The sequence below is a fragment of the Acidobacteriota bacterium genome (genome assembly GCA_016713675.1).
Classification (GTDB): Bacteria; Acidobacteriota; Blastocatellia; order Pyrinomonadales; family Pyrinomonadaceae; genus OLB17.
In genome coordinates this window covers 1,036,927-1,094,597 of the sequence record JADJOS010000001.1, presented here as the reverse complement: position 1 = coordinate 1,094,597, position 57,671 = coordinate 1,036,927, and the positions used below count along the sequence as shown (strand labels likewise).

50 protein-coding genes and 1 pseudogene (2 of these 51 only partly in view) are annotated in these 57,671 nt (G+C 52.9%); 32 read left to right on the top strand and 19 right to left on the bottom strand.

Annotation, left to right across the window (positions count from 1 at the left end):
• The 6 genes from dnaN to IPK01_04900 all read left to right on the top strand — a co-directional run.
• Positions 1–930, top strand: partial view of a DNA polymerase III subunit beta gene (gene dnaN / locus IPK01_04925; GenBank protein MBK7932837.1) — the 3' portion only. It extends 318 nt beyond the left edge of the window; the window shows 930 of its 1,248 coding nt (coding positions 319–1,248); its start codon lies beyond the left edge, outside the window; the stop codon is at positions 928–930.
• A gap of 172 nt (positions 931–1,102) precedes the next feature.
• Positions 1,103–1,957, top strand: coding sequence for a DUF3800 domain-containing protein (locus IPK01_04920; protein ID MBK7932836.1), 855 nt, complete (start codon positions 1,103–1,105; stop codon positions 1,955–1,957).
• Positions 1,958–3,025: 1,068 nt separating this feature from the next.
• On the top strand, positions 3,026–3,814 hold the full coding sequence (locus tag IPK01_04915) for a CPBP family intramembrane metalloprotease (GenBank protein ID MBK7932835.1): 789 nt from the start codon (positions 3,026–3,028) through the stop codon (positions 3,812–3,814).
• A gap of 839 nt (positions 3,815–4,653) precedes the next feature.
• Positions 4,654–5,853, top strand: a complete 1,200-nt coding sequence (locus IPK01_04910) for a DEAD/DEAH box helicase (GenBank protein ID MBK7932834.1) — start codon at positions 4,654–4,656, stop codon at positions 5,851–5,853.
• Between the two features lie 21 nt (positions 5,854–5,874).
• Positions 5,875–6,225 carry a hypothetical protein gene (locus tag IPK01_04905; protein ID MBK7932833.1) on the top strand — a complete coding sequence of 117 codons (351 nt, stop codon included), beginning with the start codon at positions 5,875–5,877 and terminating at the stop codon, positions 6,223–6,225.
• Between the two features lie 100 nt (positions 6,226–6,325).
• Complete coding sequence (locus tag IPK01_04900) at positions 6,326–6,505, top strand: hypothetical protein (GenBank protein ID MBK7932832.1); 180 nt, start codon at positions 6,326–6,328, stop codon at positions 6,503–6,505.
• A gap of 5 nt (positions 6,506–6,510) precedes the next feature.
• Here IPK01_04900 and ftcD read toward each other — a convergent pair whose 3' ends face one another.
• Both ftcD and IPK01_04890 read right to left on the bottom strand, forming a co-directional pair.
• Positions 6,511–8,205, bottom strand: coding sequence for a glutamate formimidoyltransferase (gene ftcD, locus IPK01_04895; GenBank protein ID MBK7932831.1), 1,695 nt, complete (start codon positions 8,203–8,205; stop codon positions 6,511–6,513).
• 173 nt (positions 8,206–8,378) lie between these two features.
• Positions 8,379–8,744 (bottom strand): hypothetical protein, encoded by a 366-nt coding sequence (locus IPK01_04890; GenBank protein MBK7932830.1) that lies wholly within the window; start codon positions 8,742–8,744, stop codon positions 8,379–8,381.
• Between the two features lie 212 nt (positions 8,745–8,956).
• Here IPK01_04890 and IPK01_04885 point away from each other — a divergent pair, with 212 nt between their 5' ends.
• Genes IPK01_04885 through IPK01_04860 form a run of 6 tightly spaced genes read left to right on the top strand, consistent with a single transcriptional unit; the run spans position 8,957 to position 16,860 of the window.
• Positions 8,957–9,610 (top strand): TetR/AcrR family transcriptional regulator, encoded by a 654-nt coding sequence (locus tag IPK01_04885; protein MBK7932829.1) that lies wholly within the window; start codon positions 8,957–8,959, stop codon positions 9,608–9,610.
• A gap of 23 nt (positions 9,611–9,633) precedes the next feature.
• Positions 9,634–10,935: an efflux RND transporter periplasmic adaptor subunit gene (locus tag IPK01_04880; protein ID MBK7932828.1), complete on the top strand. Its 1,302-nt coding sequence runs from the start codon at positions 9,634–9,636 to the stop codon at positions 10,933–10,935.
• A gap of 12 nt (positions 10,936–10,947) precedes the next feature.
• On the top strand, positions 10,948–12,528 hold the full coding sequence (locus tag IPK01_04875; GenBank protein ID MBK7932827.1) for an efflux RND transporter permease subunit: 1,581 nt from the start codon (positions 10,948–10,950) through the stop codon (positions 12,526–12,528).
• The gene (locus IPK01_04870; GenBank protein ID MBK7932826.1) at positions 12,471–14,141 is read left to right on the top strand and encodes an efflux RND transporter permease subunit; all 1,671 of its coding nucleotides are present in this window, start codon (positions 12,471–12,473) and stop codon (positions 14,139–14,141) included. The genes IPK01_04875 and IPK01_04870 overlap by 58 nt, the downstream gene beginning before the upstream one ends.
• 32 nt (positions 14,142–14,173) lie before the next feature.
• Positions 14,174–15,877: a TolC family protein gene (locus tag IPK01_04865; protein ID MBK7932825.1), complete on the top strand. Its 1,704-nt coding sequence runs from the start codon at positions 14,174–14,176 to the stop codon at positions 15,875–15,877.
• Complete coding sequence (locus tag IPK01_04860; protein ID MBK7932824.1) at positions 15,877–16,860, top strand: NAD(P)H-quinone oxidoreductase; 984 nt, start codon at positions 15,877–15,879, stop codon at positions 16,858–16,860. The genes IPK01_04865 and IPK01_04860 overlap by 1 nt, the downstream gene beginning before the upstream one ends.
• Here IPK01_04860 and IPK01_04855 read toward each other — a convergent pair.
• Positions 16,857–17,159: a hypothetical protein gene (locus IPK01_04855; GenBank protein MBK7932823.1), complete on the bottom strand. Its 303-nt coding sequence runs from the start codon at positions 17,157–17,159 to the stop codon at positions 16,857–16,859. The genes IPK01_04860 and IPK01_04855 overlap by 4 nt on opposite strands.
• A 488-nt stretch (positions 17,160–17,647) precedes the next feature.
• On the opposite strand from IPK01_04855, the gene IPK01_04850 reads away from it, so the two are divergent.
• The 5 genes from IPK01_04850 (at position 17,648) to IPK01_04830 (ending at position 21,706) form a co-directional block, all read left to right on the top strand.
• The gene (locus tag IPK01_04850; protein MBK7932822.1) at positions 17,648–18,718 is read left to right on the top strand and encodes an SDR family oxidoreductase; all 1,071 of its coding nucleotides are present in this window, start codon (positions 17,648–17,650) and stop codon (positions 18,716–18,718) included.
• 58 nt (positions 18,719–18,776) lie between these two features.
• Entirely contained in the window at positions 18,777–19,937 is a 1,161-nt protein-coding gene (locus IPK01_04845) for a VWA domain-containing protein (GenBank protein MBK7932821.1), read from the top strand.
• Positions 19,938–20,114: 177 nt separating this feature from the next.
• Positions 20,115–20,519 (top strand): transcriptional repressor, encoded by a 405-nt coding sequence (locus IPK01_04840; protein ID MBK7932820.1) that lies wholly within the window; start codon positions 20,115–20,117, stop codon positions 20,517–20,519.
• Between the two features lie 21 nt (positions 20,520–20,540).
• Positions 20,541–21,128 (top strand): peroxiredoxin, encoded by a 588-nt coding sequence (locus IPK01_04835; GenBank protein MBK7932819.1) that lies wholly within the window; start codon positions 20,541–20,543, stop codon positions 21,126–21,128.
• Positions 21,129–21,238: 110 nt separating this feature from the next.
• Positions 21,239–21,706 (top strand): redoxin family protein, encoded by a 468-nt coding sequence (locus IPK01_04830; protein ID MBK7932818.1) that lies wholly within the window; start codon positions 21,239–21,241, stop codon positions 21,704–21,706.
• A gap of 121 nt (positions 21,707–21,827) precedes the next feature.
• On the opposite strand, the gene IPK01_04825 is transcribed toward IPK01_04830, so the two are convergent.
• The 6 genes from IPK01_04825 to IPK01_04800 all read right to left on the bottom strand — a co-directional run bounded on the left by IPK01_04825 (position 21,828) and on the right by IPK01_04800 (position 29,564).
• Positions 21,828–22,307 (bottom strand): DUF4112 domain-containing protein, encoded by a 480-nt coding sequence (locus IPK01_04825; GenBank protein ID MBK7932817.1) that lies wholly within the window; start codon positions 22,305–22,307, stop codon positions 21,828–21,830.
• Positions 22,308–22,384: 77 nt separating this feature from the next.
• Positions 22,385–24,439: a peptidylprolyl isomerase gene (locus IPK01_04820; protein ID MBK7932816.1), complete on the bottom strand. Its 2,055-nt coding sequence runs from the start codon at positions 24,437–24,439 to the stop codon at positions 22,385–22,387.
• A 319-nt stretch (positions 24,440–24,758) separates the two neighbouring features.
• On the bottom strand, positions 24,759–25,652 hold the full coding sequence (locus IPK01_04815; GenBank protein MBK7932815.1) for a hypothetical protein: 894 nt from the start codon (positions 25,650–25,652) through the stop codon (positions 24,759–24,761).
• 80 nt (positions 25,653–25,732) lie between these two features.
• A complete protein-coding gene (locus tag IPK01_04810; GenBank protein ID MBK7932814.1) occupies positions 25,733–26,572 on the bottom strand; it encodes a TIGR00159 family protein in 840 nt (279 codons plus the stop codon).
• A 188-nt stretch (positions 26,573–26,760) separates the two neighbouring features.
• Complete coding sequence (locus tag IPK01_04805) at positions 26,761–27,834, bottom strand: rod shape-determining protein (GenBank protein ID MBK7932813.1); 1,074 nt, start codon at positions 27,832–27,834, stop codon at positions 26,761–26,763.
• 53 nt (positions 27,835–27,887) lie between these two features.
• Complete coding sequence (locus IPK01_04800) at positions 27,888–29,564, bottom strand: FHA domain-containing protein (protein MBK7932812.1); 1,677 nt, start codon at positions 29,562–29,564, stop codon at positions 27,888–27,890.
• Positions 29,565–29,624: 60 nt separating this feature from the next.
• Between IPK01_04800 and IPK01_04795 the strand changes: the two genes are divergently transcribed.
• Together IPK01_04795 and IPK01_04790 are read left to right on the top strand one after the other, a co-directional pair.
• The gene (locus IPK01_04795; protein MBK7932811.1) at positions 29,625–30,761 is read left to right on the top strand and encodes an aminotransferase class V-fold PLP-dependent enzyme; all 1,137 of its coding nucleotides are present in this window, start codon (positions 29,625–29,627) and stop codon (positions 30,759–30,761) included.
• 98 nt (positions 30,762–30,859) lie between these two features.
• Positions 30,860–31,228 carry a hypothetical protein gene (locus IPK01_04790; protein ID MBK7932810.1) on the top strand — a complete coding sequence of 123 codons (369 nt, stop codon included), beginning with the start codon at positions 30,860–30,862 and terminating at the stop codon, positions 31,226–31,228.
• On the opposite strand, the gene IPK01_04785 is transcribed toward IPK01_04790, so the two are convergent.
• Entirely contained in the window at positions 31,225–34,293 is a 3,069-nt protein-coding gene (locus tag IPK01_04785) for a sigma 54-interacting transcriptional regulator (GenBank protein ID MBK7932809.1), read from the bottom strand. The two genes, IPK01_04790 and IPK01_04785, sit on opposite strands and share 4 nt — an antisense overlap.
• A gap of 138 nt (positions 34,294–34,431) precedes the next feature.
• Here IPK01_04785 and IPK01_04780 point away from each other — a divergent pair, with 138 nt between their 5' ends.
• The 7 genes and pseudogenes from IPK01_04780 to IPK01_04750 all read left to right on the top strand — a co-directional run bounded on the left by IPK01_04780 (position 34,432) and on the right by IPK01_04750 (position 41,108).
• Complete coding sequence (locus IPK01_04780) at positions 34,432–34,743, top strand: ATP-dependent Clp protease adaptor ClpS (GenBank protein ID MBK7932808.1); 312 nt, start codon at positions 34,432–34,434, stop codon at positions 34,741–34,743.
• Positions 34,744–34,961: 218 nt separating this feature from the next.
• Positions 34,962–37,820, top strand: a complete 2,859-nt coding sequence (gene ileS, locus IPK01_04775; protein MBK7932807.1) for an isoleucine--tRNA ligase — start codon at positions 34,962–34,964, stop codon at positions 37,818–37,820.
• Positions 37,821–37,838: 18 nt separating this feature from the next.
• Positions 37,839–38,273, top strand: coding sequence for a hypothetical protein (locus IPK01_04770; protein ID MBK7932806.1), 435 nt, complete (start codon positions 37,839–37,841; stop codon positions 38,271–38,273).
• A gap of 56 nt (positions 38,274–38,329) precedes the next feature.
• Entirely contained in the window at positions 38,330–38,779 is a 450-nt protein-coding gene (locus IPK01_04765) for a nuclear transport factor 2 family protein (GenBank protein MBK7932805.1), read from the top strand.
• On the top strand, positions 38,779–39,309 hold the full coding sequence (gene lspA, locus IPK01_04760; protein ID MBK7932804.1) for a signal peptidase II: 531 nt from the start codon (positions 38,779–38,781) through the stop codon (positions 39,307–39,309). Before IPK01_04765 ends, lspA begins: the two co-directional genes overlap by 1 nt.
• A complete protein-coding gene (gene lgt / locus IPK01_04755; GenBank protein ID MBK7932803.1) occupies positions 39,309–40,115 on the top strand; it encodes a prolipoprotein diacylglyceryl transferase in 807 nt (268 codons plus the stop codon). The genes lspA and lgt overlap by 1 nt, the downstream gene beginning before the upstream one ends.
• Before the next feature lie 50 nt (positions 40,116–40,165).
• Positions 40,166–41,108 (top strand): annotated as a pseudogene (locus IPK01_04750) (RluA family pseudouridine synthase).
• Positions 41,109–41,180: 72 nt separating this feature from the next.
• Here IPK01_04750 and IPK01_04745 read toward each other — a convergent pair.
• Positions 41,181–41,630: an OsmC family protein gene (locus IPK01_04745; GenBank protein MBK7932802.1), complete on the bottom strand. Its 450-nt coding sequence runs from the start codon at positions 41,628–41,630 to the stop codon at positions 41,181–41,183.
• Between the two features lie 144 nt (positions 41,631–41,774).
• On the opposite strand from IPK01_04745, the gene IPK01_04740 reads away from it, so the two are divergent.
• From IPK01_04740 to IPK01_04730, 3 genes are all read left to right on the top strand, one after another.
• Positions 41,775–43,373: a hypothetical protein gene (locus tag IPK01_04740; GenBank protein MBK7932801.1), complete on the top strand. Its 1,599-nt coding sequence runs from the start codon at positions 41,775–41,777 to the stop codon at positions 43,371–43,373.
• A 62-nt stretch (positions 43,374–43,435) separates the two neighbouring features.
• Positions 43,436–44,254, top strand: coding sequence for a hypothetical protein (locus IPK01_04735; GenBank protein ID MBK7932800.1), 819 nt, complete (start codon positions 43,436–43,438; stop codon positions 44,252–44,254).
• Between the two features lie 86 nt (positions 44,255–44,340).
• Positions 44,341–46,143 carry a M20/M25/M40 family metallo-hydrolase gene (locus tag IPK01_04730; protein MBK7932799.1) on the top strand — a complete coding sequence of 601 codons (1,803 nt, stop codon included), beginning with the start codon at positions 44,341–44,343 and terminating at the stop codon, positions 46,141–46,143.
• A 79-nt stretch (positions 46,144–46,222) separates the two neighbouring features.
• Here the strand turns inward: IPK01_04730 and IPK01_04725 are convergent, their stop codons facing one another.
• Complete coding sequence (locus IPK01_04725; protein ID MBK7932798.1) at positions 46,223–48,271, bottom strand: dehydrogenase E1 component subunit alpha/beta; 2,049 nt, start codon at positions 48,269–48,271, stop codon at positions 46,223–46,225.
• Between the two features lie 657 nt (positions 48,272–48,928).
• Positions 48,929–50,599, bottom strand: coding sequence for a M1 family metallopeptidase (locus IPK01_04720; GenBank protein MBK7932797.1), 1,671 nt, complete (start codon positions 50,597–50,599; stop codon positions 48,929–48,931).
• A 67-nt stretch (positions 50,600–50,666) separates the two neighbouring features.
• On the opposite strand from IPK01_04720, the gene IPK01_04715 reads away from it, so the two are divergent.
• Both IPK01_04715 and IPK01_04710 read left to right on the top strand, forming a co-directional pair.
• A complete protein-coding gene (locus IPK01_04715; GenBank protein MBK7932796.1) occupies positions 50,667–51,353 on the top strand; it encodes a peptidylprolyl isomerase in 687 nt (228 codons plus the stop codon).
• 4 nt (positions 51,354–51,357) lie between these two features.
• Entirely contained in the window at positions 51,358–51,825 is a 468-nt protein-coding gene (locus IPK01_04710; protein ID MBK7932795.1) for a hypothetical protein, read from the top strand.
• Between the two features lie 28 nt (positions 51,826–51,853).
• Here the strand turns inward: IPK01_04710 and IPK01_04705 are convergent, their stop codons facing one another.
• The 5 genes from IPK01_04705 to IPK01_04685 all read right to left on the bottom strand — a co-directional run bounded on the left by IPK01_04705 (position 51,854) and on the right by IPK01_04685 (position 55,522).
• The gene (locus IPK01_04705) at positions 51,854–52,237 is read right to left on the bottom strand and encodes a VOC family protein (GenBank protein MBK7932794.1); all 384 of its coding nucleotides are present in this window, start codon (positions 52,235–52,237) and stop codon (positions 51,854–51,856) included.
• A gap of 4 nt (positions 52,238–52,241) precedes the next feature.
• Entirely contained in the window at positions 52,242–52,559 is a 318-nt protein-coding gene (locus IPK01_04700) for a tetratricopeptide repeat protein (GenBank protein ID MBK7932793.1), read from the bottom strand.
• Between the two features lie 57 nt (positions 52,560–52,616).
• Positions 52,617–53,636, bottom strand: coding sequence for a radical SAM protein (locus tag IPK01_04695; GenBank protein ID MBK7932792.1), 1,020 nt, complete (start codon positions 53,634–53,636; stop codon positions 52,617–52,619).
• Between the two features lie 84 nt (positions 53,637–53,720).
• Positions 53,721–54,275 (bottom strand): GNAT family N-acetyltransferase, encoded by a 555-nt coding sequence (locus IPK01_04690; protein MBK7932791.1) that lies wholly within the window; start codon positions 54,273–54,275, stop codon positions 53,721–53,723.
• 68 nt (positions 54,276–54,343) lie between these two features.
• Positions 54,344–55,522, bottom strand: a complete 1,179-nt coding sequence (locus tag IPK01_04685) for an acyl-CoA dehydrogenase (GenBank protein MBK7932790.1) — start codon at positions 55,520–55,522, stop codon at positions 54,344–54,346.
• A gap of 117 nt (positions 55,523–55,639) precedes the next feature.
• On the opposite strand from IPK01_04685, the gene IPK01_04680 reads away from it, so the two are divergent.
• A complete protein-coding gene (locus IPK01_04680) occupies positions 55,640–56,677 on the top strand; it encodes a flippase-like domain-containing protein (GenBank protein ID MBK7932789.1) in 1,038 nt (345 codons plus the stop codon).
• On the opposite strand, the gene IPK01_04675 is transcribed toward IPK01_04680, so the two are convergent.
• Positions 56,674–57,671, bottom strand: partial view of an SLC13 family permease gene (locus tag IPK01_04675; GenBank protein MBK7932788.1) — the 3' portion only. It continues 793 nt past the right edge of the window; 998 of the gene's 1,791 nt are visible here — the last part of the coding sequence; its start codon lies off the right edge, out of view; the stop codon is at positions 56,674–56,676. The two genes, IPK01_04680 and IPK01_04675, sit on opposite strands and share 4 nt — an antisense overlap.

Sequence of the window (57,671 nt, the reverse complement as noted above, 5' to 3'; positions counted from 1 at the left end):
CGCCTCGCCGGCGTCAGCCGCGAACAGTTCCCCGAGATCCCTTCGTTCAAATCGACGCCGATGAAGCTGCCGGCCGCCGTTTTCAATTATTTTATCCAGAACACGGCCTTTGCCATCACCAACGAGGTTTCGCGGTTCACGCTCTCGGGTGCCAAATTCATCGTCGCCGACGGCTCGGCCAAGATGATCACGACCGACGGCCACCGCCTCGCCTATATCGAGAAAAAACTCACGTCCTCGAGCGAGACCGACGCGATGGAAACGCTGATCCCGAAAAAGGCATTGCTCGAGCTAGCCAAGGTGTCACGCGACACGTCGAGCGATATCAGCTTTGGCGAGGACACAAATCACCTCTATTTCGAGATGGAAGGCCGCCTGCTGATCAGCCGCAAACTATCGGGGCAGTTCCCTAATTACGAGATGGTCATGCCCAAGGACAACGACAAATGTGCCATCTTTGACCTCGACGAAATGCGTGCCGCGGTCCGCCGCGTCAGCCTCATGGCGGACGAACGCAACCGCTCGATCCGCGTCACCGTTCGCGAAGGCGAGATCGAACTGAGCGCCAAATCGAGCGAAGAAGGCGAAGGCATCGAGGCCGTCCAGGCCGAATACGCCGGCGACGAGTTCCAGCTCGGTTTCAACTGGCAGTACCTGCTCGAATTCCTAAACAACGCCGGCTCGCTCCACAGCTCGAACGACGCCGTCACCACCGACGCTATCTCGTCCCCCAATGATGACGAACCAACCATCGGAACCCGAGCCGACGCGACTGCAACTGCCGCTGCAACTGCCCCCGCGAAGGACAGCGGCCGTGCCCCGCTCCGGATCGCCTTCGAATTCAAAGACGCCAACGCCCAGACCCAAATGTCCATCCACGGCGACTCAACCTACGACTACAAATACATAGTCATGCCGCTGCGGATATGATCGTTCAGAGTTACGCCGTTAGGCGTGAACGAAATCAGAGCAAGCTCCCACTTGCTACGGACGCAGTTAGTTCGCACGTAAACAGGAAGGCTTGCTTGGTAACGAGCGAAGCCTTTTTAACTGGAGTAAGTTCTGCCAAGTTGCAATTTTAAATAATTCTCCAATTAAGGTGATGGAAGCTACTCATTTATTCTTTATCGACGATTCCGGCACTAAAGAGTATGCCTATGCACCAAATACCTACAATTTGAGTGGGTCAGGGGTATCGAATTATTTTGTGTTCTGTGGAATTCTAGTTCCGATGAAAATGGCGGGCGTCTTGGCGAGTGAAGTTATCAAGCTAAAAGAGAAATATTTTAATGATCCGAGCGTCGAAATTAAATCGCATTGGCTGCGGCGTCCAGAACAAAGGCAAATTCGTTACATCGACAAATACGGAGTTACCGAAGCCCAAATAGCGGGTTTTACGATTGAAATCTATGATCTGATTTCTGCTTCCGAACTGGAACTGATTGCATCGGTCGTTGATAAGCCGCAGATGGAAGAAGACTATCCAAGTCCGTGGTACCCGCCGGCAGTCGCATATGAGACTTTATTGATGAGGGTTGTGTGTGCATTAAGGGAGGATGAGAACGTAAATGTGATTATAGACGATACCTCGGGTGCCACGCCGAAAGGTAATAAGTTTAAAGATAACTTGCGAAATCATCATGCAAAACTCCGTAAGCACGGTAGTCAGTTGCGACGTTCTCTTAACTTTAAGGTGTTGAATACGCAGAAGTTCGTAAATTCTCAAACATCCCACTTGGTACAATTAGCGGATCTTTGTGCATTCAACGTCCATAAGCAATTTCAGCTATACGGTAACGAGTGGGAGGATGGTTCGGTTAGCACTCTTCCAATGTATGAATACTTTGAAAAAATAGAGAGTAAATTTCGGCACAATGATCGAGGAAGAATCCAAGGCTTTGGGATTGTTAAGATGCCGGCTCGTAAGCAGTTGGGGTGGACGCTTGATAAAAAGTAAAGCCCGTACCTTAAAACCCCGCGTTGATTCGAGGGCCGCCAATTCTGGCAGGGGACATACATCCACTTTTGTATACGGGCTTCAACACAACTAGATATAATCTTTATGCGCGGGCGTGTCAACCTCAAATTGACGTCGTTAATCGGTAAGCTGATGAAGGAAATAAACCGCAGAAGATCTCAGATATGCTTCCGTCACCGAAAAACGTAAGAAGGAGCCGACGGTCTCGCTCGACGACTATTTGGCGAAGCGTTCAGAGAAAAAGAAACGCCACGCCGCATCTTCAAACAAGGTAAATAAAAACTCTTCTTCGCGGCTTTGCCGCCCTATTTGCGGAAAAGCTCTGCTTTTCCGAACGCCTGAATTATCCTCGCGGCTTTGCCGCCGCTTCTGGAATGTGCGGCGGCACAGCCGCGAAGAGTTTTGAGCAGCGACGGTGAAGCATAGCTTCACCGCAAATAGACGGGCATAGCCCGATGGGCGGGCTGGATTCCGTTTTCGCGACGTTGCATTAATAAAACCCCAACCAACTCACGCAATTTCATGGTATAATTGAATTAGCTAAACTAGCCGATTGATCTTTGAAAACATAGATAGGAAACGGACGTTGAGTTTTCTTCCCGTGTCTCCACTTTGTCCTGAAATAGGTTTGCATGCGGTAAGACAAAGTAATATCTATTTTTTTGAAAAAACACGGAAAAAAGGCAGGGTCGCGGCATAAGTGTTGCAAATACAACACTTATTTGTCCCACAAGGCACCAAAAAACAGCGGGACAACAGCGGGACAAGAGCGGGACAGGTGGGACAAAGCATAACACTCGGAACTGTCTAGATCAAAGCCGACGAAACAATGTGCGCGCGCTGAGTATCGAAAAATGGGACACTCTTACGAAATAGCGTAAACCACAGATTTATCAATCATTTACGTGTCTCCGATCTGTCCCAAAAGGTCTCATTCTGGGACAAAAACAGGAAGCCATACGGCGCGTGAAAAAAGTGTTGGGACAGTGGGACAGTGGGACAGCTCGGTTTGCGGCGTTGGTCGTTCAGGCGTAAGATAGCGGTGTTTTGAAAGCGAAGACAAAACTATTCTGGATATTGTGGACGGCGGGGATGCTGGGGGTTTTGTCGTTTTTGGTTGTGGATCTGGAGGCGTTGATACGCGCCGTTCCGCTGCCGGAGGGGACGCCGCCGGTGGAGTTGCCGCCGGCGTGGTTGTTTAAGATCGTGAGTCTTATTCAGCCGACGGTTATTGTGACGGTTGCGGTGTTGGTTGGTGTTGGGCTTGCGTCACGTGTCGGGCTGCACGCTCCGGCGGCCGAGGCGGCGGCGAATGGTGAGCCGTTTCTCCAAAGACTAAAGCCGCAGATCGTGCCGGGCGTGATCGCGGGGCTTTTGTCGGGCTCGACGATAGTTTTGAGCTGGGTTGTCGCCAAACCTCACTTCACGAACGAGTTCATCGAACGTGCCGAGGAATTCAACAAACTTCTTCCGGCTCTAACGCGGTTTCTCTTCGGTGGATTTACCGAAGAGATACTGCTGCGTTGGGGATTCATGACATTTTTGGTCTGGGCCGCATGGCGTTTGTTCCAAAAAGGCATCGGGGAGCCAAAAGCGGTCTATGTCATTGCGGCGATCATTGTGTCTGCTCTAGTCTTTGGGATGGGCCATCTACCGCTCGCGTCGATGCTCGCCGGCGGGCTGTCGGTGCCGCTCGTGATCTACGTCATCACCGCAAACTCAATATTGGGCGTCGCCGCCGGATTCCTTTACTGGCGCCGTGGCCTCGAATCCGCCATCATTGCCCACATCTCAGCCCACGTCGTACTGATATCAGCGATCTATCTGGCATTCTAGAATCGCAACCGCTTCCTTATGTTTTGTTGCACCAATAAAACTCTAACCGATATACGCAATTTCATGATATAATTAAATCGGCGAAAACGGCCAAGAGATCTTTGAAAATAATGAGCGGACACAGCGATTGGTTTGGGTCTTTGTCTGCCTCTGCAACGTCCTGAAATAGGTTTACAGGCTGAAGACAAAGTAATATTTATTTTTTTCGAAAAATCGCGGGACACCGGCAAAATTGAGACGTAAGTGTTGCAAATACGGATACTTATTTGTCCCGCTAGGTGCTGAAAAACAGTGGGACAAGAGCGGGACAAGCGGAACAGGTCTGGTCACAAGGCACGATCACGTTTCGGATCGATGGGTATAAATGACGGCAGTTCGAGGCAAAAAACCGTCCGGAAATCAGCGTCTCCTCGCAACTGCTGTCCCGGCGTTTATTCCGTGCCGAGTTGGGGATAAATAATTAGCTTGCTATTTATCTGCGGACGCGCTAGTCTCATAGTTTGATAATTCCGTATCTCATTCATCGACGGTAAAGTCGCTTATATGTTTAAGCGTAATGGATAGTTCGAGAGACGGGTCGTTACGACTAGTTAGAAGCGGGTTCGCACAATGAATGCACGCCCCTCGAACGTAGGTTCCTTCGTTTTCACCGTTAGACTGAAGATCACTCCGCGTTAGTACTTCTTATTACATCCTGAAGATTTGTTTAGAGTTCCAACTCATGTTGGATATTCGTCTGTGTACACTGCGTTTGTAGGCACATTCGATCGATGCACCTGAATGCGTGCACTCAAAACCTACGCGAACCTTTAGTTGATCTAGAGATTTTTTAATTACAAATGACTTTTAAAGATTTAGGCTTGCTGCCGGTTTATACCGACAAATGTGAGCAGATGGGCTATACACAGCCTACACCGATCCAAGAACAGGCTATTCCTGTTGTACTCGAAGGCCGCGACATCATGGCTTGTGCCGAAACCGGTACAGGCAAAACCGCAGCGTTCCTGCTTCCCATACTTCAGAACCTCGCCGCCGATAAGAATCGACGCGGCACGAGCGTTCTCATTCTCTCGCCGACGCGCGAGCTTGCTAACCAGACCGAGGCCGCTTGCCGCCAGTTCGCACCCAAGGGTGTCAGCTGCACGGCGATCATCGGCGGTGCCGGTTATAACAAACAGATCCAGGCCCTTCGCCGCGGTGTTGATATCATCATCGCCACGCCCGGCCGCCTGATCGATTTTATGGACCAGGGAATGCTCAATTTTTCGAAATTGACCTGCCTCGTCCTCGACGAAGCCGACCGCATGCTCGATATGGGCTTTCTGCCGGCGATCAAACGCATCTCTAAGGTAATACCTGCGAAGCGTCAAACACTTTTCTTCTCGGCAACGATGTCGAACGAGATCGAACGTATCGCAACGCCGATGCTCGAAGATCCTGTATACATCGAGGTCAGCCCCCGCGGCAAGGCCGCGATGCTGATCGAACAGACGGCATATCCTGTCGCTGCTCAGTCGAAAACCGTTCTCCTGCTCGACCTGCTCGAGAAAGAAGATTTCGAACGCGTCCTGGTCTTCACCCGCACAAAACGCGGTGCCGACCGTCTCGCACACATCCTGGAGGCTCGTTCGCACAAATCGAACCGCATCCACGGCGACCGTTCACAGTCGCAGCGTGAGGCCGCACTTCGCAGCTTCAAATCGGGCCACACGAGCATCCTCGTCGCTACCGACGTTGCTGCCCGCGGAATCGATATCGATTCGGTCTCGCATGTGATAAACTATGATATACCCGAGGTTGCGGAGGACTACGTCCACCGTATCGGGCGTACCGGACGAGCCGGAAAAACGGGACGTGCGATCACGCTGTTTACGATCGCCGAGGAACATTCGATGCGTGCCATCGAAAAATTGACAGGCGAAAAGGTCGAGCGTGTATTCCACCCCGAATTTGGCGGACAAATGCTCGCTTCGGTTGCGACGAGCTCCGCTCCGGGCAAAAAGAACTTTCGTCAGTTCAGGCAGCGTCGCCATAGATAGAAATAGGGAAGGTAGACAAATATGTTGACAAAGAAGTACGAAGTTGGCGATACACTCGAAATGATGTGCTCTGCATGTGACGTCGAGAAAGATCACAACATCGAAACGGTTACCAAGCAAGGTAAGATCACGAAAGCAGTTTGTTCCGAATGCGGAACGGCCTCGACGTTCAGCCGCGGCGTTAAGACCGCAGTCAGCGTCGGCCGTGCCAAGGCCGCCTCGGACTATGACCGCACACGCAAATACCGAAAGGGACAGGCGATGATGCACACTAAATTCGGCCACGGCGAAGTCACGGCCGTCATCGAACCGCACAAAATTGACGTGCTTTTCGGCGACCAGACCCGCCGCCTGATCCACTCGCAAAGCTAACTGCTTGTTGTCAGTTAATTCAAAAAGGCCGTACCGAACCACAAAGGTCCGGTACGGCTTATTCTTTACTCTGACCACTAAACACTGACCACTGCCAGCCATGGACAATAAATACAACGTCCCGAAACCCAAGAAACCTGAGACCAAACTCGAGATCATCGCTGCTCAGATCGAAGAACTCGTAAAACAGCGCGACCGCACCACCGACCTCGCCGCAAAAGCTAAACTAAACGCCGAGATCACACGGCTATTTGCACAGTACGAACGAGCAAAGATCTAACGGTGTCAGAACTTCGAGTTAACGATCGCCATGATCTCGGCTTCAAGTTCGTTCGCTCGCCGTTCGATCTCCGCACCGCGGGCGACCAGGTCATCGGCAAACTCGCGATCCTTCAGGCCGGCCGCGTTGGTCTTGACGTTTAGATAAGCACCCATCACAGCCGCACGGGCACACAACGCACCGACTCCGGCGTCCGAAGCCGAGTTCGGATTGCCGTGCTCCGCCATCTCCTTGATGATCTCAAACGCGTCAAATGTCCGTTCCATCGTCCGAAATGGTATCTCGGTCGCGTATCTCGTCGCCGATTGAATAGCCGCCGTTCGGGCCGCCATTTCCTCGTCGGTCGTCTTCGGCAGGCCGAATGCGTCCATCACCTTGTTAAACGCGTTGGTGTCCTCATCGACCAACGACAAGAGTTCGTCTTTGATCTGCTGCCCTTTAACGGCCCAATCTGAAAACTCCTGCCAGCGGTCGTCCCAACCGGCTTTGTGCGACGAGAGGTTCGCGACCATCGTCGCGAGGGCCGCGCCGAGAGCTCCCATGTATGCCGCGATCGAACCGCCCCCTGGAGCCGGCGATTCGGACGCCGTTTCGTCGGCAAATGCACGGCACGTCATATCGACGAGGCTGTCCGTCTTGTACTCGGCCGCAATGTTGTATTCGATGATCTTCTCCTGCGGATCGAACGGCTTGAGGTCGTCGAGGCCCATCGATTTAATAGCGATCTTGATGATCTCAGCCTCGGTCACGCCGAGCGAGCGGCCCTGTTTGGTCAGATAATACTTACCGGCGTCGATGATCGCCTTTTTCGGTACAAGCCCGACGATCTCGAGCCCCGTCACTCGCAGCCCGCGTTGCCGTGCCTTTTCGCTCACCTCGTCAAACGCCACGTGCAGCGGCGTCTCGCTCAGATTCGTGATATTCATCGAAACCTGTGCGATGCCGTATTCCGCGATATACCAGCCGATCGCTTTGGTTCCTTTGAGCGTTCCGGGGATCATCACGGGTTCGCCGTTCTCATCCTTGACGATCTTGCCGGTGATCGGATTTCCCTCGCGCAAAGTGCGGCCTTTCTCACGAACGTCAAAAGCGATCGCATTCGCTCGGCGAGTCGAGGTCGTGTTGAGATTAAAATTGACCGCGATCAGAAAATCTCTCGCCCCTACCGCCACCGCACCTGATCGCGCGACCGACTCATTAAATTCCGTCGGCCCAAAATCCGGCTTCCACTCTGCGGACGCGATCTTGTCCCTTAGCCCTTCATACTCGCCCTCACGGCAATTTGCGAGGTTCCGGCGTTTCTCTTCGGTCGCGGCATTCTCATACGCATAGACCGGAAAGCCGAGTTCGGTGCCGATCCGCTCGCCTAATTTACGAGCGAGTTCGGCGGTCTCCTCCATTGTCACGCCCGAGATCGGAATCAGCGGCAGCACATCTGTCGCACCAAACCTCGGATGATCGCCCTTGTGCCGCCGCATGTCGATCAGTTCCTGAGCCTTTTTGACAGCCTGAAAAGCCGCCTCGGCGACCTCGTCCGGCGTCCCGACGAACGTCACGACCGTCCGGTTCGTCGAGTAGCCCGGATCTACGTCCAGCAGCTTAACGCCATCGATCTTTTCGACCACATCGGTGATCTGCGTGATCACCGTGATATCGCGCCCTTCGCTAAAATTTGGAACGCACTCGATTAGTTTTTTCATTTGATCTCAAATTGCCTGCCTGTCTCTTTCGCAGGGTTTCAATAAGAATATTATACGAAGCAAAGATTGCATATTTTACTGACACCTATCAACACGGAAGGCCGGAGTGATTGCCAAATGAAAAAGGCCGCATCTCGTCGAGATGCGGCCCTATTAACTTCAAATGATCGATCTTACGATTTTCGTCCGCCGCGGAGCAGCAATCCGAGCACTACGCCGACTGCGGCTGAAATGAGGATCGTTTGTCCCGGTTTTTGGCGGGCAAATTCCTTTGCGTCCTCGATCAACTCTTTCGGATCCTTCGCCGAGATCTCTTTGAACTTATCGCCGGCTGCCGAAAACTTGTCGCTGGCAAAATCCTTTGCCTTCGACGCCGCGTCCTGAATTTTCTGTCCGTATTCCTGTGCCTGCATCTTTAGATCTCCTAAAAATTCGTCGTCGATAAAACCGCTCTTGTCGTCACCTGTGCCGCCGACCGGCACGAGGCTCTGTTCCAATTCCTGTTCTGCTTTTTTAACTTCTGCTTCAAATTCCGACATATTAAATCCTACCTCCGAGTATTGATATCAATTAAAGCGACATTTCAGATGAGGCTGTTTCGCTATTGGTTGTAACGAATTTGACGCCTTCTTTGTTCGCAAATTCGCACGCTTGTGATTCTTATCACGATTTTATCTTGACAAGCTGAATCCCAAAATGAGAATCTTACGAAATTAGTAAGTGCTTACTTACTTAAGTAGAGAGTATAAATTTGATCAAAGATTTTTTCAAATGTGACCACGTTGGCCGAATGAAAGGCGACGAACGACGCGAGCAGATCTTACAGACGGCTGTCAACCTGTTTTCGCAGCGAGGTTTTAAGGGCACGACGACCAAAGAGATCGCACGTGTGGCTGGTGTTTCGGAGGCGATGGTATTTCGCCATTTTGAGAACAAGGACGCCCTTTACGGTGCGATCCTCGATACAAAGGGCTGTCAGGACGGTGTTCACCGCTTTCCCTGGGAAGAGAACGAAGTTCTTAAGGCCGCGATCGAACAAAAAGACGACTTTGCCGTATTTTATAACATTGCGTTTGACGCATTGAAAAAACACCAGGCTGACGAGGGCTTTATGCGGCTCTTGTTCTATTCGGCGCTCGAGGAACACGAGCTGGCCGAGCGGTTCTTTCACGAGTTCATCGAAAAGATCTACCAGTTCATCGGCAGCTATATCGAAGAACGTCAGCGTGACGGTGCCTTTCGTGAAATGAACCCGAGGATCGCCGTCCGGGCATTCCTCGGAATGTTGATACACCATTCACTGAACAACATTTTGTGGGATAAGAAGCGTGTGATCCTAGATATCTCGAACGAAGATGCCGCGAGGAATTTTGCAGAGATCCTGCTCCGCGGGATCAGGTCGTAAGTTTAGCTAAAACGACAATTATCATGAGAGTTAAGAAAGCAAGTACAACCTTGGCCATCTCGGTCCTGACGGCGGTCCTGACCGCAGCCGGTTGCGGATCGAAAACGGCGAATACGAATGCGAACGCGAGCAACCAGCCAACTACCGTCGATGTGACGACCACACAGGCTGTCAGCCGGCCGATCCCGACCTATTTTGAGGCGACCGGCAATTTGGCGAGCGACGCTCAGACGGATGTCGCCCCTGTCGTGGCGGGCAAGGTTCTCGAAGTCAATTTTGATGTCGGCAGCTACGTCACCAAGGGCAGCATAATGGTCAAACTAGACCCGCGTGACGCTCAGATCAGGCTTGAACAGGCCGAGGCACAGGTCGTTCAGCAGCGTCGTGCGGTAGATACGGCCATCGCGGCACTTAGGCAAGCACAGATCAGACTTGGGCTCAAGGATGGACAATCGTTCAATATAGAGACCTTTTCGCAGGTCAAATCGGTCAACGCGAACCTAACACTGGCGGAAAAGGAACTAGCCCGTACCCAGCGTCTGTTCGATACCGGCGATGTTTCCAAATCGATACTCGATCAACGTCGTGCGACCCGCGATTCGCTGCTTGGCCAACTCGACGAAGCCCGATCGAACGCGGCAGTCGCAGTTAGAGCGATCAATTCGGCAGAAGCCCAGGTCGCCGCCGCAAAATCGGCGGTCGCCACGGCTCAAACTCAGGTCGAACAGGCCCGCAAAGCCGTCAGCGACACCGCGATCTACGCACCGATCAGCGGCTATGTTTCTGAGCGAACCGCCGATCCCGGCGAATACCTTTCGCCACAGGCTCCAAATACAAAGATCGGTACTATCGTTCGGACATCGAGTCTGCGTATGCGTATCGATGTTCCCGAACAATCGATCGGCAGGGTCGCCGTCGGCCAAGGCATCTCACTTCAAACCAGTGCATATCCAGATCGAAATTTTGCCGGAACTGTCGTCCGAATTCTACCGAATGTAAACGTGACCGCCCGTACTCTCGTTGTCGAGGCAGAGGTCGATAACGGCGAAGGTCTACTCAAGCCGGGACAGTTCGCGACCGTCCGGATAACTCAGTCAAAGCCCGAACCGGCCATTATGGTCCCTGTGACGGCTGTTAAAGCCGAAGGCGATATCAACAAGGTCTACATAGTGAAAGACGGTGCCGCACGTGAAGTTCTGGTCCAAACCGGATTGCTAGAAAACGGTATGATCCAGATCAAAACCGGCATCGCCGAGGGCGACGTAGTGGCCACAAGTAATGTCAACACACTGTACGACGGCGTGCTCGTCAGGCAAATGAACTAGGGGTAATGATGTATGCAATGGCTTGCTGAAGTTTGTGTAAAGCGTCCGGTTTTTGCCACGATGTTGATCCTGTCGCTCGTGGTTGTCGGTGCATTTTCGTTTTTGAGCCTCGGCGTGGATCTATTTCCGAAGATCGACTTCCCGACAATTACCATCACGGTGATCAATCCCGGTGCTTCGCCCCAGGAAATGGAGACCGAGGTCACAGAAAAGATTGAAGAGGCAGTCAACACAATTTCCGGTATCGACGAACTCCGCTCCAGCTCGGTCGAAGGCATCACACAGGTATTCGTCCAGTTTGTTCTTGAAAAGGACGTGAACGTTGCAGCTCAGGAGGTTGAGAATCGCGTCCAAACGGTGATTCCAAACTTGCCGGAGACCGCCGAACAGCCGACAGTACAAAAGCTCGACACAGACGCCGCACCTGTTCTGCGCATTTCAGTTTCCGCCCCGAAATCACTTCGTGATGTGACAGAGGTCGCCAAGAACCAGATCAAGGAACGCATCGAATCGATCAACGGAGTTGGCCAGATCACCATCATTGGTGGAGCCGAACGGCAGATCAATGTCTGGGTAGATCCTGACAAAATGCGTTCGTACAACGTAACTCCGGCCGAAGTTTCGGGTGCCTTAAAGATTCAGAACATGGAGTTCCCTTCGGGGCGGCTGGACGAGGGGCAAAAGGAAACGAGCGTCCGCACAGTCGGAAAGATCCAGAAGCCAGAGGAATTTAACAACATCGTTGTGGCCACTCGCGGCACTTATCAGGTTAAGGTCAAGGATATCGGCTACGTCGAAGACGGCGCCGAAGAAGTTCGGTCCGAGGCCCGCCTCAACGGATCGCCGGCCGTAACACTCATCGTCGCAAAGCAGTCGGGCCAGAACACCGTTGCAGTTGCCCATGAGATAAAAGAGCGCCTCAAAGAGATCGAACCTACACTGCCGCCGGGCTTCCAAATGAGGATCATCGGTGACAACTCCGTGTTTATCGAAAACTCGCTCCATGCGATCGAAGAGCACCTTGTGGTCGGATCGATCCTCGCGGCGATCGTGGTCTTCTTCTTTCTATGGAGTTTCCGAACGACCTTTATTGCCGCACTTGCGATCCCTACTTCCATCATTTCGACTTTCGGATTGATGTACGCGATGGGCTACACACTCAATTCGATCACGATGCTTTCGCTTACGCTGATGGTCGGTATCGTCATCGATGACGCGATCGTTGTGCTTGAGAACATATATCGCTTTGTCGAAGAAAAGGGCATGAACCCATTCCAAGCGGCGATCGAGGGCACACGTGAGATCGGTATGGCGGTACTAGCAACGACGCTTTCGCTGATGGCAGTTTTTGTGCCGATCGGATTTATGCAGGGCATAGTCGGCCGCTTTATGTCGAGTTTTGGTTTGACGGCATCGTTTGCGGTTTTGGTCTCGTTGATCGTGTCATTTACGCTCACGCCAATGCTAGCGGCTCGCTTGATCAAACATAAGAAAGAGAAGAAAGCTAAGGAAATCGAAGAAATAAAGGCGACGGAATGCTCGAACCAAAGAGCGAATCCGACAGCCATTACACCGGTTGGTTCCGTGCTGTAGATCGTTTTTACACCTATTTGCTTCGATTTTCGATGGGTCATCGCTGGGTTATCGTGACGCTCTGCATCCTCGTGTTCTTGAGCATCGTTCCGTTATTCACATATGTCGGTAAGAACTTTTTACCGGTAGACGACCAGTCGCAATTTGAGGTCACGGTGCGCGCCCCCGAGGGTTCGAGTATAAGTGCAACGTCGCAGATCTTCGAACGCATCGCTTCCGAGATCCGTAAAATGCCGGGCGTTACCGATACGCTATCAACCGTCGGCGGAGGGCAGGCTCAGGTCGTTAACTCGGGCTCGATCTACGTTAAGTTAAGCGATATCAAAGCCCGCACAAAATCGCAGGAAGATCTCATGGCCGCCACGCGAGATCTGCTCAAGAATTTTCCGGCCGATCTCCGAACCGGCGTTCAGCCCGTGCAGGCATTCTCAGGCGGGGGATTTCGCAGTGCGAACGTTCAGTTCCTGATAGCCGGCCCCGATCTCAAAAAGCTCGAAGAGTATTCGACAAAGATCATGGAGAAGATGAAGTCGATCCCGGATGCTGTCGACGTCGACTCAACGCTCGTGAGCGGCAAGCCCGAGGTTCAGCTCGAGATCGATCGCGATACGGCCGCGGATCTGGGTGTTCGGGTGGGCGATATCTCGCAAGCACTGAATACGCTTGTTGCCGGACAACAGGCGACCACATTCAACGCCGGTACTGATCAATACGAGGTGCGAGTACGGGCGATAAATTCGTTCCGATCAGATACCGAAGGGCTGAGCCGAATGATCGTACCGTCGGCAAAGGTCGGTTGGGTCACGCTCGACCGCGTAGTGAAGCCAAAACCCGGTACGGGGCCGAGTTCGGTAGATCGGACAAATCGACAGCGTCAGGTCACTCTGCTCGCGAACACAAGACCAGGTGGTTCGGCTGCGAGTATTACCTCGGCGATCGACAGCTACATAAAAGAGCTCAATCTGCCGAAAGGCTATCGGACCGGCTATGTTGGCCAGTCTAAGGAAATGGGCAAAGCGGGTTTTTACTTCCTGCTAGCCTTCGCGTTGTCATTCATTTTTATGTACATCGTGCTGGCGGCTCAGTTCGAGTCGTTCATCCACCCGGTCACAATCTTGCTGACTCTGCCGCTCTCGGTACCATTCGGCATTTTTAGCCTGCTCGTCGCCGGGCAGACGGTAAACATCTTTTCCGGCCTCGGACTGCTACTGCTCTTCGGCGTAGTTAAAAAGAACGCGATCTTGCAGATCGACCACACGAATGGCCTTCGTTCGAAAGGAATGAACCGTTACGAAGCTATCATTCAGGCAAATCGCGATCGTCTCCGTCCGATCCTGATGACAACCATTGCGCTGGTTGCCGGGATGATCCCGCTAGTAGTCTCGACCGGTGCAGGCTCCGGCACTAATCGCTCGATCGGCGTGCTTGTCGTCGGCGGGCAGTCACTTTGTCTGCTGCTCACTTTGCTGGCGGTACCAGTGTTTTATTCGATCTTTGACGATCTTGCTGAGATGCGGCTTTTCCGGTACGTGAACCGGTTCGCGACCTGGATATTCGGTGGGGCAAAACGCAAATTCTCGACCGCCGCGAGCTCGCTGCTTTCGAAGCAGTAATTTTTATGAAACGGCATTTATACTTAATCATATTGGCATTGCTGATTGCAGCCGGCAGCGAGGCTCTGGCTCAGAGCCCGACGCCGACGCCTGCCGTGAGCGACGTCCAAAATGTCGCGCCGGAAAATATCTTAGGAGTTCCCGAGGTCGCTGCAAAATACAGTTCGGATGATCGTTCGCTTCCGGATCTTGGCCGCGTTGGCGTCGATATGACGGACCAAAAACCGCTCACATTGCGCGAAGCGATCGAGCTCGCACTCGAAAACAACCGCGATATCGAAGTCGCTCGCAAATCATCGGCGATCGCCGAATGGGACCTTCGCAGCACCGGCGGAATCTTTCAGCCGAGGCTTTCGGGCCAGTCGTACTACGAACGGGCGACGACGCCGAACGTCAGTATTTTCAGCAATAATCAGAAGACCACGCAGGGTTCATTCATCGCCAACGCGACGGTGCAGGGATACCTTCCGCGATTTGGTACGGTCCTGGCGGGAACATTTAACAATTCCCGCGTGACCACGGATAATCCGATCAGCATCCTGAGCCCGCAATATAATTCGAGTCTTGGATTTTCGCTTACTCAGCCTTTGTTCAGAGGACGGAAATTCGACGCTGGACGCCGAACTATCGAAATCGCCAAACGCAATATTGAACTGACCGATACGCAGTTTCGCCAGCGTTCGATCGAGGTTGTTGCGGCGGTTGAGAAAGCGTATTGGGATCTTGCCTACGCGCTCCGAAACTTACAGGTGCAACGTGACGGCGTTCGCGACGCCAAGTCTCAGCTCGAACATAACCGCCGCCTCGTCGAGGAGGGCCAACTTGCTCCGATCGACATAGTTGCCGCCGAAACGCAGGTCGCTAATTTTGAACAAGCTGTTTATGACGCGTTAAACATTGTGAACACGACCGAAAATGTCGTCAAAAGCCTGATCTCACCAAACCGCAATAATTCGATATGGCGGCAGGCCTTGACCCCGGTCGAAAGCGTCGAAAAAGAGATACCAAGGACCACACTGCCCGAGGCAATGGACCTTGCGCTCGGAAACAGGCCCGAGATGGAGATCAATAAGGTCCAGAAAGATATCAATCTGCTCGACCAACGACTCTATCGAGATCAGAAAAAACCCCAGATCGACTTCACCGCCGGTTATACATCGGCCGGCGTCGGCGGCAGCCAAAATCCGGGCTTTAATCCCACGTTTCCAGGGCCGTGTACGACAGTGCCGCCCGACCCTGTTGGCTGTGCTCAGCAGCAAGAGAATCTTGCTTTGCTCACGGGCAGCCCATTTCGCGGTGTTTTTGCTAACAGATATCCGGTTCTGCGGTTCGGCATCAATTTCAACATTCCTCTTTTCGGCGATAAGACCGCGAATGCCCAACTTGGGCGAGCAAAAGTCGAGGCGGAACGCATTAACACGCAGCGGGAACAGATCGAACAAGGCATCCAGGTCGAAGTTCGAAATGCGCTCCAATCGGTCCGCACTTCGGAAGGCCGCCTACGAGCAGCCGCGATCGCTCGTGAGAACACGGCAAAACAATATGAATCGGAGCAGCGAAAGCTCGACGAAGGCCAATCAGATATTTACAAAGTGCTCGAACGACAAACCGCCCTCGCCGCCGCACGCAGTAACGAGCTTCGCGCCCGCACCGAGCTTAACAAAGCCATTGCCGAACTAGAACGTGCAACGGGCAACTCACTTAAAGCAAATGATATCGAAGCTAAGATTAAATAATGCAAGCCGTATATATCACCGAATTTGGAACTCCCGAAAACCTCGAGATCCGTGAGATCCCCGATCCGGCAACCCCCCAAAACACGCAGGTTCTTGTCCGCGTGAAGACCGCCGGCCTCAATCGAGCCGATCTGCTCCAAGTCGCTGGGTTGTACCCGCCGCCAGCCGGATATTCGAATAATATTCCAGGCCTTGAATTCGCCGGCGAGGTTGTTGAAGTCGGAAATCACGTTTGCAAATGGAAAGCGGGTGACCGAGTTTTTGGCATCGTTGCCGGAGAATCGCAGGCTGAGCTTTTGCTCATCGACGAGGCTCTGTTAGCTCAAATTCCGGAGAACCTGAGTTTCATCCACGCTGCCGCAGTGCCCGAGGCGTTCATCACCGCGCACGACGCGGTCTTCACTCTCGGCGGCCTCAGTGAAGGCAAAACTCTGCTTATTCACGCCGTCGGTTCCGGTGTCGGACTTGCCGGTTTGCAAATCGCCAAGGCGAAAGGAGCAACGGTCCTCGGCACCTCACGAACCGCTCAAAAGCTAGAGAGATGTTCCGAGTTCGGGCTCGATCTTGGCATCGCAACTTCGGAAACCAAATTTGCCGAAGCTGTTCTTGAGAAAACCGGCGGACGCGGAGTCGATGTAATTCTCGACCTCGTCGGTGGGGCGTATTTTGAACTAAATCTCGCCAGCTTAGCTATGAAAGGCCGCCTGATACTTGTCGGCCTCACTTCGGGTCGAATGGCTCAATTCAACCTCGGGATCGCGCTTCAAAAACGTGCGAGTATTATTGGCACGACGCTTCGCGGCCGCTCAAACGAAGAAAAGGCTGAAGCCACAAGTTACTTTGTCGACGACGTTTTACCAATGCTCATCGCCGGCACGGTCGAGCCTAATGTCGACCGTGTCTATCCCGTCAATGACGTTGTTGCTGCTTATAATTATTTGAAGTCCAACGAGAGTTTTGGAAAGGTCGTGCTGGAATTTTAACGTTTCATGCGTGCGGCGGCTTCGTCGGTGATGACGCACAGGCCGGTGATGCCATGCGAGTCGAGCAACCACATAAGCTCGGCAGCCTGCCGATAGGTCAACCCTCCGGCTTCGATCTGTTCGAACGAAACCAGCGACCAGCACGGCTCGTCGAGCTCGCTTTTTGCCTCAACCGTCGGGTCCGGCCATGAAAGATCCGGTTCCAGCGACAACCGAAAGTCGAAGAAGTTTTCTTCTGATTCGGGCTCGGTTCTCTTTTTCAGATGCTCGAGGCCTGACCGCATTTCCTGAATTCTCATACAAATCAGCTCTACCTCGGAATCTATCACATCGGTCAAAGTGATGTAAACACAAATAATATCGGAGTTTCACTTGATCTCGGGCCGTCGGGTGTGTCGCCCCCGGCGATCCGTCAAATAGACAAGCAACAGTCAGTCAGCGACGCATCTCGGCCTCTTTGGTATCTGGGTTTGCCAACTGGTAACCAGGAAAATGGTTCCGGTGACACAAAATCAACCTCCGGTGACGCATAAATTGAGTTTGGCTGCATGGAATTTGACCATTGGTGACACAGATATTTTTCGTTTCAGACAGTTGCTGATAATGCCGTTTGCAATTTTGTCTGCGTCGGTTAATCATCGCCTGTGAACGACGCATTCGTACCTGTCTTCAGATCGCTTTTCATGCCGACATTTATGATCTGACAAAGCTGCTCGGCCGATACCGAAATGCTTAGCCTGCTGTTTCCACATTAACGCTCAAGACTTGCTAGAATGAATTTAGCCTTATGATCTTTCGCGAGTCCATTTTTATCACCGGCTTTCCCGGATTTATCGCCGGCCGCCTGGTCGAACGCCTCGCCAAAAGCGAAACTCAGTTCTTTTTGCTGGTTCAGACCGAATTTGTCGAAAAGGCGATGGCGGAGATCACCGAGATCGCCGATTTTACCAATACGCCGCTCGAGAGCTACGTAATCGTCGAGGGCGACATCACAAAACCAAACCTCGGTATTGCCAAAGAAGACCTCGAAACCATCGCCTACGAAACTACCGATGTCTTTCACCTCGCGGCGGTTTACGATCTCGCGGTCCCCAAAAATATCGCCGCAAGCGTCAATCTCGAGGGGACGAAAAACGTCAACAATTTTGTTCGCACGCTCAAGAACCTACGTCGTTACAACTATATCTCGACCTGCTACGTAGCCGGAAAACGTATTGGGGAGATCCGAGAGGACGAACTTGAACACGACGCCGGTTTTCGCAATCATTACGAGGAGACCAAATATTTTGCCGAAATTGAAGTCGAAAAACTCAAATCCGATCTACCCGTAACGATCTTTCGCCCATCAATAGTCGTAGGAGATTCGCAGACTGGCGAGACGGCAAAGTACGACGGCATTTATTACCTTATCCAATATCTCAGAAAGGCCCCGATGCTGCTTCGCGTCGTAAATGTCGGCAATAAGAACGTCAGGCTCAATCTCGTACCAGTCGATTTCGTCGTCGATGCTATCGCCGCTCTGGCACGTGACAAGGCCGCGACCGGAAAGACCATTGCTCTCGCGGACCCGTCGCCCCTGACGACCGCCGGGCTTTTCGATGTCATTGCCAAGGATCTGACCGGTCGAAAGTCAGAGTTCGCCCCGCCCGCAAAGCTTACCGAGTGGTTTCTGAACACACCGATCTCGCCGCCGATCACAGGATTGCCAAAGGTCGGCGTACCGTACTTTTTCATTTCCCAAACGTACGGCACCTCGGTCGCCGACACACTATTGAGACCGTACGGTATTAGCTGCCCCAATTTCGCTTCGTACGTCTCTAATCTGCTTGATTTTGTCGAAGAAAACCCGAAATTGTAAGTGCGGCCTGCGACGCTTTCCAGATCTTTTGGTCTAATCAAAGCAAATTAGCCGCTATATGAGGCATCTTACCCGTAAGAGTTTTATGTTTTCAAAACGCCACACACTTGTCTTTTTGGTCCTTGCCACGCTTTTTGGTCTGGTTGTTTCAGTGAGCGGTCAATCCGGCCGTGTCCAACCGACGCCGACGCCGGATGACACGATCCGTGTCGTTACAGAGGAGATCAAGCTTAACGTGTTGGCGTTTGACGAGCGCGACAATTTTTTCCCGGGTGTCGAGGCCCGTGACATCGTTATCACCGATGACGACATTCTCCATCAACCGACAAGCGTTCGTTTTGTTCCGGCAAATATCCTTATCGTAATGGATACTGGCGGCGAGATGAGGAGCGTCAAGACACTCGACTGGACTCGCAAGGTTGCGCGCGGCGTTATCGCATCGCTTAGGCCCGAAGATTCTATCGCTCTAATTCAGTATAGCGAAACGGCCGAGGTCGTCTCGGAATGGACTAACGACCGTAACGCGATCAACGAAGCAGTAAAGCGCACCAACTTCGGCCGCAAGTCGGCGTTCGCGGCGGCTTTGAAGATCGCCGCTCAACTTTTTGATCGAAATTCGCTCGACAATAAACACCTTGTTCTCATAACTGACGGCACCGATAGCTCGGTCAGTATCGATCAGGTCGGCATCGAACTTCAAAAGTTCCTCGCGACCGATATTACGGTTCATGTTCTCAGCTATACATCAATGGAATCGGTCGACATTGCTCCGCGAACGAGCATGATCTCAAACACGCCGCCTCGCAGTGCGATGCCTGACATGGTCAAAGACCAATTGCCGAAAGGCGGCCCGCAGGAAGCCGCCAAACAGCCAAAGATAGGGCCAACGATCAATCTCGACCGCACACTGCTCAAAAAGATAAAGGCCCGTAAAGCCGACCTCGAGACAAGCCAAGCACAACTGGAAAAGGTCGTCGAAAATACCAACGGCGTCTTCGTACTGCCCGAATCGACTGACGAAATGGTCGAAAAAGCGTCACTTGTCGCCCGAATGATCGATTCGAGCTATGTGGTCACTTACACGCCAAAAAATCCTGTCATCGAAACACGCGGCATCGCGACGCGAAATATCGAGGTCACGTCAAAACGCCCCGGCTTGATCGTTCAGGCTCGACGTAAACTCATCTTTAATGCAGGTACTGAGACCCGGACAAAATGAGATCGAAGTTGTTCGAACTTTGCATCCGGCGAATCCGACTGACTGCGAACCTCAAGAATATCGCCCCCAGCATCCTCGAGAAAAAATTCACAATCTTGTTTGACATTTCATAAAATTAGAATTATTCTAAATCTAACAAGTTGGCTCGCATATTATTACGAGCCAACTCAGAGGGCTATGAAATCGACTGAGATACAAGATCTGGGATTGACGCGGCAGCGTGAAGTTGTGCTGTCGGTCATCCGTGCATCGCGAGAACATCTGACCGCAAGCGAGGTATTTACTAATTCAAAAGCAACGCTGCCTAGCATCAGTTTCGCAACGGTTTACAACAGCCTGCGGTTTCTAAAAGATGCAGGCCACATTGCCGAGATACAGTTTGGTAACGGTGCCAGCCGGTTTGACCGGATGACCACGCGGCACGATCACGCGATCTGCACAAAATGCGGCACGCTTGCCGATATCGAGATGGAGCATCCCGCTGATCTCGTCGTCCGGGCCGCCGCCATGTCCAATTTCGAACCCGAATTCATAGAGTTTACTTTACGGGGCATTTGCCCTGATTGCATTGATAATAAATAAACCAAGGAGTTATACATAAACATGTCAACAGCTACAGCAACTGCATTCTCGACCGAACCGACGGTCACATTGGCCAAGGTCGGCCAACCGGCACCGAATTTCGATATGCCGTCAACCAAGAATATCGAGACCTTGAAAGAGAACGTCAAGCTTTCTGATTACAAGGGCAAATGGCTCGTCCTGTTATTCTATCCGCTCGATTTCACGTTTGTCTGCCCGACAGAGCTTACAGCATTCTCGGATCGTTTAGAAGAACTCAATGGCGTCGGGGCCGAGGTTATCGGCATTTCGACCGACTCGGTACACTCGCACCGTGCGTGGATCAATACGCCGCGTGATAAGAACGGCATCGAGGGTCTGCAATATCCGCTTGCGTCCGACGTCGGCGGCAAATTGGCCCGGGCTTACAACATCCTCGTCGAGGAAGCCAACATCGCTCTTCGCGGCCTTTACATCATCAATCCCGAAGGCATCCTGCAATATGCCGTCGTTCACGATCTGAACATCGGACGCTCGGTCGACGAAACGCTTCGCGTGCTGCAAGGCCTCCAGACCGGCGGATTGTGTTCAGCCGATTGGAAACCGGGCCAGGAAAACCTAAAGGTTTGACAGTAGATTAACCGCAGACGAACGCAGATAGACGCAAATTGATTTTCATTTATCTGTGTTCATTTGTGTGCATCTGCGGTTAATTTTTTTACGAGGTGAATATTATGCCAATGAGAATTGGAGATGCGATGCCGCCGCTCGATGGAGCGACCACATGGTTCAACGGCTCGCAGGACGATACAACTGAACAAATCAAAGGAAAGCCGACGCTCGTCCATTTTTGGGCGGTCTCGTGCGGGATCTGCAAAGAAAAGATGCCGCAGCTTCGCGAGCTGACGGCCAAATACGGCGAACAGGGTTTGCAGACCGTCGCGATCCACATGCCGCGATACGAGGCCGACACCGACCTCGACACGGTAAACGAAGCGATCACCGAACATCAGATCACCGAACCGACAGCGGTCGATAGTTTACACAAACTAAAGGATGCATTCCAAAACGAACAGGGCTGGGTGCCTGTCTATTATTTATTCGACGCCGACGGCAAACTGAAAACTCGTGCCGCCGGCGAATTCGGCATCGGCGTGCTCACCACAGCACTCGACAAAATGTTTGCAGCCGAAGCCGCTGCTGCCTAAGCAGCAAAGCGGGGTGCGGTTAGATTGCCAGTCCTGCGGAAATTCAGCGATAGATGGGCACGGAGATGATCAAACATTTGACCATCTCCGTGCCCATCTGTATTTGTCCTTGGGTAAGATCCTAAGAGTTCGATAGGCTCGACAAGATCCAGTACAGAAGAAATACGCTCGAAAAGATCGATCCGACCAGCAATGCTCCGAGCAAAAACATCAGGACGATCACAAAGAGATAGTCGCTCGCAGTTCCCTTACCGTGTCCTGCGGCACGGGTGCGAATGAGGTCCATGTTCTGCTGGTTCGCCTTCCAAACAAAATCAAAAGCATCGCCGACAAACGGCACAGACCCGACTATATAGTCGAGCCCGAGGTTGAACGCCATCCGCAAGAGTGTGATCTTGGGCACGCCGTAGCGGACGCCCGCAAACAGGATATACAGCGAAGGTAGGAACGTCAGCGTATCGCCGACATTCGGTATCAAACCTATCAGAGCATCTAGGCCGAACCGCCAGCCTGTGCCCGGAACCTTGAATAATCCGTCGAGATAACGCGACAGATCATCCAGCCCTTTTTCGATCTCAATCTGTTTCTGAATATCAGCCATAATGGGTCTTTTGCCACGAATTACACGCATAAAAAGCCCCTATTTGTGTCATTCGTGTAATTCGTGGCTATCTTTCCTTATCGTCCGACAACAGTCACTTTGAGGATCTTATCGCCGCGTACGATATTGTCCACGACCTTCATTCCCGTTTCATCGACGCGGCCGAAGACGGTGTAGCCGCCGTCGAGGTGAGGCTGCGGCGAGTGCGTGACGAACCATTGCGAGCCGCCCGTGTCTTTGCCTGACAGAGCCATCCCGACGACGCCTCGGTCAAAGCCTCGCCAATTTATTTCGCAGCGGATCGACCAGCCCGGGCCGCCATTGCCGTCGCCGCGAGGGTCGCCGTCTTGCATCACAAAATTGGGCACGACGCGATGCACCTCAAGTCCATTAAAATAACCGCTGCGTGCTAGCTTGACCCAATTGTCCACCGTCAGCGGAGCTTCCTCCGGAACGAAGACGATCGTGAATGCACCCTTCTCGGTCGTCAAAACGGCCTTGACTGAACCGTTCTTCCGCGATAAGGCCCGTCGATAATCGAGATCCGAATTGAGCAATTGCCCCTGTTTTGTTCCAAACGCAGACACATATGGCTGAACCTGATCCTGTTTCTTTTCACGAGCGAACTTGACCATCATCGGGAGGCCGGGCGACGTCTTCTCGAGTTCTTTGTCATCTAAGAGTTCAAAAACCTTTGTGCGGACCAAATAATCACGAGAATTGAGGGCCATCAACAGCGAACCCGTAGCCGCCTTTTTGTCGAGTTTTGCCAATGCGTCCAGAATCGCGAGCATCGCGTCGTTGTAATATTTGTCCTTGAGTAGTGAGACCGTAAATGCTTTTTCCAGAGCTGCGAAATTCTCTTTCGTTAGAGGGCGTTCGCCCAAAAGCTCGGCGGCGGAGGCACGTATGAAAACATCGTCATTCGCCAACTGGCCGCGTAATACCTGGTTGAGGTTGTCCGGCTTCAGTGCTGCTAATGAACGCGTCAGATCAGGCATTGCACGCAGCATCTTTGCCTGATCTTTTGCTTTTACGCCCGTCGCCATTCCTGATACAAAACGAGTCAGCTGTTCTCCGGCCTGTGCGTTCAGGTCGTCGTTCTTTAACGAAGCGATCTCGGCCATTCCCTGGCCGTACGCTGCGGCGGCGTTCGGATCCGTGTACGTAAAAATGGGCTCAGCGTCTTCCGCAACATAAGCCTTTGGAGCGATGCGTGCGAACGCGATCTCGGTCTCCGGCGATGCGAGGCCATCGACGGCACGAAAATGTCGCAGAAAGGTGATCGCCTTTGTATTCTCGGTACCCTGCAGCAAACGCCCGAGAGCCGCCATTACCTCGAGAAGTTCACCGTTCTCGACCGGTTTGCGAAATTTCGATCTTCCGCGCAGCTCTAGCAGCGCGTTGCCGCGTTCGATCAACTTGTCCGCAACGCTCGCGTCCTTAATTGCGGCCAGCGACCGAATACAGGCCACACGAACTCTTAGATCATCGCCATTCACAGCGTAGTCGAGCAACAGCGGCAACGCCTCTTTGTCCTCCGCAGCACCGAGGACCCGAGCCGCGTTCGCACGAACGACAGCGTCCGGATCACGCCGCAGCAAGCCGCGTATCACGTCGAGCCTCTGCTTAGACCGCAAACGCGTCAGAGTGTTCAAGGCGTCTCCACGAACACGCGCATCGGTACTATCCAGGAATTTCGCAACCACGACATCGCCCCCGTCGGGCCGCGTACGCAGAATTGCGGTCAATCCGTATACCACTACTTGGCTGATCGGTACACCGCTTTTTAGCTCGTCATCCATCACGCGGACTATCGCGGACTTGAGATCATTCAAATTCGCGTCTTTCGCATTCGCCGCAACGATCTTTCCCGCCGCCTCGACCGCTCGCGACAGCACGTCTTTGTCTCTTTTCGAATAGCCCGACTCTGCCTTGAGTACATCAAGCACAGCTTCGCCGCCGTCGGCAGATTCGATCTCACCCAGAGCAAAGACCGCTGCCGTCCAAACACGGCCCTGATTCTTAGTGTCTTCGAACAAAGCCGCAAGAGCCGGCACCGCACGTTTATCACCGATCCGACCCGCGGCCAATGCCGCACGCTCGCGAACCGCGAAATTCGGCGATTTCAACAATCCCTCTAGTACACTATCGTACCGCCGTGCGTCTTCGGCTTTGAGGATTTGGACGGCGGTTACCAACGGAACCTGAGCCTGCGCAAAGATGCAAGACAAAATGACAACAATTAAAACAAACAAAATTTGAAATCTTTGATTCATATCAGTAGATCTTTTAATTCTAACGTTGACGCGATAGGACCCCAAAACTGCGACGAAAAGGCCCATGCACCGGCAAACGATCGGTGTTTTTCAGGATCCGTGGGTTCGAACCGAAACCGTACAAATGGCCTCGACAGTAGTAAAAAATCAGACGAATTTGCCGCCAAGTTCTCTATCTGATCCTCGGATCTCTGACCTCAATCTCGCTTGGGAGATCAAATTTGGGCACATCTATGCCGTTTTCGTCTTTGGTAATGACAACTCTGATGTCGGCAGGCTTGATCTTCGCTAGGGCAGTTTTCAGGCCATAGAGGGTCGCATTGACGTTACGGCCGTCGACATTGATAGAGATAGTGCGCTCGATGCGCTTTTCGCCTACGCGGACGAAAACATCGACCACCGTGTTATATATCGTGATCTTGTTGTTCGCAACCGTTACCGGTATTTGCCTGGCGGTGAAATCTTCGCGGCGGCCATTCAAGGGAATCTTGTCGGTCAGAAGCTGATCGATCGCGCCGACGAGGCTCGCAGGCCCTCGGACCTTCACTTTTTGCGGCAATGTTGTCGGTTCGCCATAAACCTCAAATCCGGTTTCCGGGGTGCCATCTGTCACCGCCTTGACTGATATTTCACGTTCTTCGATCGCCTCAATTGTGACAGCAATACGGCTCGGTTGCAGATCAACGACCTTTACTCCCTCAGGCAGCGGAACGGAAACACTTTCGGGCGTCAGCGTAAGAACACTCTCGCCGGGGGCGAGTTCGGTCAGATCAACGTAGGCGATCATGTCGTTTCGGCGTATCTGTTCGATCTTTTCGTCGACGCCTCTAACGCGGATCTCAACCTCCTGGACAGGAGCATTTGTCACCTCTGCGTTATCCAAAAGGCGAAAATTAAGAGGAACCGTGAAGCGGTCACTGGTTTGCTTACCCTTACTGATCACGGTCACTCCGAGCCAAAGCCCGAACGTGATCACCAGAGCAACCAGCTTCATCACCCAGTCCTCCAGAAAGATCTTGCGGATGATGTTTCTGACGAATTGCTTGTTCGGTTTATCGGACATCATTTGGAACTGAAAACGAAAAGTTGAAAACGGAAAGCTAAGATAACATTCTGCGATCTATATTTTCCACTTTCAATCTTCCACTAGCTTACTGTGATATCTGTTTCTATCTCTTTCAAAGCCTTTGCTGTTTCACGTCTGGTTTCGACTAGCGGGATATCCATTGCTTCGAGCAGAGCTTTTCTTAAGGCTGTCGGATCGAGGTTGCGGCGGACGTTGCCGGCTTCGACAAATGTGATCAGGCCGGTTTCTTCGGAGACGACGATCGAAATGGCATCTGAGCCCTCTGTTATGCCGATCGCAGCACGATGTCTGGTTCCCAATTCCCTCGATACTTCGGGGTTTTTGGTCAGCGGAAGAAAGACGGAAGCGGCAGCAAGCCTTTCGTTTTGAATAATTACAGCTCCGTCATGCAACGGCGTCGACGGGTTGAATACCGTCACAAGCAGGTCGTAGCTGATCCGGGCATCGATCTGAACTCCAGCGTCGATGAAGTTTCGCAATCCGATGTTTCGTTCGATGACGATCAGAGCGCCGGTTTTTTCGGAAGCAAGCGTCGTGACAGCTAGGACAATTTCGTCGTATACGCTGCCTCCAAATTGAGCGCGTTGGCGCTTCAAGATCGGAAATCGAAAACGGTTGGCAAAGTAGATCAACGCCTGCCGGATCTCGGACTGGAACAATACGATGATCGCGATACCGATATAGACGACCGCATACCGTAAGACAAATTCGAGCGTCGAAAGATCCTGTGCAACGGCGAACCAATAAACCAGCGCCAAGATCACCATACCGACCACTGTCGGCACCGCACGTGTTCCACGAAGCAGTTTGAGGACGACATACACGATGGCAAACACGAGAACAATGTCGAGGACATTTCTCAGAGTTGCGATCGTCGGAATGTAGTCAGAGAATTGCATCTAAAAAGCCACCGGAACCACTCAGTTTAGAGCGTTGATCGCCTCATAGAATAACACAGAACCGTTCGGTCGTTTAGTATTTGTGAAACGCCTGAGAAGTAGATATTTCCTGCTATCCGAGGAGGAGCAAAATCACTGTCGAAACGAATTTGGGAAGATCGCAAAGCTGAAATATATCGATTAATGATCTAAACCTCGAATGGTATCTCGGCACTTTGGAGAACCCTAAGTTCATTGATGGCAACCCGTTCAAGGAGGTCCTGGTCGTCGAACATCTTGAGCAGGCCGTTGACCGTTGCATAACGCGGCTCCTCGGCGATGGTCACGGGCAGTTTAATGAATTCGCGAAGATATTGATCGATGCCTTCGAGCAGTGCACCACCGCCCGTCAAGATAACCCCGCGGTCGTAGATGTCAGCCGCCACTTCGGGCCGGAGCTCGGTCAAAGTGTCTTTCACACGAAGTGCAATCTTGCGAACTACGGCCTCGACGATCGGATAAACCTCTCCTGCCGTGATCTCGACTGCTCCGGGCCCGCCGGTCTGCACATCGCGGCCGCGGATCTCGATCGATTTTGAAAGGTCATCAGGCAAAAAGGTCGACGAAAATTTGGTTTTGAGAAATTCAGTCGTTTCTTCGCCGACCTGCAGACCGCGGTGGCGTCTGACGTGCGTAGCGAGGCTTTCGTTGATAGCGTTACTTCCGTTGCGGTCTGAGGTCGAATGGACTATCGAACCTTTGGCAACAATCGCGATGTTCGTCGTGCCGGCACCGATATCGACAATAGCCGATGCTCGTCGGTCCGTGGACAGAACACCGGCACCAAATGCTGCAGCGAGGCCCTCTTCCATCATATAAACTTTGCCGATGCCGGCCGAATCTGCGGCGTTGACGAGTGCACGCTGCTCGACATGCGTTACGTCCGACACCATGCTCATCACGGCATGCACCGATATATTAGAACCTCCGGAGCGTGCCTTTTTGACAAAGTGCTGGAGCATCTTCTTTGTCCGTTCAAAATCACCGACGACACCGCCGCTGAGCGGTGCGCGAACCACGACGTCGCGACCCTCGCGTCCCGTCATGTCGAACGCCTCGTGGCCAAAGGCTACGATCTCTTCGTTCATCTCATTGATCGCGACAAGCGACGGCTCATCAAGGACGACACCGCGGCCTTTGACGGCGATGATCGTACTCGCAGTCCCGAGATCGATCGCCATCGAGTCTGTAACAAGTTTTTTTAGCGAAGAGATCTTTAGCATATTGGTTGAGACGCCAAGATTATAGACTTATTCCGCAAATGAATCCACTTATTTCAATCCCATTTTAACTCAAAAAGTTCAACAGGCTGCATGCGATTTTTTACCAAGAGCGGAGTCAACGGCGTCACGGGAAAGATGTTGCCGGCGGCCATTTTGGTTGCCTCGCTGATCAGGATCTGGCCACCGCCGGCGTTTTGTTCGAGGCGGGCGGCGAGGTTTACGGTGTCGCCGATAGCGGTGTACTCGGAACGCTTATCCGAGCCGATGTATCCGACTGTTGCTTCACCGGTATGTAGTCCGATACCGATCTGGACGGAAGGAAAGCCCTCCGCCCGAAGTTCACCATTCAACATCTGAACACGCTTTTGCATCGTAACTGCTGCTTTTACAGCATTTACCGGGTCTGATGGTGTTGCTGTCGGAGCGCCGAACAATGCCATCAGGCCGTCGCCGATGTATTTATCGAGCGTTCCGCCGTGGGCAAAAATGATGTCCGTCATCGCCGTAAAATATTTGTTTAGCAGGCCGACGATCTTTTCGGGATTGGCTCTTTCGCTCAACGAGGTAAAACCGCGAATATCGGCAAACAGCACCGTGATCGTCTGATTCACGCCGCCAAGCTTGAACGAATCGGGATTATCAAGCATCTGTTTTACGACGTATTCCGGCATAAAACGGCTGTAGTTGGCGCGTGCGACCTCTTCGCGGGCGAGGCGTTTGTGAGCTTTTACGGTCTCGACTGTGACGGCCGTTTGAGCGGCCACGGCGCTGATCAGTTCGAGATGATCGGCGGTGAATGCGGCGAAAGGATCGAGCCGGTCGGCGTAAACGACGCCGTGAACATTCGACTGCGTGATCAACGGAGCACAGATCGTGGAGCGCACGCCTTGCGAAACGATCGATTCGGCGCCTTGAAATTGCTCGTCCGTTTTGGCGTCCTGCGACAGAATGGCGATCTTGTCGGCCATCACTTTTTGCGTGATGGTGCGGCTGACGGTGAGTTTTTCGCTGAGTTGAGCAATGCTCTCGTCGCGCGTTTTAGCGCCGACCTGATAGAGGCTGTAGCTTAGGATCTTGCCGTCGACCGTTTCGTCGGCGAGAAGAGCGATTACGCGATCGGCGGGCGTGCCGCGAAAGATGAGGTCGGTCGCTTTTTCAAATATCTGCTCGAGATCGAAAACGGTGCCGAGCGTTTTGCTCATCTCATAGAGCAGATCAAGGATCTTGGCCTTGCGACGCAGATCTTTGATCTCGTCGGGCGTCGCCTCGGTCGATTCCATTGCGAGGTTCGATTGGCGGCCGATGATCTCGTTGGCCGACATCTGGACCATCGTGTGGCCGAGCGGAGCATCGTCATATTTGACATGAACCGGAACGGAAGCAGAAAACGATGATTTCTCAGGTGCCGCCGGGGCGATCTTCTTGAAAGCAATCGTGCTCTCGCCGATCATGATCACATCGCCATTCTCGAGCAGGCGTTCTATATTCGCCACGCCGTTCACAAAAACGCGGTTGACGCTGCGGACAACCGCTCCATTCTCAAAATAGCCGTCGTGCAGCAGAAATCCGTCGCCTGAGGTAGTGATAAAGGCGTGTTTTCGCGAGACGCGGCGGTCGTTGAGGACGATGTCGTTCTCCTTTGCACGGCCGATGGTATATTCGCGGCCCGAGGTGACGCCCAATTCCCATGTGCGTCCGTTTGGTTCGGTGATCGTAAGTACTGCGTTCAAGATATTTATGATTGTAAATGTTAAATTAGTAAAACGTAAATTGCGTGAGAGAGTGGAGCGATGATCTATTTTGATAACAATGCGTCGACCGCGGTCGCACCGGAGGTTTTCGACGCGATGAAGCCGTTTCTAACCACCGAATTTGGCAATCCGTCGTCCGGTCACGCCGCTGCGTCAGCAGCACGCTCGGCCATAAAACAGGCACGAGAGAATGTCGCCAAAATGCTCGGTGCGAGTGACCCGGGCGAGATAGTTTTCACGTCCGGCGGGACTGAGAGCGACAATTGGGCGATACTCGGAGCGTTAGAATTACAGCCCGAAAAGAAACACATCGTGACAACCGCGGTCGAGCACGAAGCCGTGCGAACGATGTGTAAAAAGCTCGAAAAACAAGGCTGCGAGGTCACGTGGCTCGGCGTCGACGAGCATGGCGGGCTCGATCTCGACGAGCTGAAAGATGCATTGCGCACGGACACGGCGATCGTGTCAATAATGACGGCAAACAATCAGACGGGCGTGATATTTCCTGTTGCCGAGGCGGCGGCGATCGTCAAGGCTAACTCGGACGCGCTGTTTCACGCTGACGGCGTCAATGCCGCGGGCAAGATGCCCATCGACCTTAAGACCATACAGATCGACATGATGTCGATCTCGGGGCACAAATTTTACGCGCCCAAGGGCATCGGCGCATTATATATTCGCAAAGGCGTCGATCTGCCATCGTCGCTGATCGGCGGCGGGCAAGAGAACGGACGGCGTGCCGGGACCGAGGCTGCACATCAGATTGCCGGGCTCGGTGCGGCAGCGGCGTTGGTCAATGATCATACGTTGCTCGAGCGAATTCGCACTCTGCGTGACCGTCTGGAGAGCGGCATATTGGCGTCGATCCCGAATGCGAGTGTCAACGGCGGCGGAAACCGCCTCCCGAACGTTACGAACATCTCATTCGAGAATACGAACGGCGAAATGATCATGCACGAACTCGATGAGATCGGCGTCTGCGTATCGACCGGCTCGGCATGCAGCGACGCGCACCGCAAAGCGTCAGGCGTGCTCGCGGCGATGAACTTACCGTATTCGCGTGCGATGGGCGCGATCCGGTTTTCGCTCGGAAAGTATAACACCGAGGCTGAGGTCGAATATGTCCTAGATAAACTGCCCGCGATCGTCGAAAGACTGAATGCGATGGCGGTGTAGGTAGGCAGAAGTCAGTAGGCGGAAGCCGGTAATTTGATGCTTCGGATGTCAGATCGTCGGATTCGAAGCTATTTAAGAAAAGTCAGGGAGAGAGAAAATTGAAAAAGCACATCATATTTTGTTCGTTTGTCGCGTTGTTTGTTTTTGGGGTCTTCGCGGCTGAGTCAGGCGTTTCGGCGCAGGAGATCACCGGCGGCTATGGTGACGCGTCCGTTCTGGATAAGGACGTTCGCAAGGCGGCGAATGTCGCTATCGCCAGCCGTTCGCGTTCGACCGGCAAAACGCTGACGCTGGTCCGCATCGTCAAAGCCGAGGTCCAGGTCGTCGCCGGCCTAAACTACCGCGTTTGCATGACGGTCCGCGAAGGCCGCAAACGCTCAAAGACCGTCACGGCGGTCGTCTACAAAGATCTGCGAAACCGTCGCACGCTTAGCCGCTGGAAAGCCGGCGGATGTTCGGAACTCTAGGCAGCCTTTTCTATTCCATACCGCGACAATTTGAGGTAAAGGCCGCGGCGTGTCAAGCCTAGTTCGTTCGCTACTCGCGAGATGTTCCAGCTGTGGCGGACGAGCGATGCTCGGATGAGCTGCATTTCGAGTTCGGTGACAGCGTCCTCGAGTGTGCCGCCTTCGGCGATGTTCGTAAACGGCGAAAACGATCCGTCGTAGCTCGTGATCGGCCGGACGTTGTCTTGGTTCCCGAACGGCGTGAGCGGCTGCGAGCTGCGTTTCAGCTCGGGTGAAAGGTGATCGGGTGTGACGACCTCATTATCGACCGCTCGAGCGATGACGCGTTGGACCTCGTTGCAAAGCTGGCGGACATTGCCGTCCCAACTGCTCACCATCAGCATATCGATCGTCTGCGGCGTGAACGTTATATTTCGCTTGTTGAAGCGTGCCGAATAATGGTTGATGTAGTAATTGACGATCGGCGGTATCTCGCTGCGGCGTTCGCGAAGCGGCGGTACGCGAAGGCGAATTACGTTCAAACGATAGTAAAGATCCTCGCGAAATGTGCCGTCGGCGACCTTTTCTTCGAGCGGCATGTTCGTCGCCGCGATGATGCGGACATCGACCTTGAGCGGGCGTTTGTCGCCGAGCGGCTGGATCTCGCCTTCCTGCAAGAATCGGAGCAATTTCGGCTGAACATCGAGCGGCAGGTCGCCGACCTCATCGAGAAACAGAGTGCCGCCGTCGGCCGTGCGGATCGTTCCGGGCGAATCTTGAACGGCACCGGTAAATGCGCCTTTTTTGTAGCCGAACAGGTGGCCTTCGGCGAGTTCCTTGGGAACGGCAGTACAGTTGAACGGAACAAAGACCCTGTCTTTACGGTTGGAAAGCGTGTGAATCGCACGCGAAACCAATTCTTTACCGGTGCCTGATTCGCCGGTAACGAGAACGGTCACGTCGGACGAACGGATCTTGTATACCTCTTCGACCAGCGATGTCATCGCCGGCGATGAGTGAATAAATCCGGGCATCAGACTGTTTGACGTGTATGGCGACGCGTCCTGTTCGGTCGGTGTCGACTTGTCCCGTTCGCGAAGTGCGACGACGTCCATTCCAAGTTCGACGACGCGAAGCAGCGGTGCGAGCGAACTGTCGTCATTAAGCACAGCACCCGACGCCGGTTGGATGATCAGAAACGCCGGAGCGGCCGCACTTCCCCGCAGCGGCAAAACGGCGATGTTTTTTGTCCGGGCGAAATTCTTTTCGTCGTTCTTGTTTTGTGCATCGGTCAGTTTTCCGACGAGCTCGTTACTTTCGATCGGGGAATACCCGTGTGTGATAAATGGATACAGACGCTTTTGATCGTTGACCTCGGCGATGATTATCTTTTTGGCATTGCTCTCCTGTTGCAGTACTGCTACGAGTTCGCGGAACAGAAGTTCGCGGGACGCCGTCGCCTCGGCAAGTCGGACGGTCAGGAGTTGCGATACTACTGAGTTTGCTCGCTTGCTCGTTACCGTCGCGGGTTTAGCGATCTTTGCTCGTTCCACTCGAACAAGTTCTTTGGCGATCGAGTCCGTAAATGTCTTGATGCCGAGCTTGCGAAAGATATCGGCCGCCGTAGTGAGGCTCTTACGGGCACGATCTGTGTGGCCTTCGTCAAGATTTACACCGAGCAGATAGTGAAGCAGACCGGTGTGATATAGATCTTCGCCCGCCTCGAATATCGTCAGGCTGCGGCTGAAATGATGAATCGCGAGTTCGTTGTCTTCGTCGGCAAGAGCGGCGAGGCCGCGGATGCGCTGAATATTGCCGAGAACGAAAAAGTCTGCTGACGGGTCATTATCCTCGATGACGCGGAGCGAGTTTTCGCATTCTTCGACGCCGCCCTGGCTGAGATAACTTTCGGCAAGGACCAGCCCAGCCATATTGGCGTAATGCTTACCACCGATCTCGGCGGCAAAATCGATCGTCTCACGTGCCTTTTCGATGGCTTTTTTGAATCTCCCTTGTGCGAGATAGAGCCGGGCGAGATTGCGCATCGGCTGGATCGTGTACCAGGCGTGCTTGTGTTGATGTGCGACGCCGACGGCCTTGTTAAGAAAATCTTCAGCTTCGTCGAGTTCGCCGCGGAGCAGTTTCAATTCGCCGAGCGAATCGTAGATGCCCGCGACATGAACGTACTTCTGTCTGAGTCCTATTTCGAGCGCCCGATGGATCATAGCCTCGGCCTTGGCCCATTCGCCGATCAGCATCAGGTTGATGCCGAGATTGTTATAGGCAATGACCGAATTCAATGCGTGATCTGTCTGCTCAAAAAATTCGATCGATTTTTCGAGACATTCGACGCCGTCCTGCGGTCGACGAAGGAACCAGTATGCGCCGGACATGTCGGTGTAGAGTTTTCCGAGCATGAAAGGAGCTGAATTCTCACCAATGATCTTGATACCGAGTTCAAAGAATTCGAGCGATCTTTCGCTGTTTCCTTCCTGGTGAAAGCTATTGGCGATCTCACGATATGCTTCAGCCATACCGAGCCACACACCATTCTCACGAAAAAGGTCAAGGGCCTTTTGACCGTAATCGCGGCAGATCGGATATTCGGCGAGCTTTCGGTATACGCGTGCAAGTGCAATATCGATGTTTCCCAGCAGGCCGGCGAGTGCTGCGTCCTCTGCCTTTTGTCGCGTTTCTTTGAGGAGCGTCACAGCCTTGGGCTGTTCACCCATGTTGTTGTAGGCAATGGCGAGCTGCGTTATTACGCGAACCTGCGCTTCGGGTTCGAGTTTTGAGAGGTTCTCTTCATCCTCGAACGGTTTGACTGCCTCGAGCGATTCCTGATATCGGCCGATAGTCTCGAGCGTAAATGAAAGAAGGCGTTTGAGATGGGCAAATTGATCCGGCGTAAACGCTATTGCCGAGGTCGCTTTGTCGATGATTTTTTCAGCCTCGCCCGATAGGCCTTCGCGGAGCTTCTGGCCGATGCTGGCGAAGAGTCCGTCAATTCTTTCAGGCGACAGATGGAGCATTCGAGCATGATCGTCGACGGACTTCTCCTTAGCTGAGGTCGTTGCGTTTTTCATTTTCGTTTGCGTAAGAAGACGGTCAATACGAGCCCGATTTCAGTAATCGGCGGCGTAAGCAACATCAAATTGAATACTTAGTAAACAGCGCAATTGAAATTTAACAAAAAACAGCGGCATTCGTCTATACTTTTCTTTATGCCCGAGTTTGATGACATAGGCGGCGACGTCCTGACCGAGAGTAAAACGCGGCTCGAAAAACCAAAACTCTACAAGGTCATACTCCACAACGACGATTTTACGACAATGGAGTTCGTCGTTTTCGTCCTCCAATACGTCTTTAACCGCACCGACGCGGAGGCATTTACCATCATGCTAAAGGTCCACAACGAAGGCATCGGCATCGCCGGAATCTATCCATTCGAGATCGCCAATATGAAATCCGAAAAGGCGATGAACCTCGCAAAAGCACGGGAATATCCGCTGTTATGCACGGTGGAGGAGGAGTAAAAGTGCTTTGGTATGACCGAGGGTTGTGTTAGCATTCAATTTGATTATGTGCAGCGATTTTAAAATTAGCATTATTACCAACGGGAACTTTGCTCCTTAGAGAGCGGAACCGGAGCTGATGCTTTGTTCGAAAGGGTCCCAAGCCGAAAATGAGGCTTGGGGCTTTTTCAATTGGGGAAATAAATTTTCCACCGTGTTAATATTTAGGTTTTACGAAAATGACTGAACCAATTGACTTAAAGAAGACAGTTAACCTACCAAAGACAGATTTTGCTCAGAAGGCCAATCTCGGGCAGAGCGAGCCTGCGCGTTTGAAAAAGTGGGGCGAGATGGGGCTTTATGAACAGATCGCGGCGGCGAGGAAAGGCCGTGAAAAGTTTATTTTGCATGACGGCCCGCCGTACGCGAATGCCGATATTCACATCGGCACGGCGCTTAACAAAACGCTCAAGGATTTTGTCGTGAAGTCGCGTTCTATGATGGGCTACGACGCGCCATACGTTCCCGGATACGACTGTCACGGCTTGCCAATCGAAACGCATGTCGAAAAGAAACTCGCCGAAAAAGGCAAGAACAAGGCCGATCTGCCGGTCGCGACGTTCCGACGAATCTGCCGCGAACATGCCGCCGGTGCGATGAAGGGTCAGACCCGCGATTTTTCGCGGCTCGGCATTTTGGGCGAATGGGATACGCCTTACCTGACGATGTCGGCTGAGTACGAATCTTCGACGGCACGTCTCTTCGGCAAGTTTCTTGAACGCGGATACGTTTACAAGGGCTTGCGGCCTGTCTATTGGTGCATCCACGACCAGACGGCCCTTGCCGAGGCTGAGGTCGAGTACAAACAGCACACGTCACCGTCGGTCTACGTCAAATTTCCGCTCAAGTCCGATCCGGTTTTGATCGACGAAGCCCTCGCCGCAAGAAATGTTTCCCTCGTCATCTGGACAACGACACCCTGGACGCTGCCCGCGAATCTAGGCATTGCGGTAAATCCTGAATTCGACTATTCGGCGATAGAGGTTGACGAAGACGTTTACATTGTCGCGTCCGAACTTGCGGCGGCGTTTGCCGAGACTTGCTGTTTCGAGAACACAAAAGAACTCGCTCGTTTCAAAGGTTCAAAACTTGACCGGCTCGAAGCGCAGCATGCGTGGCTCGATCGCGTATCGCTGATCATGAACGGCGATCACGTGACCTTGGGCGAGGCTGACGCCGAGGTCGAATTAGACGCAAGATACGAGAACAAATTGGCCAAGAAGAGCGGTACGGGTTGCGTTCATACGGCTCCGGGACATGGTGCGGACGATTTTGCTATCTCCAAGCGATACGGGCTTGAGGTCTATGCACCGGTCGACGCGGCGGGCAATTTTACTGCGGATGTCGAACATTTTGCGGGTGAGAATATCTTCAAGGCCAATCCGAAGATAGTCGAGTTCATGAAAGAGCGCGGAGCCTTGCTCCACGTCGAGTATTATGAGCACCGCTATCCGCACTGTTGGCGTTGTAAGAATCCCGTTATCTTTCGAGCGACGCCCCAGTGGTTCATCTCGATGGACGCCGCCGCAGAAGGCGAGACCGATGGATTGCGTGCTAAGGCATTGGAAGAGATAGAAAACGTGAAATGGCATCCGTCGTGGGGCCAGGGCCGGATGGCGAACATGTTCAAGGGGCGACCCGACTGGTGCGTGTCGCGACAGCGTTCGTGGGGCGTGCCGATCCCGGTTTTCTATTGTCAGGCATGTGACGAAGCAGTCGCCGATCCAAAGATCATCGACCACGTTGCCGATATCTTCGCAGTCGAGACTGCCGACGCATGGTACAACCGACCGGAAAGCGAGTTGTTGCCAGGCGGCTACAAGTGCGCCAAATGCGAAAGTGCAGATTTCAGGAAAGAGACCGATATTCTCGATGTTTGGTTCGATTCGGGTTCGAGCTGTGTTGCTGTACTCGAAACTCGCGGCGACACTCTGCGGTTTCCGGCGGATGTTTATCTCGAGGGCGGCGATCAATATCGCGGATGGTTCAACTCTAGTTTGAGCTGCGGAATCGCGGCCCACGGCAGTGCTCCTTATAAGCAGATCGTAACGCACGGATGGGTCGTGGACGGCGAAGGCAAGCAGATGCATAAATCTGCCGGCAACGCGATCTCGCCAAATGAAGTCGTCGAAAAATCGGGCGCCGAGATCATCCGTCTTTGGGCGGCGGCGGTAGATTACACACAGGACATGCGATGCTCGGACGAGATCTTGGCACGTATCGTCGACGCTTACCGCAAATTCCGCAACACGTTGAGATATGCACTTGGAAATCTCGATGGTTTCGATCCGGCCGCCGATATGGTCGCTCCGAATGAAATGCTGGAGATAGATCGTTGGGCGCTCGCCAATCTTGATGAGGTGACCGCTAAAGTGCTTGCGGGTTACAAGGCATACGATTTTCAATCGGCATATAACGCGATCTACAATTTCTGCACTGTGACGCTGTCAGCCAGGTATTTTGACATCATCAAGGACCGGCTATACATCTTCGCTCCGCGTTCGATAGAACGCCGAAGCGCGCAGACGGCACTCTACAATATCGTCGACAATCTTAGCCGTTTGCTCGCTCCGATATTGGTATTTACGAGTGATGAGGCGTGGGAAAACCTGCCAAAGCAGTCGGTCGGATCTGTTCATCTTTCGGAGTTTCCTGAGATCTCGGACGCTGACAATTCGGGGCTGATGGAGAATTGGGAACGCCTCTTTTCGATCCGCGACGAGGTGATGAAAGCGCTCGAAGAGGCTCGAAACGAAAAACGCATCGGATCGCCGCTCGAAGCAAAGATCGTACTGACGACAGATGCCGCGACAACGCGCTTCCTGCTAGATTATTACGAGCAGCTTCGATACATCTTAATCGTCTCGCAGGTCGAGGTCCACGAGGGCGAATCTCAAAGCGTCGAGATCCAAGCGGCGGATGGTGAAAAGTGCGAACGATGTTGGAATTATTCGACGCGAGTGGGAGAATTTACTAAATACGGAAGCGTCTGCGAACGTTGTGCGGACGCGTTGGATCAGATAGTCACGGCGCAATAATATTTGGAGGAAAATAAGATGTTCTTCAGAATCTCTGCGTTATTGATAGTAGGATTGTCGTTAACGGCTGCGGCGTTTGGTCAAGGCGTATACACGCCTGAGAAAGGCTCGCCGGTGAGAAAGGCGATACTCGAATCACTGCGAATTCCGGTCGAGCGGGAGCTGAAGCAAAAGATCGTCTTTGCTGCCGAGAATTTCAACGTATCGGGAAACTGGGCGTTTCTCAGCGGTGATCCGCAGAGCCCTTCGGGCGGTCCGCCTGACTATCGCGGAACGCCGTATCAGGAAGCAAAGGACGCGGATATGTTTGACAACAATTTTTTCGCTTTGCTCAAGAAAACCGGCGGAAAATGGAAGGTCGTGCATTACGCCATCGGCTGTACCGACGTTTGTTATGCCGACTGGTGGCGCAAGTACAAAGCACCGAAAGGGGTCTTTCCGTATACGGAATAGCGAACACTTTGACGGCGGCGGACGTAACAACTCCTAATATTGGAGGTTCAAGAATTATGAAATACAAGTTTGCCGCGTTGCTCTCGGTAATATTCGCATTCGCCGGGATCGCGTTCGCACAGGACGCGGAAAAAGACGCGGTTCGCGTTCCGCTTGAAAATTATCTGAGGGGCCATGCCACTGGTGACCGTGAATATTTTAAAAAGGCATTTCATACCGAGGGCAACCTGATATTCATACGCGAAGGCAAATATACGACGCGTTCGTTCGCCGATTATATCGCCGGGGCGTCGGGTAAACCTGCCGCGGACGAGGCAAAGCGCAAACGGTGGGTAGAGAGCATAGATATTGCCGGTAACGCGGCGACAGCGAAGGTAATACTCGATTACCCGACCGTAAAATTTGTTGATTACATGTCGTTGCTCAAGATAAACGGCGAGTGGAAGATCATAAACAAATCGTTCTACGCCGAGCCGAAGACGGCAACCGAGACCAAGAAACCATAGTGACCAAAAAAGACTTTATCTGGAAATTTGCCTACTTAGCTATCGCGGGGGGTGTCTTTATGATCGATCAGGTCACAAAGGCCTGGGCGACGCGCGTGCTGCGTTTTGGCAGCGACCGCCCCGTTATCGATGGGTTTCTCAATTTTGCGTATGCCCAGAATACGGGCGTGGCGTTTTCGATGCTTGACGACCACGGTGACGCTGGACGTTGGGGATTGTCTGCGGTCGCGTTTGTTGCAGCGGCATTGGTGCTTTACTTTTTTTGGCGGACCCCGCGTACAGACGATCGTATTTTGGGTGCTCTTGTTCTGCTGCTTGCCGGCATTGTCGGCAATGTCGTTGACCGAATGAGACTTGGGTTTGTTGTAGATTTCATAGATGTCCAATTCGGCAACTGGCATTATCCGACCTTCAACATTGCCGATGCGGCCATTTGCGTAGGTGCGGGATTACTGATCATCGATATGGTCTTGAGCAAGCGTGAAAAGAAAGAGTCAGGCGGCGAACCGCTGACGACCAACACTAACTAATGTATCCAGAGTTATTCCGCATCGGCACGTTTCCGGTCACGACATACGGCATCTTTTTGGCGGTCGGGATGTTGCTTGCCCTTTATGCGACATCACGCTTGGCGGCTCGGGACGGGTTGCCGAAGGAGAGAATTTACGACCTTGGGCTTTGGGTCTTAGTTGGCGGGCTTGTCGGATCGAAGATGCTGATGATCCTTGTCGAGCCGGGCGTCGAGATATTTACGCTCGATTTCCTCCGGAGCGGCGGCGTGTTTTACGGCGGCCTGATCGGCGGGTTTCTGGCGGTTGCGATACTTGTGCCGCTGTACAAACTGAATTTTTGGAAAGCCGCGGATGCATTCGCTCCCGGCGTTGCTTTGGGACAGGCATTTGGCCGACAAGGCTGTTTTTCGGCCGGCTGCTGTTGGGGAAAAGAGACGCACCTGCCCTGGGGCGTGCATTTTACCGAGGCCGGACACGATTATACCGGCGTCCCCGTTTATGGGCCCGACGGCTCTGATCTTTATTTGTACCCGACGCAATTGATCGAATCATTTACGATGCTCGCTGTCTTCGGCCTGCTCGTTTGGCTTCACCGCCGTAAGAAATTTGACGGCCAGGTCCTTATCGCATACGGCATTATTTATGCGCTCGTCCGTTTCTCGATCGAATTCATTCGCGACGATCCGCGTGGCGACCTATTCGGATTCACAACGCTCACAGGGCTTTCGACCTCACAAGGTGTTAGTCTGATAGTTGCCGCAGCGTCGATCGTGTTTATGATCTTCCGTTTGCGAAAGGCCGGTGAGACCAAGGAAATACTTTGACCGAGACACAAAATACAGACCCAGCCCACAACGAAAATCCAAATAGCTTTATTGTGGATGCGGATGACGAAGGAACGCGGCTCGACGCCTACCTCGCGGACAGGATCGAAGGTTGGTCGCGTGCAAAATTGCAGCGTCTGATCGAGAACGAAGATGTTCTGGTCAACGAAAAAACGGTCAAGCCTTCGCACAAACTCCGCAGGAATGACGAGGTCGAGGTCGATCTGATCGAAGCGGCAGCGGTACGATTTGAACCTGAGAACATTCCGCTCGATATCGTTTTTGAAGATGAATTTCTTGCCGTCATCAACAAACCGGCGGGAATGGTCGTTCATCCGGGAGCGGGCGTGCAAAGCGGAACGCTGGCTAATGCGATCGCATATCACTTTCAACTCGAGCAGTCAGCGATCAACAGCGACCAAGCCGAGATGCGTATCGGCATCGTCCATCGCCTCGACAAAGACACTTCCGGGCTGATCGTCGTCGCCAAGAACGACGAGATACACGAGGCTCTGTCCGGAGCAGTTTCGCGAGCGGACAGTTTTCAAATCTTACGTGGCCCTTGTTCACGGCCAGACAGATCAGAACACGGGAAAGATCGACGTCCCTATCGGCCGAAACAAACACAATCGTCTCCGGATGAAGGTCGCGACATATGGTCGAACCGCATTGACGCTATGGCGCGTCCGCAAGCGCTACGACAAATTCACACTTCTCGACGTCGAGATCAAAACCGGCCGCACGCATCAGATCCGTGTCCACATGGGATATATCAATCACCCGGTTGTGGGCGACGAGATATATAACGAAGGCCGCGACAATACGGTCGCCGACATACACATTCGAAACGCGATCAACTCAATGCGGCGGTTTTTCCTCCACGCCGAAAAGCTGTCATTCACACACCCCAAAACCGGAGAACGTCTGGAGTTCAAACAACCGCTCCCGGCGGAGCTCACTGATCTCCTCAGGATCGTTGAGGCTGGCTCTTAGCGGAAAACCCGTACCAAGCGACACTATTGCCTCTTGCCTCAAATATCGGTGACGTATGCGTACCACTCAAAATCAGGATCTATTCGATAACAGCTGTTCAGCAATTTCGACGATCTCATAGCTCGTTGTGATCTCGGCGGTTGGCCTAACGGTCGCGGCGACCGAGCAGTATGTTTCGTCAGAAAGCTCGATCGCTCTGGCAACGGCTTTGTCGGAAACGTTGCGGCCGTGCACGATATGGTTGATATGAAAGGCGGTAAATTTACGCGGATGTACCTCCGCCCGTGAGCCGGTGATCACGACATTGTATTCGGTCACGTCCTGCCGCTTCTTCTCCAGGATAGACTGAACATCCATCGCCGTACATGCGGCGACCGAGACCAGAAGCATTTCCATCGGTGTCGCCGCAGCGTGCCTATCTCCTTTGGAATCCATCAGTTGCGGAATGCCGGTTGGCGTCATGCCTATGAAATAACCGTCGCCCGCGTATCGAACTATCGCTTTGTAAGTATTTTCAGCCATAATATTTCCTCTGCCCTTCAAGCGAATTCTAGCACAATCGCGCATTGGGTTACTGTAAGCCAAACAACCATTGGCACGAAAAATGCTTCATAATGCGCGTGGGGAGAGTGTGCCCGTTCGGCGCACAGCCCGGGGAGTGCAATTATGAGAATCGTAAAGAATGCGTTTTCACTTTCGCTGTTGGCATTGAGCCTCGTTTTGGCCTCGGCAACATTTGCCGACGCCCAAAAGCGAAACGACAAGGATATCCGCGACACGGTGCGGAGCCTGAGTTCTAACCTCGACAATTTCGAGTATGACCTCCGCTATCAGATGCAAAGTTCGTCGGCGAACAACACGGATATCAGTGATGTTTCGGACGATATTCGCAACCTGAAAGATGCTATAAGCCAGTTTCAGCGCAATTTCGACCAAAAACGCGAAAATCGCGACGACGTTGATCAGATCATCGCCTCGGCCCGTGCGATCGACGACTTTCTGCGTGGAAATCCTCAAAATCGCCGAGTCGAAGATGACTGGAACACGGTCAAAAAGCAGCTCGACCGCCTCGCGGCCAACTACGGCACAACTCCGAATTGGGACAACGAAGATTTTCCTCAGGGGGTCATCGATCAGCCTGATACGCCGATCAAAAACAACACTTTTAGCGTCGGCCTATCAGGAACTTACAACCTCGACATGGCACAGAGCGAGAGCATCGATGATGTTGTATCGAACGCCAATTTAAGCAGCGACAACCGTCAGGACCTCAAGGACAAACTCGAAGCTCCGGGCCAGATCGCTATCGAAATTCGCGGCACACAGGTCACTCTCGCAACTTCAAAAGCATCGCCTGTTACGTTTTCGGCTGACGGCCGCGATAAGGTCGAACAAGGGCCGAACGGCAAGAACATTCGGTTGCGAGCCATCCTGAATGGCCAAACGCTGACCATTTCTTCGCTGGGTGGCGAGACTGACTATACGATCACGTTCACCTCAGCCAGCAGCGGCCAGGTGCTCAAGGTCTCACGCCGCATCACTACGGATTATCTCGACCAAACCGTTTTTGCCGAGAGTGTTTACAACAAGACCGATAACGTGGCCCGCCTCGGCATCGAAAATAGCAATAACTCGAACGGCGGCTATTCAGACAACGACCAAACCGGAAGCGGCACCTATGGCAATCCGCCAACGACCTCGACCGGCCGGATAGGTGAATTTGTCGTACCAAACGGCACGGTCCTTACCGGGATTCTCGAGAACGAGATCAACACCAAAGTCTCTCAGAACAACGACCGCTTTCGCCTGACCGTGCAGTCACCCAACGAATTTCGCGGAGCCGTCATCGACGGTTACGTGACCGGCGTCGGCCGTTCAGGGAAAGTCACCGGGCGTTCGAACGTGACGTTCAACTTCGAAAAGATTACGCTCCGCGACGGCAAGTCATACGATTTCGGCGGCAATCTCCAATCCATCAAAGACACCAACGGAAAGCCAGTTAAGATCGACACTGAGGGCACCGCCAAAGGCGGCAGCCAGACCAAGGAATCTGTAAAACGCGGAGGTCTTGGGGCAGGCCTCGGTGCACTTATCGGTGCGATCGCAGGTGGAGCAAAGGGGGCAGTAATTGGTGCAGTTATCGGCGGAGGTGCGGGTGCAGGCTCAGTGGCGATTCAGGGCCGCGACGATCTTCAGCTGCAAAAAGGCTCTACCATGACGATCCAATCTTCGTCGCCGATTCGCGGGAATTCGCAGGATCGGTAAATTTCAATTCACTATCAGCCTCCAGTCAGAACCATCAGTTTACTCAGGTGGTTCTGACTTTTTTGTGGCAAAATAGCTTCATGCGTGAGCTGCCCGAGGAGATCGAACAATACCGCGACCGTAAATGGCGGCGTGAGGAATCGCTCAAGATCGACACTGCGGCAGAGGTTGAATCAATGGTCGAAGAACTCGGCTTTTGCCTCGGCATGACCGATATCCGAAAGGCTCTGCCATCAGTCTACATTGCGGTCTGCGGCCGTCGCGATGCTCATATGCCTCGGAATGTGCAGAAAGACTATGAAGCAAGTCGAGCTTGGGTCCTGAAGGATGAGGTTATTGCACGCGGCAAGCTCTATTACGGCAAACTAATCAAGGGCCGATCGTGGTTCCTCGCCCCGCGAATGATACCCATTTTCAATTCCATTTGGGGATGTACGCGAAAGGGTGAATCGGGGGTCTTAGCGAAAAATGCGCAAATAGTGCTCAAGGTTCTCCGCAAAGAATGGGAGATGGCGACGGCCGATCTTCGCGAGGAGTGCGGTTTCAAGGACAAAAAAGACCTGACAACCGCGATGGACGAACTCCAAAGACGAATGAAGGTCGTTCCGCAGGAAGTTCTCTACGTACCAAAATTTACCTACATCTGGACGTTGGCAGAGGCTCGTTTCCCCGACGAACTTGATGTCAAAATACCTCGCGACGAGGCTGTCAAAGAGCTTGCACGCACCTATCTCGAAATGAGCGGAATGACACTCTTGGGCGAACTCTCAGGCAAATTCGGTTTTTACCGTTGGGAATCCGGCCGAGCGAATCACCAGCTTGTTGCCGACGGTTTTGCTGAGCGGTTGGCGACAGGCGTCTATAAACTTGCCGATCTTTGATCGGTGACGGAAACCTTCCCGGTGTTTCCGGCGTAAAAGACACTACCAAATGTTCTTTACACCAGACCTTTACAGGAGTATCCAAGATGTTTCGACAAAAGAATATCGTTCTCGTAATTTTTGCCGCGTTACTTACGCCTAGTTTTGCGATCGCACAACAACCATCTGCGGCCGCCGACGCCCTGGCCAAGATCAAGGACGAAGGCATGAACCGTTCGCAGGTAATGTCAACGATCCGCTATTTGACTGATGTTATCGGGCCGAGGCTGACAAACTCACCGGCCCAAAAGCGGGCCAATCGCTGGACGAAGGAACAGTTTGAAAAATGGGGCCTTAAGAATGCGATGATCGACCCCTGGGGCGAATTCGGCCGCGGGTGGGAACTGAAACGCTTTTCCGCGATGGTCACAGCCGGCGAACAGACGACCGCTTTTCGAGCATACCCAAAAGCGTGGTCGCCCTCGACCAACGGGCCTGTTACGGCTGACGTAGTATATGTCGATGCAACGGATGACGCCGGACTCGAAAAATATAAGGGTAAACTCAAAGGTGCGATCGTTCTAACGGCTCCCGAACGTCCGGTCAGCGATATTTTTAAGCCGACGGCCAGCCGCCAGACCGACGGAGCACTTGCCGAAATGGAAAGTGCGAAACCGTCAACTCCACAGCCGCAGCCAACGCCCAACGCACAACAGATCGCAGCACAGCAATTCAATGCTAAGAAGAACCGCATGTATTTCGAAGAGGGAGCGGCTGTGCTGATCGATTCCGGATTCGGGACCGATGCGGGCACGATCCGTGTAATGGGTGCCAGCTTGCCGCCTGCCGCCCCGGGAACGCCGCCTGTACCGGGCCTTCGAGTAGCGTCGAAGAATGCGCCTGCTACGATCCCGCAACTTGTGGCCGAGGTCGAACAGTACAACCGGCTTGTGCGCCTTATTAAACAGGGTGTTCCGGTTAAGATGACCGTCGATCTGGCCGTGCAGTTCTACGATGACGACCTGCAGGGCTACAATACGATCGCTGAGATCCCGGGAACGGATCTAAAAGACGAGATCGTGATGGTCGGTGCACACATGGATTCGTGGCATGCAGGAACCGGTGCAACTGACAACGGTGCGGGAACGGCAATGGCGATGGAAGCCATACGTTTAATACAGGCATCGGGCCTCAGGCCGCGGCGAACCATCAGGATCGGGCTGTGGACCGGTGAGGAACAAGGGCTGTTGGGATCCCGCGGTTATGTTTCGAAAAATTACGGGATGATCGGCGACGGTTCGGATGCAGCGGCTTTTGCGGCTTTTGGCGGCGGCCCGGTGACTATCAATAAGAAGCCGGCACACGACAAATTCGCGGCTTATTACAACCTCGACAACGGTACCGGTCAGATCCGCGGCATCTATCTGCAGGGGCACGGCCAACTGCGTTCGACATTCAAGGACTGGCTGACGCCATTTAAGGACTGGAACGCCTCGACCGTCACGATCAACAACACGGGCGGAACCGATCACCAGGCATTTGACCTCGTTGGATTGCCGGGATTTCAGTTCATACAGGATCCGATCGAGTATTTCACACGTTCGTGGCACACCACGCAAGACGTTTCTGACCGTATTCTCGAAGAAGACCTCAAACGATCGGCCGTGATAATGGCGACCTTTGCCTACAATTCAGCAATGACCGATCAAAAACTGCCGCGAAAGGACAGCGGAGCCGTTGGTTCGATCCTGCCGGGATTTGATCTTCGCGCCGAACGCGACGAAGCTGCCTTTCGAAATTCAGGGCTCGGCTTTGCAGTCTGCGGCCATGAGATCGAGGGCCGCGAGCTGCCCATCGGCTACCCGAGCATTCTAGCTCTAGACCATTCGCGACATGCACTTGGTGAATGATCTGAGAGATCATCGGAAAGTCAGAGGCTGTGGTCATCGACCCCGGCCTTTTTTAAATTCAACCTTGTCAAAGATCTAATTAGTACTTCATTAATTCCTGCACCGCGTTCTCGACATCTTCCGACTGCGGCAGGATGAAATCTTCGACCTGTGGAGCATAAGCCACAAACGTGTCGGTGGCGCCGACGCGGCGGACGGGGGCGTCGAGGTATTCGAAGAGTTCGTTCGAGATGCGGGCGGCGATCTCGGCTCCGTAGCCGTATGAGACAGGGTCTTCGTGAGCGACGATAACGCGGCTCGTTTTCTTGATCGATTCGGCGATCGCTTCCCAATCGTATGGGACCAGCGTGCGGAGGTCGATCAGTTCGACCGAGATCCCCTGCTGTTCGAGCCGTTTGCATGCCTGATTTGATCGTTCGACTAGAGCTCCGTAAGTAATGATCGTGACATCGCTTCCCTCTCGAACCTTTTTCGCCTTGCCGAACGGAATCAGGAACTCGCTCGACGGATATTGCGATTTGTTATAGACCTGACGGTAGAGATGTTTGTGTTCGAGGAACAAAACAGGGTCGTCACAGCGGATCGCCGTTCGGAGCAATCCGTTTGCGTCGAGAGCCGTCGAAGGATAAACGATCATCAATCCCGGCGTGTGCGAAAAGAGCGTGGTGCCCGATTGCGAGTGGTAAACGGCACCGCCTTTCAAATATCCGCCGACTGGCACACGCATCACCATCGGGCATTTCGTGTCGCCGTCGCTGCGCCAGCGTGTGACCGCCACCTCGTTGCGGATCTGATGAAACGCCGGGAAAATATAATCGAAAAACTGGATCTCGACGACCGGCTTCAGATTGCGGAGGGCCATGCCGACGGCACGGCCGATGATGTTTGCCTCAGCAAGCGGCGAATTGAACACTCGAGCCGAACCAAATTCACGCTGCAGGTTAGCGGTCACCTTGAACACACCGCCTTTACCTTTGACCTGTTCGAGATACTGCTCGCGTGAGCAATCGGCGACGTCTTCACCGAAAACGACGATCCGCTCATCGCGTGCCATCTCTTCGTGCATGCAGCGATTGATCAGATCGACCATCGTGCCTGCGTTTCCGCTCAATTCGGCTCCGTCCTCGGTATCAAAAAGCTGGCGGTCGGTCGGATCGATGTCCGGCGAAAAGACGTTGCGGTATGCCGACTCAGGTGCCGGCTGCGGCGTTTCGATGGCAATATCGGCGGCCTTGTTGACCTCATCGTCAACCTCTTTCCTTACGGCCTCGAGATCTTCGGACGACGCGATGCCCTCGGTCATCAGGAACTCTGCGTACTTCTTGATCGGGTCGGTCGCGGCGTCGGCTTCGCGTTCCTCTTCCGGACGATAGAGCTTTTCGTCGTCTGAGAGCGAATGCGAATACGGCCGAATTACCTTGGCGTGGACAAACGCCGGACCCTTTCGTTCGCGGCAATATGCGACCGCTTTTTTGAACACTTCGTACGAAGCAAGCACGTCGGTGCCGTCAACCTTTTGAATGAAGAGGCCCGGAAAACCTGCGACGAGCTTTGAAATATCGCCGCCCGCTGTACCGACTTCGACAGGGGTCGAGATCGCGTAACCATTGTCCTCGACGACGAATATCACCGGCAGTTTCAGATTGCTGGCGGTGTTCAGAGCTTCCCACCATTCGCCCTCACTCGTCGTGCCGTCGCCGACGGACATATAGACAACCTCATCGCCTTTGAATCCGGTGATCTTGTCCTTCAGGCCCTTGACCAATCCGGCCCGATAGCTCGCCTCGGCTGCACCGACGCTGTGCAGTGACTGGGTTCCGGTACAGGACGATTGCGAAGGTACATTCAGTTTGACGCTGCCCCAGTGCGAAGGCATCTGGCGTCCGTGCGAATTAGGGTCGACCTCAGCACCGACTGCGGACCACAGCATTTCCTGAGCGGTCATTCCCAAACCGAGCATTAGAGCACGGTCGCGATAGTAAGGAAAGAACCAATCGTAACCGGCCTTCATTGCCTGTGCAGCAGCGACCAATATGCCTTCGTGTCCGGCACCTGAGATCTGGAAAAAGATCTTGTTCTGACCCTTGAGCTGGATCTCTTTATCATCGACACGGCGCGACATATACATCGTGCGGTAGAGCCTGACGAGGGTTTCAGTATCGAGGCCGTGATGTTTTGCCGAGCTCTTGGCAACAGATTTGCCGGCCGCGGGCGTTTGAGCCTTAGCGGTCTTGTGAGTTTTCGAATCGGCAATATAGCCGTCAGCCTCGGTTGTCTTAGCCTGTTCGGCCACCACCGACTTTCCGTTCTTTTTGTTCCAGTCGCCATTTTATAAGTCCTATCTACAACAAGTCTTGATACAAGGTTAACTTTTTAAGATAGCAAATCGGGCGTTTTCGAGCAATTTGGCGCGATTTCCCAAGTTGATCTTGTCCCGCTTGTCCCGCGGTTGTGCCGGCGGGTACCAGCACTGTTTGGGACAAATAAGTACCTTGTTCTGCATCAGTTACACGGAATCGTTACTTTTGTCCCGCCTTTTTTCAAAAAAAGCATGACATTGTCTTACCATCGGGCGAATTGGTGCAAGGAATAAACTTACAGTGACGAGGTTACACGGGTGGGGCCGATCTCCTGTGGGAAAGGCCAATTATCCGGCAACGCTCGATCTTCCATGTAAAGGATATTTGTCAAAGACAAGGCTCAACGCAACAAGCGTTGAGACCCCCGACGTAGTGTACCACATATGGGATATTGTTGCACTCAAATTTTGGAGATAAAGCTTAGGCTACTGCGCCCTCAAAACCCAGCCTTTCGGATCGACTACGGGCGGTGTGCCGGTGTATCTAACACTTCCTTTGCCGTCTTTCATCTCGATGCGTTCGGTTTTGCCGTTTATGACGACGTCGATGGGCATTGGGAATGGCATATCGTTCGGAGTTTCCCAGCGGAGCAACATAGGGCAATTGGTTGCGCAGTCGGCAGGGATATTGGTGACCAGTTTTGGCAGCTTGGGCTGGCGAAGGTACATTTCGAAGAGCCAGTCGAGTTCCATTCCCGAATCTTTCTCGGCGATGGTCAGGAAATCGTCGGTATTGACGAGGCGTTCCTGTCGGCCGTCGGTGTAGGATTCCAATTCCTTGGTCGGATAAGCCATGTGGCGGAGAGCGGCAAAGAAGGCCTTGTCGCCGATCAGATATCGCAGAGTGTGGAGAAAATAGGCACCTTTGCCGTAGATGTCGCCGTCAGAATCCAGATAATCGGGCTCGGACATATAGACCTGATAAGCGATCTTCGGCTCACGCGGAGCGACCGGCTGCTTGTTCTTGAAGCCGCGTGCACGGTCTCTCATCGCCTTAAGATAAGCCTCCTGACCGTGGAGCGTTTCGGTGTAGAGCGTGTCCATATACGACTGGAATCCTTCGTGGATCCAGAAATCACGCCAGTCGCTGGCCGTTACAAGGTTAGCCCAGTATTCGTGGCCGTACTCGTGCAGCAGCAGCCAGTCGGTGCCGTCGGGGTTGTAACGGAATTTGTTGCCGTATGCGATGTTTGTCGAATGTTCCATCCCGAGATGCGGCGTTTCGACGATGCCGACCTTTTGCGAACGGAAAGGGAACGGTCCGAGATATTTTTCGAAGAATGCGATGTATTTCTTCTGTTCGGCGATCAGGCCGGCACCTTTATCGAAACTCTCGGGCAGGATGTAAAACTTGATCGGCATCATCTCGCCGGTGATCGACTTGTAGCTGTCTTCGATCAGTTTGTACGGTGCGGCGTTGAAAACGAGCGAGTAATTAGCGATCGGATTGGTCATTCGCCAGCTGTAGGTCGACGTGCCGTTCGAGTTTTTCTTCGTGCTTTCAAGCTTGCCCGGACCTGTCGCGACCAGCGGATCGGGAACCGTAATGTGCATCGATGCGGTTGCCGGTTTGTCAGACGGATGATCTTTGCAAGGGAACATCAGATCGGCGCCGTCGTTTTGCAAGGCGACTGAGATCCAATCAGCACCGTTCAGCGTCTTTTCCCACATAAATCCGCCGATCCACGGAGCTCGCGGTGCAATTCGCGGCGTTCCGGAATATGTGATGCTCGTTTTGATCTCATCGCCGACCTGTTTGGTCATCGGGAACCAGATCCAGATCTTTCCGTTCTTATCGTGGCTGAATTTCACCTCACTGCCGCCCTCGGTAAGTTTGCTGATCGTGTAGGGCATGTCGAGGTTGAGGACGATGACATTGGTCGGGATAACCGTCCGTGCGGTCATCAAGGTCGTGCCCGTGATCGACTTGGACTTAGGGTCGGCACTCAGCGAGATGTCGTAATTTTGCACATCAAATACCGCTTGCTCAAACATCAGCGGGCCGCCCGTTTCTGTGGGCCGAACGCCAAGTTCGCGTTGTGCGAATGTAAAAGTGAAAGCCGCGATGACGAGAAAGAACGAAGATATGATGCGCATTGTACTGAACTCCCAAGATTGCTTTACTTATGAACCGATCTATTTGAAAATACATCAAAACAAAGAGATGTTAAAGAAAGGCCTATTTGCATTTATAGTTATTACGTTCGCGAGCGGCTTTGTGTTTTCCCAAGCTAACAACAGTGTCCCGACGCCGACGCCTGTTGTAAAGGAAACGCCCAAGGCAAATCCGCGGCCGACGCCAATGCCCTATGAGGCGATGCCGGAGCCTTTTGACAAGGCTGATGTTAAAGCGATGGCCGGACAATGCGTGTCATTCGACACCGAGGCAGGCATGATCGAGATCGAGGTATATCCCGAAAGCGCACCGGAATCGGTACGCAATTTTCTCAATCTCGCTGCAACCGGTCTGCTTGATACGACCACATTCAACCGCGTCGTTCCGGGCTTTGTGATCCAGGGCGGACGCCTCTGGTCTCGCGAAGGCGGAATTACGCGTGCGATGGGCGTACGTGCCCGGCGGACCATTCCGGACGAACCTAACAAGATACTGCACGAGCGCGGTGTCGTCTCAATGGCCCGCGGCGATGAACCTAATTCTGCTACGAACGACTTTTTTATTCTCGTCGCTAATGCGCCTTATTTAGACGGTAAATTCGCCGCTTTTGGCCGCGTGACGAAAGGAATGGATGTGGTCGATACGATCAACAAGGCGGCCGTCATCGAAGAAAAGCCCGAAAAGCCGGTTCGCATCAAAAAGGCCACGGTGAAGCCATGCGCCGCGGCTCAATAATCAGATGCGAGCCGTCATACGTGTTATCAAAGATCTTTTCCTCCTGATCGTAGCCGCTGTGGTCGGCAGTATCGTTGGCAGCCTCATGCTGTTGCTGGCGGTGACCTCGATCTATCAGAGTCCGTTGGTCACGCTGCTTGTTGCCTTTCTATTCACTCCGTTCCATCTTTCCGATTACAAGCGATTTTTCAAGGAACGCGAATGGTCGCTTATCGTTCTTCGATTCGTGCTCCTTACGGCAATAACCTCATTTTTGGTAGGAATGTTTCGGGCAGCTCTGGGTTATATGTCGCTCGATTGGTTCTTGCCGTTTCTGTTAGTGTTTACCGCTCCGACGTTATTTGTCCTGATCGCGGCTTACCTATTCTTCGCCTTCTTCTTACCTGACAATTCCTTTTTTGTCGGCTTGAACCGGTGGTGGAACGATCTCGTCCGCGGCGCCAAGGTATACGGCGCATGGTGGGACTACTAGATGTCTATGCGTCCGGTTTCGGGGGAGATCAGATAGTAGGTTCGGCAAACGCGATAACGTAACCATCAGGATCGATCGAATATGCCGCAGTGTGTCCCCAATCGCGAACCTTGATCCCGCTGATCTCACGTGCTCCATTTTTTATAGCCCGTGAATGAAATGCCTCAGCACTCTTCACGACCAAGTAGATCTCGGCCCGCGGTGAAAGGCCAGCGGCAACGGGCGGCGTTACCTCGTCACCAAAGAGGCGGACGGCTCCGGCCTCGGGCATAAGGCCGATAACTGTTCCCTCAGAGAGGCTGAATTCCGTCATTCCCGGCACGTTCAGAGTCGGTTCTGTTTCAAGGACCGCCGAATAGAACGCGGTGCTTCGAGCCTGATCGGCTACGTAAAGTATGAAATGTGTTTTCACTATTCTATTCGCTTAATTCGAGGTCCAGCGTCATCCGATATTCATTTGCCATCGACGGATGGCCATGAGCAATTGAGACATCGATCCCTTTCTTGTAAGTGTCGATCGCCTTTTCGCGGTTTCCCGTCTGGTTATAAGCTTGGGCGAGAACGCCGTACGCATTGCCTTCGTCGTCTGCCTTGGCAAGGTAATTCTCGAGCAGATCGATAACATCCTGGTGCTGGCCGAGTTTTTCATACTCTTTGGCAAGCCCGAACATGACCATTGTATTGTCAGGGTCGGCGTCGAGCATCTGGCGGAAAACTTCGATACGGTTTTGCATAAGAATTAGCTTAGCGGATTGAGTGCGGAAACACGACCGGTAGGGAGTGTGTTCGCCTTAGAAGAGACGCTGCTGGACAGGTATTTCAGAAACTTTCGGTTCGGGCTCAGCCGGTTTTTCGTGCTGGCGAAAGCCGAGGCGTTTGGCGTGGTAATCGAATAGTTTTTTTGTCACTTCCCATTGTTCGGTCTTGCCGGTCATGCGGTCTTTGTAGGTGGCGTGACGAAGCGTACCGCCGCGTTCGCGCTTCATGGTATTGATGATCTTGGTGACGCGTGTCGGCCGCAGGCGTTCGTGCATCTTATGGACGAAATACTCCTCGATCGAATCAGTGTCGAGATGCAGCATCGACATAAACGCCCGCGACGCACCGGATTCCTTGGCGCGTTCGAGAAGGCCCGGAATGTCCGATTCGTTGTAGCCCGGAATAACCGGGGCGATGCCGATACCGACCTCGATACCAGCGTCCGCGATCTCACGCATCGCTCTAAAACGGGCTTCCGGAACGGGCGTATATGGTTCGAATGGATTCGACTTTTCTTTCGTTAAAAATGGCAATGAAAAGAAGACCGACACTTTCTTGAGTTTTTTCAAAAGATCTATATCGCGCGTCACAAGTGGCGCCTTTGTAATTACACTGACGGGCACCTGAAAATCTACGCAGACCTCGAGGCATTTCCGTGTCAGCTCGTAGCTAGCCTCAAGCGGCAGATACGGGTCGGTCGCGAACGAGAAATCGAGATGCGGCATTTTGTCGCGGGTCTTTTTTAGTTCATGTCTGAGTATCTGCGGTGCGTTTGGTTTGACTACGATCTTTGTCTCAAAATCGGTTCCTGCACCGTAGCCCAGATATTCGTGATACTGGCGTGCGAAGCAATAAGTGCAGCCGTGAATGCATCCGCGATAGCAATTGACGGTGTAACGCCAACCACCTTCCCAATCCGAAGCGAAGGCCTTGGTGATCACTTTCCGTGTAGCCGTTTCCTCAAACACCTCAAGCTTGGTCGGCGGCGGCTCGCCAACGTATTCGGCTGAGTAATGATTGTAGGGATTTGGAGGATTTGTAATCTGTCGCACAAGTGCAACAATAATGCATTGATACCTAAAACGCAAAGAAACTCACCACAGAGTCACAGAGAGCACAGAGAAATCGAAAAACAGTTACTCTCCGTGTTCTCTGTGACTCTGTGGTGAAATATCTTTCTGCATCAACAGATCGGTCTGAGGGTCGCTTCCTAGTTGGAAAGTATGTTTGCCGACCTCGCGAAAGCCATTTTTAGTGTAGAAGGCCTGTGCCCGCGGGTTGTATTCCCATACGCCGAGCCACATCACGTCGCGGCCATTGGTTTTGGCATATTCAAAACACGCGTCCATCAGATTTTGCCCGACACCTTTTCCGAGAAACTCCTGATGCGAATAAAGGCGTGAAAGTTCGATCGGCCGCTCGGCGGTAATGCCTACTTCGGTGCTGTCGATTATCAGCTTTGCGTAACCAGCCGGCTTTTCGTTGATCTCGGCAATAAGAAAGATCGAGTTTTCGTCCGCCAGCTCGGCGGCGATCTGTTCGAGATTGAACGCCTGCCGCATGTAGTGGTTCAGGTCCTCAGGAGCGTTTTTCGGATGATGTGCAAACGCGTCCCAGAACGTCGTGTACGCGAGATCAGTGAGCGGCTGGGCGTCATCGGGAGTGGCTAGGCGTATCGAGATGTCAGACATAATCTTCACAGGGATAAAGGAGACAAAAGGGATTCGAGATCTCCTTTATCTCCTTCGTCCCTGTCAAATCACTTTCCGCTCATGATCAGCTTGGCAATGGTCTGGAGCTGCATGTTTGAGGTGCCTTCGTAGATCGAGCCGATCTTGCTGTCGCGCCAGAATTTTTCGACCGGATAATCTTTGACGTAGCCATAGCCGCCGAAGAGTTCGATGGCTTTTGAGGCTACGGCCTCGGCGCAGCGGGATGAGTAGAGTTTTGCCATCGCGGCTTCCTTAAGAAACGGCTTGCCGGCGTCTTTTAGGCGTGCGGCGTTATAGACGAGCAGGCGAGTGGCTTCGATCTCGACGGCCATTTCAGCCAGTTGAAATTGGACGGCCTGAAAATTGCCGATTGCCTGGCCGAATTGTTCGCGTTCCTGTGTGTATTTGAGGGCGGCCTCGAATGCACCTTGGGCAATGCCGAGCATCTGGGCACCGATGCCGATGCGGCCCTCGTTGAGGGTTTCGATCGAGACCTTGTATCCCTTACCGACCTCGCCGAGGACGTTTTCCTTTGGCACTTTACAGTTGTCGAGGATAAGTTCGGTCGTGGACGACGCGCGGATGCCGAGCTTGTCTTCCTTTTTGCCAACCGTGAATCCTTCAAAACCTTTTTCGACGATAAATGCTGTGATCCCTTTGTAACCGGCGCTCGGGTCGACCGTGGCAAACAGAATAAAGATCTCGGCCTCATTGCCGTTCGTGATCCAGAGTTTCTGTCCTGTCAGCTCATAATGATCACCTTTATCGACCGCACGCGTGGTCAATGCAAATGCATCCGAACCAGAGCCTGCTTCGCTGAGTGCATATGCGCCGACGCGTCCCTCGGCGAGCTGAGGCATGTATTTCTTCTTCAGGTCGTCGTCTGCCCAACGCATAAATGCGTTTGTGACGAGCGTGTTATGGACGTCGACAAATACCGACACGCTGGCGTCAACACGGGCAAGTTCTTCGATCGCCAAAATCGCATTGAAGATGGTCGAACCGGCACCACCGTATTCTTCGGGCGATTCGATCGCCATAAGGCCGAGTTCGAAACATTGTTTTATGAGATCGGGATCGAGCTTTGCGGCTTGCTCCATATGCTCGACACGCGGGCGGACCTCGCCCTCGGCAAACTCGCGGACAGATGCGCGAAATAACTCTTCTTCTTCGGATAGGGCCGTAAGTCCGGCGTTTGATAGTGCGGTTCCAGTTGCAGTGCTCATATTTGTTTCCTAAAACGTACTTTGTTAATCAGATTCGCTAAAATACCATTTTAGTCTCGCCGTAAGGTAAAGGTAAAGCAACCAATCGGCGTATTTCGAGTCTAAAACATCTACCGGATGCAAGAACAGAAACCGTCAAAACACATAAATCGGCTCAAGATCGCCGGGACGATATTGACGCTCGGCGGCATTGCCCTATTTGCATATTTTATTTATGCGGTCGGTGTCGGTGAATTGGTCGACGGTATTACAAGGTTCGGGGTCGTCGGTTTTGCGGTGATCTTGCTGATCTTTGCTGTTCGGATATGTGTCCGTTCAGCGTCGTGGTCATTATCGGTCTATGACCCCTACAAACTGAGGCTGCGTGACACGATCCCGGCGGTAATAATCGGCGAAGCGGCAAGCAGTGTGATTCCGCTCGGGATCTTGATCAGCGGGACAGCCAAGGCCGTCGCGGTCCGACATCGCGTGCCCCTCGTTGTCGGATTGTCATCGGTCGCGACCGAGAATCTTTTTTACAGCCTGACGACCAGTCTTTTTCTTATCTTGGGCGCCGTGACATTTCTGAGAAACACCACCCTCGACGAGAGTTGGGTGCTGACGATAGATATCCTGATCGCCGGAATCGTCCTGCTGCTCATATTCTTGTTCTTGCTTGTCGTGCGGCAGTGGCACATCTTCAGCGAAGTGTGCGAATCACTGTATCGCCGAGGCTATTTTAAGAATCTGCTGGAAAATGGCCGGCTGCAGGTGCGGTTGTTTGAGAACTTGATATTTGGTTTTTACCGCCGCCACCCAAGGCGGTTCCTGCCGATCGTCGGCCTCGGAACTGTCTATGATTTACTCGGGGTGGTCGAAGTCTATTACGTTCTCAGCCGCCTCAGCGATGCGGTTCCCAGCTTGTTGACGTCGTTTCTGCTCGAATCGGTCAGCCGTTTGATCACGATCCTATTCAAACTGATACCGCTCACCATAGGCGTCGATGAAGCGGGGGCAAAATTTGTCGGCGACACCGTCGCTCTTGCCGCCGGTGTCGGCGTAACTCTCGCGATCATTCGCAAAGGACGCATTCTATTTTGGACCGCGATCGGCACGATCCTGATCATAAAACGAGGGCTCAGATTAAAGGATATAACTAAGGCCCAGCATTCCTAGAGCGGCCAAAAGATCGGGACGAGGAAGATCGACACCGCAAAAACGATGATCGTCAGGATGGTGCCGATCTTCACAAAATCCATAAATCTATAGCGGCCGGGCGTATAGACGAGGACGCATGCCGGTTCGAGCGGTGTGATGAATGAGAATGAGGCGGCGTAGGTGACCGCGACGACAAATGTGCGCGGATTGAGGCCAAGAGCTACGGCAGCTTTGACTGCGACAGGTAAAACGACCAATGCGGCGGCCTGATTGGACATTGGTTGGGTCAGAGCGACCGTCAAAACAAAGAATCCCGCAAGAACTGCCGTTCCGCCAAACTGTCCGAAATAGTTGTTAATGATCGCCGCCAGAAATTTGTCGGCGCCCGTATTTTCCATCGCGACGCCAAAGCTCATCATGCACGCGATAAGGACCAACAGTCGAAAATCGATCAGCGAGTACATCTCGCTGTACCGGACGGTCTTTGTCGCCAACAGCAGCATTACGCCGCATAGCACGCACATCGCAAGCGGGATGTCATAGCCTATAATTACCTTTGAAAGTGACAGTGCAAGAAAAAGTCCGAATGCGGCTATAGCCCATTTTCGCTTGTCGATGCGAACGTTCGATTCGGAAACGTCCTCGAGGATCATGACTTCGCGGTCCGCGACCAATGGTTCGATCCGGACGCGCTTTCCCTGAACGAGCAAAACGTCACCGAAAATAAATTTTACATCGCTCAGTTTGTTGATAAACGTTTCGCCGTGGCGATTTATGGCGAGGACGGTCAGGTCATACGTCTGACGGAATTTAAGCGTTTTGAGCGATTGGCCGACAAGCCGCGAATCGCGCATTACTAATACTTCGAATAGTTCGACATCGTCACCTTCGAGAACAACATCGTTGAGCATAAAATCAGGCTTGATCTCGAGCCCGATCTCTTCTTTCACGCGCAGAATGTCGCTGATCTTGCCCTCGACAATCAAAGAATCACGCCGCTGGATACGTTCAT

Bases quoted from the DNA above. Each gene is read 5' to 3' on its own strand.
- IPK01_04905 (MBK7932833.1), top strand. From the start codon at position 5,875: ATGTTGACAAAGAAGTACGAAGTTGGCGATACACTCGAAATGATGTGC.
- IPK01_04785 (MBK7932809.1), bottom strand. From the start codon at position 34,293: ATGAAAAACGCAACGACCTCAGCTAAGGAGAAGTCCGTCGACGATCAT.
- IPK01_04920 (MBK7932836.1), top strand. From the start codon at position 1,103: ATGGAAGCTACTCATTTATTCTTTATCGACGATTCCGGCACTAAAGAG.
- IPK01_04680 (MBK7932789.1), top strand. From the start codon at position 55,640: ATGCAAGAACAGAAACCGTCAAAACACATAAATCGGCTCAAGATCGCC.
- IPK01_04745 (MBK7932802.1), bottom strand. From the start codon at position 41,630: ATGGCTGAAAATACTTACAAAGCGATAGTTCGATACGCGGGCGACGGT.
- ileS (MBK7932807.1), top strand. From the start codon at position 34,962: ATGACTGAACCAATTGACTTAAAGAAGACAGTTAACCTACCAAAGACA.
- IPK01_04845 (MBK7932821.1), top strand. From the start codon at position 18,777: ATGAGGCATCTTACCCGTAAGAGTTTTATGTTTTCAAAACGCCACACA.
- IPK01_04780 (MBK7932808.1), top strand. From the start codon at position 34,432: ATGCCCGAGTTTGATGACATAGGCGGCGACGTCCTGACCGAGAGTAAA.
- IPK01_04710 (MBK7932795.1), top strand. From the start codon at position 51,358: ATGCGAGCCGTCATACGTGTTATCAAAGATCTTTTCCTCCTGATCGTA.
- IPK01_04875 (MBK7932827.1), top strand. From the start codon at position 10,948: ATGCAATGGCTTGCTGAAGTTTGTGTAAAGCGTCCGGTTTTTGCCACG.
- IPK01_04740 (MBK7932801.1), top strand. From the start codon at position 41,775: ATGAGAATCGTAAAGAATGCGTTTTCACTTTCGCTGTTGGCATTGAGC.
- IPK01_04860 (MBK7932824.1), top strand. From the start codon at position 15,877: ATGCAAGCCGTATATATCACCGAATTTGGAACTCCCGAAAACCTCGAG.
- IPK01_04880 (MBK7932828.1), top strand. From the start codon at position 9,634: ATGAGAGTTAAGAAAGCAAGTACAACCTTGGCCATCTCGGTCCTGACG.
- IPK01_04690 (MBK7932791.1), bottom strand. From the start codon at position 54,275: ATGTCTGACATCTCGATACGCCTAGCCACTCCCGATGACGCCCAGCCG.
- IPK01_04830 (MBK7932818.1), top strand. From the start codon at position 21,239: ATGAGAATTGGAGATGCGATGCCGCCGCTCGATGGAGCGACCACATGG.
- IPK01_04805 (MBK7932813.1), bottom strand. From the start codon at position 27,834: ATGCTAAAGATCTCTTCGCTAAAAAAACTTGTTACAGACTCGATGGCG.
- IPK01_04855 (MBK7932823.1), bottom strand. From the start codon at position 17,159: ATGAGAATTCAGGAAATGCGGTCAGGCCTCGAGCATCTGAAAAAGAGA.
- lgt (MBK7932803.1), top strand. From the start codon at position 39,309: ATGTATCCAGAGTTATTCCGCATCGGCACGTTTCCGGTCACGACATAC.
- IPK01_04890 (MBK7932830.1), bottom strand. From the start codon at position 8,744: ATGTCGGAATTTGAAGCAGAAGTTAAAAAAGCAGAACAGGAATTGGAA.
- IPK01_04850 (MBK7932822.1), top strand. From the start codon at position 17,648: ATGATCTTTCGCGAGTCCATTTTTATCACCGGCTTTCCCGGATTTATC.
- IPK01_04810 (MBK7932814.1), bottom strand. From the start codon at position 26,572: ATGCAATTCTCTGACTACATTCCGACGATCGCAACTCTGAGAAATGTC.
- IPK01_04840 (MBK7932820.1), top strand. From the start codon at position 20,115: ATGAAATCGACTGAGATACAAGATCTGGGATTGACGCGGCAGCGTGAA.
- IPK01_04730 (MBK7932799.1), top strand. From the start codon at position 44,341: ATGTTTCGACAAAAGAATATCGTTCTCGTAATTTTTGCCGCGTTACTT.
- IPK01_04870 (MBK7932826.1), top strand. From the start codon at position 12,471: ATGCTCGAACCAAAGAGCGAATCCGACAGCCATTACACCGGTTGGTTC.
- ftcD (MBK7932831.1), bottom strand. From the start codon at position 8,205: ATGAAAAAACTAATCGAGTGCGTTCCAAATTTTAGCGAAGGGCGCGAT.
- IPK01_04795 (MBK7932811.1), top strand. From the start codon at position 29,625: ATGATCTATTTTGATAACAATGCGTCGACCGCGGTCGCACCGGAGGTT.
- IPK01_04910 (MBK7932834.1), top strand. From the start codon at position 4,654: ATGACTTTTAAAGATTTAGGCTTGCTGCCGGTTTATACCGACAAATGT.
- IPK01_04685 (MBK7932790.1), bottom strand. From the start codon at position 55,522: ATGAGCACTGCAACTGGAACCGCACTATCAAACGCCGGACTTACGGCC.
- IPK01_04770 (MBK7932806.1), top strand. From the start codon at position 37,839: ATGTTCTTCAGAATCTCTGCGTTATTGATAGTAGGATTGTCGTTAACG.
- IPK01_04815 (MBK7932815.1), bottom strand. From the start codon at position 25,652: ATGATGTCCGATAAACCGAACAAGCAATTCGTCAGAAACATCATCCGC.
- IPK01_04725 (MBK7932798.1), bottom strand. From the start codon at position 48,271: ATGTATATGTCGCGCCGTGTCGATGATAAAGAGATCCAGCTCAAGGGT.
- IPK01_04825 (MBK7932817.1), bottom strand. From the start codon at position 22,307: ATGGCTGATATTCAGAAACAGATTGAGATCGAAAAAGGGCTGGATGAT.
- IPK01_04700 (MBK7932793.1), bottom strand. From the start codon at position 52,559: ATGCAAAACCGTATCGAAGTTTTCCGCCAGATGCTCGACGCCGACCCT.
- IPK01_04900 (MBK7932832.1), top strand. From the start codon at position 6,326: ATGGACAATAAATACAACGTCCCGAAACCCAAGAAACCTGAGACCAAA.
- IPK01_04765 (MBK7932805.1), top strand. From the start codon at position 38,330: ATGAAATACAAGTTTGCCGCGTTGCTCTCGGTAATATTCGCATTCGCC.
- IPK01_04715 (MBK7932796.1), top strand. From the start codon at position 50,667: ATGTTAAAGAAAGGCCTATTTGCATTTATAGTTATTACGTTCGCGAGC.
- IPK01_04835 (MBK7932819.1), top strand. From the start codon at position 20,541: ATGTCAACAGCTACAGCAACTGCATTCTCGACCGAACCGACGGTCACA.
- IPK01_04720 (MBK7932797.1), bottom strand. From the start codon at position 50,599: ATGCGCATCATATCTTCGTTCTTTCTCGTCATCGCGGCTTTCACTTTT.